General features: G+C 37.5%; 57 protein-coding genes, 1 other RNA gene and 4 pseudogenes (2 of these 62 running past the window's edge). 53 read left to right on the top strand and 9 right to left on the bottom strand.

From position 1 onward, the window contains the following. The 15 genes from E8M05_RS10560 to E8M05_RS10490 all read left to right on the top strand — a co-directional run. A protein-coding gene (locus E8M05_RS10560; protein ID WP_048790995.1) for an L-ribulose-5-phosphate 3-epimerase crosses the window boundary here: on the top strand, positions 1–500 show its 3' portion. The gene continues 364 nt to the left of window position 1, outside the view; the window shows 500 of its 864 coding nt (coding positions 365–864); its start codon lies beyond the left edge, outside the window; it ends in the stop codon at positions 498–500. Next, complete coding sequence (locus tag E8M05_RS10555; protein WP_003066767.1) at positions 500–1210, top strand: L-ribulose-5-phosphate 4-epimerase; 711 nt, start codon at positions 500–502, stop codon at positions 1208–1210. The genes E8M05_RS10560 and E8M05_RS10555 overlap by 1 nt, the downstream gene beginning before the upstream one ends. 239 nt (positions 1211–1449) lie before the next feature. Beyond that, a complete protein-coding gene (locus E8M05_RS10550; protein WP_013852308.1) occupies positions 1450–3108 on the top strand; it encodes a BglG family transcription antiterminator in 1659 nt (552 codons plus the stop codon). Positions 3109–3441: 333 nt separating this feature from the next. After that, complete coding sequence (locus tag E8M05_RS10545) at positions 3442–5517, top strand: BglG family transcription antiterminator (RefSeq protein ID WP_061100170.1); 2076 nt, start codon at positions 3442–3444, stop codon at positions 5515–5517. A gap of 1 nt (position 5518) precedes the next feature. Next, positions 5519–5827 (top strand): PTS sugar transporter subunit IIB, encoded by a 309-nt coding sequence (locus E8M05_RS10540; protein WP_061100171.1) that lies wholly within the window; start codon positions 5519–5521, stop codon positions 5825–5827. Positions 5828–5853: 26 nt separating this feature from the next. After that, entirely contained in the window at positions 5854–7137 is a 1284-nt protein-coding gene (locus E8M05_RS10535; RefSeq protein WP_061100172.1) for a PTS sugar transporter subunit IIC, read from the top strand. A gap of 38 nt (positions 7138–7175) precedes the next feature. After that, the gene (locus E8M05_RS10530; RefSeq protein ID WP_061100173.1) at positions 7176–7562 is read left to right on the top strand and encodes a tetratricopeptide repeat protein; all 387 of its coding nucleotides are present in this window, start codon (positions 7176–7178) and stop codon (positions 7560–7562) included. A gap of 11 nt (positions 7563–7573) precedes the next feature. Then, on the top strand, positions 7574–8431 hold the full coding sequence (locus E8M05_RS10525) for a class II fructose-bisphosphate aldolase (protein ID WP_061100174.1): 858 nt from the start codon (positions 7574–7576) through the stop codon (positions 8429–8431). A 10-nt stretch (positions 8432–8441) separates the two neighbouring features. Then, the gene (locus E8M05_RS10520; RefSeq protein ID WP_061100175.1) at positions 8442–9044 is read left to right on the top strand and encodes an AAA family ATPase; all 603 of its coding nucleotides are present in this window, start codon (positions 8442–8444) and stop codon (positions 9042–9044) included. 209 nt (positions 9045–9253) lie between these two features. Further along, entirely contained in the window at positions 9254–10345 is a 1092-nt protein-coding gene (gene ulaG, locus E8M05_RS10515; RefSeq protein WP_013852305.1) for an L-ascorbate 6-phosphate lactonase, read from the top strand. Between the two features lie 61 nt (positions 10346–10406). Continuing rightward, on the top strand, positions 10407–11054 hold the full coding sequence (gene fsa, locus E8M05_RS10510; RefSeq protein ID WP_013852304.1) for a fructose-6-phosphate aldolase: 648 nt from the start codon (positions 10407–10409) through the stop codon (positions 11052–11054). Positions 11055–11094: 40 nt separating this feature from the next. Next, positions 11095–13065, top strand: coding sequence for a transketolase (tkt, locus tag E8M05_RS10505; RefSeq protein WP_013852303.1), 1971 nt, complete (start codon positions 11095–11097; stop codon positions 13063–13065). 218 nt (positions 13066–13283) lie between these two features. Continuing rightward, on the top strand, positions 13284–14228 hold the full coding sequence (locus E8M05_RS10500) for an AEC family transporter (protein WP_013852302.1): 945 nt from the start codon (positions 13284–13286) through the stop codon (positions 14226–14228). A 401-nt stretch (positions 14229–14629) separates the two neighbouring features. Further along, on the top strand, positions 14630–17266 hold the full coding sequence (gene polA / locus E8M05_RS10495) for a DNA polymerase I (protein WP_013852301.1): 2637 nt from the start codon (positions 14630–14632) through the stop codon (positions 17264–17266). 93 nt (positions 17267–17359) lie between these two features. Next, complete coding sequence (locus E8M05_RS10490) at positions 17360–17782, top strand: CoA-binding protein (RefSeq protein WP_013852300.1); 423 nt, start codon at positions 17360–17362, stop codon at positions 17780–17782. 37 nt (positions 17783–17819) lie between these two features. On the opposite strand, the gene E8M05_RS10485 is transcribed toward E8M05_RS10490, so the two are convergent. Further along, positions 17820–18374 carry a PadR family transcriptional regulator gene (locus E8M05_RS10485; RefSeq protein WP_003066747.1) on the bottom strand — a complete coding sequence of 185 codons (555 nt, stop codon included), beginning with the start codon at positions 18372–18374 and terminating at the stop codon, positions 17820–17822. A gap of 64 nt (positions 18375–18438) precedes the next feature. After that, positions 18439–18975: a phenolic acid decarboxylase gene (locus tag E8M05_RS10480; RefSeq protein WP_003066744.1), complete on the bottom strand. Its 537-nt coding sequence runs from the start codon at positions 18973–18975 to the stop codon at positions 18439–18441. A 269-nt stretch (positions 18976–19244) separates the two neighbouring features. Here E8M05_RS10480 and perR point away from each other — a divergent pair, with 269 nt between their 5' ends. Next, on the top strand, positions 19245–19742 hold the full coding sequence (perR, locus tag E8M05_RS10475; protein ID WP_003066743.1) for a peroxide-responsive transcriptional repressor PerR: 498 nt from the start codon (positions 19245–19247) through the stop codon (positions 19740–19742). 77 nt (positions 19743–19819) lie between these two features. Here the strand turns inward: perR and E8M05_RS10470 are convergent, their stop codons facing one another. Continuing rightward, positions 19820–20578 carry a DUF975 family protein gene (locus tag E8M05_RS10470; protein WP_003066741.1) on the bottom strand — a complete coding sequence of 253 codons (759 nt, stop codon included), beginning with the start codon at positions 20576–20578 and terminating at the stop codon, positions 19820–19822. A 272-nt stretch (positions 20579–20850) separates the two neighbouring features. Here E8M05_RS10470 and tgt point away from each other — a divergent pair, with 272 nt between their 5' ends. The 11 genes from tgt to E8M05_RS10410 all read left to right on the top strand — a co-directional run bounded on the left by tgt (position 20851) and on the right by E8M05_RS10410 (position 29948). Then, positions 20851–21993: a tRNA guanosine(34) transglycosylase Tgt gene (gene tgt, locus E8M05_RS10465; RefSeq protein ID WP_003066739.1), complete on the top strand. Its 1143-nt coding sequence runs from the start codon at positions 20851–20853 to the stop codon at positions 21991–21993. A gap of 137 nt (positions 21994–22130) precedes the next feature. After that, on the top strand, positions 22131–22439 hold the full coding sequence (locus tag E8M05_RS10460; RefSeq protein ID WP_082144671.1) for a CHY zinc finger protein: 309 nt from the start codon (positions 22131–22133) through the stop codon (positions 22437–22439). A gap of 3 nt (positions 22440–22442) precedes the next feature. After that, positions 22443–22973 carry a biotin transporter BioY gene (locus E8M05_RS10455; RefSeq protein WP_061100148.1) on the top strand — a complete coding sequence of 177 codons (531 nt, stop codon included), beginning with the start codon at positions 22443–22445 and terminating at the stop codon, positions 22971–22973. Between the two features lie 59 nt (positions 22974–23032). Beyond that, positions 23033–23809 carry an MBL fold metallo-hydrolase gene (locus E8M05_RS10450; RefSeq protein WP_048791299.1) on the top strand — a complete coding sequence of 259 codons (777 nt, stop codon included), beginning with the start codon at positions 23033–23035 and terminating at the stop codon, positions 23807–23809. Next, on the top strand, positions 23809–24315 hold the full coding sequence (tadA, locus tag E8M05_RS10445) for a tRNA adenosine(34) deaminase TadA (protein WP_061100147.1): 507 nt from the start codon (positions 23809–23811) through the stop codon (positions 24313–24315). The genes E8M05_RS10450 and tadA overlap by 1 nt, the downstream gene beginning before the upstream one ends. A gap of 31 nt (positions 24316–24346) precedes the next feature. Continuing rightward, an RNA gene (gene ffs, locus E8M05_RS10440) (signal recognition particle sRNA small type) lies at positions 24347–24432 on the top strand. Between the two features lie 310 nt (positions 24433–24742). After that, positions 24743–26092, top strand: a complete 1350-nt coding sequence (locus tag E8M05_RS10430; protein ID WP_003066726.1) for a glucose-6-phosphate isomerase — start codon at positions 24743–24745, stop codon at positions 26090–26092. A gap of 487 nt (positions 26093–26579) precedes the next feature. Next, positions 26580–27278, top strand: coding sequence for a 2,3,4,5-tetrahydropyridine-2,6-dicarboxylate N-acetyltransferase (dapD, locus tag E8M05_RS10425; RefSeq protein ID WP_003066724.1), 699 nt, complete (start codon positions 26580–26582; stop codon positions 27276–27278). 57 nt (positions 27279–27335) lie between these two features. Next, positions 27336–28466 (top strand): N-acetyldiaminopimelate deacetylase, encoded by a 1131-nt coding sequence (locus tag E8M05_RS10420; protein WP_041974266.1) that lies wholly within the window; start codon positions 27336–27338, stop codon positions 28464–28466. Between the two features lie 286 nt (positions 28467–28752). Beyond that, positions 28753–29280 carry a 5-formyltetrahydrofolate cyclo-ligase gene (locus E8M05_RS10415; RefSeq protein ID WP_003066720.1) on the top strand — a complete coding sequence of 176 codons (528 nt, stop codon included), beginning with the start codon at positions 28753–28755 and terminating at the stop codon, positions 29278–29280. After that, a complete protein-coding gene (locus E8M05_RS10410; RefSeq protein ID WP_058692554.1) occupies positions 29277–29948 on the top strand; it encodes a rhomboid family intramembrane serine protease in 672 nt (223 codons plus the stop codon). The genes E8M05_RS10415 and E8M05_RS10410 overlap by 4 nt, the downstream gene beginning before the upstream one ends. Positions 29949–29997: 49 nt before the next feature. Here E8M05_RS10410 and E8M05_RS10405 read toward each other — a convergent pair. The 5 genes and pseudogenes from E8M05_RS10405 to E8M05_RS10380 all read right to left on the bottom strand — a co-directional run. After that, positions 29998–30176, bottom strand: a pseudogene (locus E8M05_RS10405) (IS3 family transposase); the annotation flags it as partial. A gap of 3 nt (positions 30177–30179) precedes the next feature. Further along, positions 30180–30559: pseudogene (locus tag E8M05_RS11680) on the bottom strand (IS3 family transposase); the annotation flags it as partial. 73 nt (positions 30560–30632) lie between these two features. Further along, on the bottom strand, positions 30633–31547 hold the full coding sequence (gene galU, locus E8M05_RS10395; protein WP_058692553.1) for a UTP--glucose-1-phosphate uridylyltransferase GalU: 915 nt from the start codon (positions 31545–31547) through the stop codon (positions 30633–30635). A 59-nt stretch (positions 31548–31606) separates the two neighbouring features. After that, entirely contained in the window at positions 31607–32623 is a 1017-nt protein-coding gene (locus tag E8M05_RS10390; RefSeq protein WP_003066713.1) for an NAD(P)H-dependent glycerol-3-phosphate dehydrogenase, read from the bottom strand. Positions 32624–33179: 556 nt separating this feature from the next. After that, a pseudogene (locus tag E8M05_RS10380) lies at positions 33180–33296 on the bottom strand (integrase); the annotation flags it as partial. Positions 33297–33704: 408 nt separating this feature from the next. Here E8M05_RS10380 and E8M05_RS11250 point away from each other — a divergent pair. The 25 genes and pseudogenes from E8M05_RS11250 (at position 33705) to E8M05_RS11245 (ending at position 54953) form a co-directional block, all read left to right on the top strand. Beyond that, positions 33705–33845 (top strand): hypothetical protein, encoded by a 141-nt coding sequence (locus tag E8M05_RS11250; RefSeq protein ID WP_003066708.1) that lies wholly within the window; start codon positions 33705–33707, stop codon positions 33843–33845. A gap of 177 nt (positions 33846–34022) precedes the next feature. Beyond that, the gene (locus tag E8M05_RS10375; RefSeq protein ID WP_003066706.1) at positions 34023–34226 is read left to right on the top strand and encodes a cold-shock protein; all 204 of its coding nucleotides are present in this window, start codon (positions 34023–34025) and stop codon (positions 34224–34226) included. A 1220-nt stretch (positions 34227–35446) separates the two neighbouring features. Continuing rightward, positions 35447–36214 (top strand): epoxyqueuosine reductase QueH, encoded by a 768-nt coding sequence (locus E8M05_RS10370; protein WP_003066703.1) that lies wholly within the window; start codon positions 35447–35449, stop codon positions 36212–36214. 26 nt (positions 36215–36240) lie between these two features. Beyond that, positions 36241–36687, top strand: coding sequence for a dUTP diphosphatase (locus tag E8M05_RS10365; protein ID WP_003066701.1), 447 nt, complete (start codon positions 36241–36243; stop codon positions 36685–36687). Positions 36688–36759: 72 nt separating this feature from the next. Continuing rightward, entirely contained in the window at positions 36760–37251 is a 492-nt protein-coding gene (locus E8M05_RS10360; RefSeq protein WP_003066699.1) for a histidine phosphatase family protein, read from the top strand. Positions 37252–37268: 17 nt separating this feature from the next. After that, positions 37269–38630, top strand: a complete 1362-nt coding sequence (radA, locus tag E8M05_RS10355) for a DNA repair protein RadA (protein ID WP_041974187.1) — start codon at positions 37269–37271, stop codon at positions 38628–38630. Between the two features lie 124 nt (positions 38631–38754). Next, a complete protein-coding gene (locus E8M05_RS10350) occupies positions 38755–39249 on the top strand; it encodes a beta-class carbonic anhydrase (RefSeq protein WP_003066696.1) in 495 nt (164 codons plus the stop codon). Positions 39250–39351: 102 nt separating this feature from the next. After that, positions 39352–39846, top strand: coding sequence for an LURP-one-related/scramblase family protein (locus E8M05_RS10345; RefSeq protein ID WP_003066694.1), 495 nt, complete (start codon positions 39352–39354; stop codon positions 39844–39846). A gap of 184 nt (positions 39847–40030) precedes the next feature. Then, entirely contained in the window at positions 40031–41488 is a 1458-nt protein-coding gene (gene gltX, locus E8M05_RS10340; protein ID WP_041974164.1) for a glutamate--tRNA ligase, read from the top strand. 172 nt (positions 41489–41660) lie between these two features. Then, positions 41661–42827: a CynX/NimT family MFS transporter gene (locus E8M05_RS10335; RefSeq protein ID WP_003066692.1), complete on the top strand. Its 1167-nt coding sequence runs from the start codon at positions 41661–41663 to the stop codon at positions 42825–42827. Between the two features lie 219 nt (positions 42828–43046). After that, a complete protein-coding gene (locus tag E8M05_RS10330; RefSeq protein ID WP_012962562.1) occupies positions 43047–44237 on the top strand; it encodes an argininosuccinate synthase in 1191 nt (396 codons plus the stop codon). A 453-nt stretch (positions 44238–44690) separates the two neighbouring features. After that, positions 44691–46085, top strand: coding sequence for an argininosuccinate lyase (gene argH, locus E8M05_RS10325; RefSeq protein ID WP_013852289.1), 1395 nt, complete (start codon positions 44691–44693; stop codon positions 46083–46085). Positions 46086–46213: 128 nt separating this feature from the next. Beyond that, on the top strand, positions 46214–46573 hold the full coding sequence (gene rnpA / locus E8M05_RS10320) for a ribonuclease P protein component (RefSeq protein WP_003066688.1): 360 nt from the start codon (positions 46214–46216) through the stop codon (positions 46571–46573). Beyond that, a complete protein-coding gene (locus E8M05_RS10315) occupies positions 46557–47372 on the top strand; it encodes a YidC/Oxa1 family membrane protein insertase (RefSeq protein ID WP_003066687.1) in 816 nt (271 codons plus the stop codon). Before rnpA ends, E8M05_RS10315 begins: the two co-directional genes overlap by 17 nt. Positions 47373–47384: 12 nt before the next feature. Then, positions 47385–48383 carry an RNA-binding cell elongation regulator Jag/EloR gene (gene jag / locus E8M05_RS10310; RefSeq protein ID WP_003066686.1) on the top strand — a complete coding sequence of 333 codons (999 nt, stop codon included), beginning with the start codon at positions 47385–47387 and terminating at the stop codon, positions 48381–48383. Between the two features lie 238 nt (positions 48384–48621). Then, entirely contained in the window at positions 48622–48756 is a 135-nt protein-coding gene (rpmH, locus tag E8M05_RS10305) for a 50S ribosomal protein L34 (protein ID WP_002885866.1), read from the top strand. Between the two features lie 108 nt (positions 48757–48864). Then, positions 48865–49291, top strand: a pseudogene (locus E8M05_RS10300) (V-type ATP synthase subunit D); the annotation flags it as partial. A 115-nt stretch (positions 49292–49406) separates the two neighbouring features. Then, positions 49407–49616: a CsbD family protein gene (locus E8M05_RS10295; protein WP_003066683.1), complete on the top strand. Its 210-nt coding sequence runs from the start codon at positions 49407–49409 to the stop codon at positions 49614–49616. Between the two features lie 146 nt (positions 49617–49762). Continuing rightward, positions 49763–49939, top strand: a complete 177-nt coding sequence (locus E8M05_RS10290; protein WP_231557414.1) for a hypothetical protein — start codon at positions 49763–49765, stop codon at positions 49937–49939. 249 nt (positions 49940–50188) lie between these two features. Beyond that, a complete protein-coding gene (locus tag E8M05_RS10285; protein WP_013852287.1) occupies positions 50189–50311 on the top strand; it encodes a teichoic acid D-Ala incorporation-associated protein DltX in 123 nt (40 codons plus the stop codon). Between the two features lie 14 nt (positions 50312–50325). After that, the gene (dltA, locus tag E8M05_RS10280; protein ID WP_003066679.1) at positions 50326–51864 is read left to right on the top strand and encodes a D-alanine--poly(phosphoribitol) ligase subunit DltA; all 1539 of its coding nucleotides are present in this window, start codon (positions 50326–50328) and stop codon (positions 51862–51864) included. Next, positions 51861–53123 carry a D-alanyl-lipoteichoic acid biosynthesis protein DltB gene (gene dltB, locus E8M05_RS10275; protein WP_003066677.1) on the top strand — a complete coding sequence of 421 codons (1263 nt, stop codon included), beginning with the start codon at positions 51861–51863 and terminating at the stop codon, positions 53121–53123. The genes dltA and dltB overlap by 4 nt, the downstream gene beginning before the upstream one ends. A gap of 30 nt (positions 53124–53153) precedes the next feature. Further along, positions 53154–53393 carry a D-alanine--poly(phosphoribitol) ligase subunit DltC gene (gene dltC, locus E8M05_RS10270; RefSeq protein ID WP_003066675.1) on the top strand — a complete coding sequence of 80 codons (240 nt, stop codon included), beginning with the start codon at positions 53154–53156 and terminating at the stop codon, positions 53391–53393. Next, a complete protein-coding gene (dltD, locus tag E8M05_RS10265) occupies positions 53386–54660 on the top strand; it encodes a D-alanyl-lipoteichoic acid biosynthesis protein DltD (RefSeq protein WP_003066674.1) in 1275 nt (424 codons plus the stop codon). Before dltC ends, dltD begins: the two co-directional genes overlap by 8 nt. A 116-nt stretch (positions 54661–54776) precedes the next feature. Beyond that, positions 54777–54953, top strand: a complete 177-nt coding sequence (locus tag E8M05_RS11245; RefSeq protein WP_003066672.1) for a hypothetical protein — start codon at positions 54777–54779, stop codon at positions 54951–54953. Positions 54954–55030: 77 nt separating this feature from the next. On the opposite strand, the gene E8M05_RS10260 is transcribed toward E8M05_RS11245, so the two are convergent. After that, complete coding sequence (locus E8M05_RS10260) at positions 55031–55912, bottom strand: LysR family transcriptional regulator (protein ID WP_003066670.1); 882 nt, start codon at positions 55910–55912, stop codon at positions 55031–55033. A 157-nt stretch (positions 55913–56069) separates the two neighbouring features. Here E8M05_RS10260 and E8M05_RS10255 point away from each other — a divergent pair, with 157 nt between their 5' ends. After that, positions 56070–57671, top strand: the 5' portion of a protein-coding gene (locus E8M05_RS10255) for a malolactic enzyme (protein WP_003066668.1). The gene runs 21 nt beyond the window's last position; the window shows 1602 of its 1623 coding nt (coding positions 1–1602); the start codon lies at positions 56070–56072; the stop codon falls past the right edge of the window.

The following is a 57671-nucleotide window of genomic DNA, read 5'->3' as shown; positions in this document are numbered from 1 at the left end:
AAAAGTCCCCAGAAACACGCGCTCGTTTTATCAAAAATCTCAGGAAAGCTTGTGATTGGGCTGAAGAAGCTCAAGTTATTCTAGCGATTGAAATTATGGATGACCCTTTTCTCAATTCTATTGAAAAATACTTGGCTGTGGAAAAGGAAATTGATTCGCCTTATCTCTTTGTTTATCCAGATACTGGCAATGTATCAGCTTGGCATAATGACCTTTGGAGTGAATTCTACAACGGTCATAAGTCCATTGCTGCCTTGCATTTAAAAGATACTTATGCTGTCACTGAAAACTCCAAAGGGCAGTTTCGTGATGTCCCATTTGGGGACGGCTGTGTTGATTGGGAGGCTATGTTTGCTATTCTCAAGAAAACAAACTATAACGGTCCATTTTTGATTGAAATGTGGTCGGAAAATTGTGCGACAGTTGAGGAAACAAAACAAGCTATTCAAGTCGCAAAAGACTTTTTATTACCAAAAATTGAGAAAGCGGGGTTACGTTAATGTTAGTTCCTGAATTACGTCAACGTGTTTATAAAGCTAATATGGATTTACCAGTGCATGGTTTGGTCAAATTTACATGGGGAAATGTGTCAGCTATTGACCGTGAAAAAGGATTGATTGTTATCAAACCTTCAGGGGTACCTTATGAAGAATTATCTCCAGAAAATATGGTGGTGTCAGATTTAGAGGGAAATGTGGTTGAGGGTGACTTGAATCCGTCATCTGATTTACCAACGCATGTAGAGCTGTACAAAGCATTTGCAGAAGTTGGTGGGATTGTTCATACCCATTCAACAGAAGGAGTCGCTTGGGCGCAAGCAGGGCGAGATATTCCTTGTTATGGGACCACACATGCAGATACATTTTATGGTGCTATTCCGTGTGCGCGTGCACTTACTCCAGAAGAAATCAATGGTGCTTATGAAAAAGAAACTGGGAAAGTGATTATTGAAGAGTTTCAAAAACGCTCCCTTGACCCAATGGCTGTTGCGGGGGTTACTGTTCGTAATCATGGACCATTTTCTTGGGGAAAAGACGAACAAGCAGCTGTTTATAACGCTGTCGTTCTTGAAGAGACAGCTCGTATGGCACGTTACACAGAAGGCATCAATCCAGATGTCAAAGAAGTGCCACAAGCGCTCAAAGATAAACATTATCTCCGTAAACATGGAAAAAATGCCTATTACGGACAAAAAAGTCTGACACATTAAACCAATGTTTTTATCCAATATTTACAATAGAAGTGACGGCGTGAAATAATTAGTCTGAACGACTGATTTTTGCGTCTCTTCTTTTTTTACAGGTTTTACAGGAAGTACATTATTTGGTATAAAAATATATTCATCAACAAGCTTGATTGGAATATTTGAAAGTAATGTAATGGAAAATTCTACTAGAAAAAGTCTTTGTGATACAATAGGTCTACATAGATATGGAGGAGCTGGTTATCATGCTAGATAAAAAAAGTTATGATCTTCTTTCTTGCTTACTGACTTTGACCGAGCCAGAGACAGTGACGACTATTTCTAAAGTATTAAATCAGTCACGTCGAAGAATTTACTATCATTTAGATAAAATCAATGATGCTTTGCCAGAGGAAATTGAGAAAATTATTCCTTACCCACGAATCGGAATCCTTCTCAATGATGAACAGCGCCAAGCGTGTCGTACCATGATGGGGGAACTAGACGGCTATTCCTATGTGATGAGTGTGGAAGAACGGTTAGAATTAAGTTTACTATACATTGCAGTTTCTAAGGAAAGAGTAACAATTGATAAACTGATGAAACTGACAGATGTCTCTCGTAATACTATTCTTAACGATTTGAACGATATTCGTCAGAAATTATCAGACGAAGAATATGACATTAGGCTTCGTGTATCAAAAGCACGTGGTTACTATTTAGCATGTCACCCCTTGTCTAAAATACAGTTTTTATATCGCCTGCTTTACAGAGTTTACACAAAGGATAATGAAAAGTTTATTGCGATTATTCGAAAACGTATTATCAATTTATCAGAGGTAATGCCCTATTTTTCTGATGACATCAATGATTATCTTTATACAGAATTGTCAACGATTGAAGAACGCTTGGGTAAAAGACTGAATTCCAAAGACTTGAATTTTATGGTGAAAATTTTGCCCTATCTCTTGTTGAGTTACCATAGTATTGATTTTACTGCTGAAGAAAAAGAACGAGCAAGACGTGATTTTAGCCTAGCTTGGGAACGTTTAGAGTACCAAATGGCTATTAATATCGCTAAAAATTTACGAGAAAAATTTAATCTATCTTTAGATAGCATCGAGATTGGTTTGATTGCCATGTTGTTACTTTCTTTCCGAAAGACATTGGATCTTCATTTAGAAAGTACGGACTATGATGATATGCGAGAGACATTGCAACTTTTTTTGGACACATTACAAACAAAGCATCACCTTTCTTTTCGACATCCTAATGACTTGTTAAACCAACTGTTGACGCATTGTAAGGCATTGCTTTATCGTAAAACCTATGGTATTTTATCAGAAAATCCCTTAACAGAAGATATTAAAATAAAATATAGTCACCTTTTTAATCTGACTAAATCTTGTATTTATATTTTGGAAGAAGCTTGGTTAATTCAAATGACAGACGATGACATTGCTTACTTTGTCATTCATTTAGGCGGCGAGATAGAAAATCATGATGTCAGCGATAGTCAAAAAAATCATGTTGTATTAGTTTGTGATGAAGGAGTGGGTATTCAGAAATTATTAGTCAGCCAATGTAAAAAATGTCTGGAAAATTGTGAAATAGATGCTATTTTCACATTGGAACAATTTTATAGTGTTAGTGATATCATTACATCAAACATGGTTATTTCAACAAGTGATAACGTTGAGACAACATTGCCATTGTTGGTTGTTCACCCCATTTTAACGGATGAAGATATTATCAAAATGCTACATTTCATAAGAACAAAAGGAAGGCAAAAAGAAAGTCACTATGACCGTCAATTGGATAAATTGTTAAAAATTTATGTTCCAGATGATAATGAGCGCTATGGTTTAAAAAATCAAATCGAAAAAATCATTCGACAAGAATTTATTGACATTAGCTTAAATTGAGGAAGGTGGGGAGCTTATTACATTTTTATGTAATGAGCTTTTTTATTTTTTTAAGATGTTTACCTAGTTGGGTGTAATTTTTGTATTATTTTTATCCAAAAGTTAAACCAAAACAGGGGTTCATAAAGCGTTTTCGTTCTGGTAATATAACATTAAAGAAAGGGGGATGAAGCATGTTATCACAAACAATTGAATCGGTTACATTATGATAGAAATGATACATTATTTTCAATTTGATTGAGGATCTTTTTGCAGACTTTTGTTGGCAAAAAGATCTACTTTTGTTTTTTTTGTAAACGCTTTATAATTGAGTCAGATAAGGAAGTGAGAGCTATGAAGGAAAGAACCTATGCTATATTAAACAGACTGATAAATTCTGAAATACCATTATCTGTAAAGTATCTTTCTAGTGAATTTGAGGTAAGTGAAAGGACTATACGTAATGAAATAGGGACTATCAATGAATTGTTAATAGAGTATCAGTTACCTCTAGTAGAATCCATTCGCTCCAGAGGAATGCACTTAACTTTAACAAATTCTCAAATTCGCAAAATTAGGGAATTAGAAAAGAGTAAGTCTGAATTTAAGTATTTAACTCGTGAAGAGCGAGTATTAGATTTAATTTTAGGTATCGCCTTTGGAAAAGAGCCTATCTTTCTAAATAGGAAGGAGGAGATGTATCAAGTTTCGAAGTCTTCGATTGCTGAAGATATTCGTCAAGTAAGAAGAAATTTAGAATATTATCATGTGAAAGTTGTAAGTATTCCCAAGCAAGGATTGCAGTTCCAGGCAAAGGAACAATTTATAAGAGCCATGCTCTTTTCAATAATAAGTACTATTTTATTGAGCGACGATCAGGGAAAAAAGGGAATTGTCTTTAAATATCTTAATAAAGGACAGTTTAGTTACTTAGATGAAATATATAGTAAATTTATTTCAAATTTAGAAGTTAGTCACTATAGAACTAATTTTAACTTACTGGTCTATATTTGGATAGCACGCATACAACAAGGTAAATATATTTCAGAATCAGAAGAAGATGAAGGACTTGTACAACAAAATAATAAAGTTTATCGTTACATCAATGCAGTACTTAATAAAGTAGGAGTTAAAATTAATTTAGAAGAAGAAAGCTATATTTATTTCTTACTAAATACTTTAAACAGAGAAGATGACTATCGACCAATAAATTGGTTAGATTTACAATTACTAATTATGCAATTTATACAGTATGTCGAGACAGAAACAGGAATACCATTTAGTAAAAAAGAAGCTCAGCTTCAAGAAGCCTTGTATAATCATATGATTAGTATGGTAGAACGTATTAAGAATGGACTTCAATTGGTTAATCCTCTGAGGGATAAGATAAAGCAAACATATGGCGTTGTTTATAAAGTTGTTGAATCGTATTTAAAAACTAATGAAAGTGAATTTGGTGGTTCAATTACTGAAGATGAGATAGCATTTTTGACAATTCATTTTTCTACTGCCTTAAGTGAGATAAATCAAAATAATAAATACTGGTATAGAGCAATAGTTATTTGTAACCATGGTATTGCTACTGGTCGTCTTCTAGCTGAGAATTTAAAAGAATACTTTAATATTGAGGTTTTAGCGGTACTTAGTAGCAGAGAAATTAACTTGGTTAAGAAATTTGATGTTGATTTAGTCTTCTCGACAGTAAAAATGAGCTATAATTCTAAGCCAATAATGATTTTGGATACTATCTTTAATGATGAAACTAAAATATTAGTTAAGCACTTTTTAGAAAGTAATAGTCAATATAGAAGGTTGATTACTACCAGAAATGATTATACTGAGATGTTTCAAAAGTTACTTAAAATGGTTGAACAGACTTTTGGTGAGATAAGCAATAACTTCTATGGAGATTTGGAGAAACTATTTCATAAAAATCAATTAGAAATAAATAAGAGGGAGGTACAACCTATGATTCAAGATATATTATCTGATGATAATATTTTATTGGAAACAGAAGAATTTACTTGGCAAGAAGCAATAAAAAAAGTTGCTGAGCCATTACTTAGTAAAGAAATTATTACAGGTGATTATATTCAAGCTATGATTGAAAGTGTTGAAGAGTATGGTCCTTATATTGTTATTGGTCCCCACTTAGCTTTAGCTCATGCAAGACCAGAGGATGGCTCATTGAAGTTAGGTTTGAGTTTATCTATTTTTGAAAAACCTGTTGTATTTGGTCATGAGTTTAATGACCCTGTAAAAGTTATGTTTTGTTTATCAGCCATTGATTCTTACTCACATTTGAATGTAATGAAGAGGCTAGTAAATCTTATTAGAGAAGAAGACAATCTTATTAAATTAACCGAAGCAAAAAGTATTAAAACTGTAAAAGAAATTTTATTTAACGAAGCTATAGAGGAGGAAAAATAGTATGGCTAAAACATTGAATATTTTATTTGTTTGTGGAGCTGGCTTAGGTTCAAGTTTTGCTGCTCAAATGGCAGCAGAGGATGTCTTAAATAGACACCATATTAATGCTAAGTTGGATCATGTGGATATCTCAACAGCCGCTTCTGTGAGCCCAGATATTATTATTACAGCTCAAAATTTTGAAAAACAATTTGCACAATTTGAAATTGATGAAGAAAAGACATCAGTTATTTTCTTAAAAAATATTGTTTCTAGTAAAGAGATTGAAGAAAAATTATTACCTGTTTTAAAAGAGCGTAATTTTATTTAATTCTATAATATAGGAGGAATTCTATTATGGGAGTTATAAATTTTATAATTGATAACATCTTAACGCAGGCTTCAATAACAATTGCGTTGATTGCTTGTCTGGGTCTTATCTTGCAAAAAAAATCAGTAGGTCAAGTAATTTCAGGAACGATGAAAACTTTACTAGGTTTTCAAGTGTTGAGTGCCGGTTCAAGTGTTATACAAACTAGCTTGACATACTTTGGTGAAATTTTCCAAAAAGCTTTCCATACACAGGGGATTGTTCCCTCTATTGAAGCTATTAATGGTCAAGCGATGAATAATCTGGGGCTTGGCAGTGATATAGCGCTAACGTTCTTGACTATTTTCATTTGTAATATTTTGATTGCTCGTTTTACCAAGTGGAAGTATATATTTTTAACGGGTCAGGCTTTGCTTTGGATGGCAACTATGACTACGGTATTTGGTTACTTTGCAGGGTTGCGAGGCTTAGTTTTAATTATTATTGGCGGTATTGTAGGTGGTATCTTTAGTGTGGCAATGCCAGCAATTGCACAACCTATTATTCGTCAAGTAACAGGAAATAATGATATAGCACTTGGTCACTTTTGTACTATTGGATATTTATTTGAAGCGGGCATTGCTAAGATTTTTGGAGAGCGTAGCGAAAATAGGAAGTCTATTGAAGATATCGAGATGCCCAAAGCATTTGAGTTTCTTCAAGATACTTATTTATCAGTTATGGTAGTTATGATCCCTCTTTATCTTATTACTGCTGCATTTGCTGGTTCAGGAGCAGTTGATACAGGAGATACCAATTTCATGATGTATGCCTTTTTGCAAGCAATTCAATTTGTAGTAGGTATTTATATCCTTCTTGCAGGTGTTCGTCTTCTTCTTGGTGAAATTGTACCAGCATTTCGTGGTATTGCAATGAAATTAGTGCCTGATGCTATTCCAGCATTGGATTGTCCAGTGTTCTTCCCTTATTCACCAAATGCAGTTATTCTTGGTTTTATTACCACAACAATTGGTACTGTAGTTGCAATGTTTGTATTACCAATGTTTGGTTTAGCAATGATTCTCCCTGGTATGCTTACTAACTTCTTTGCTGGTGGTACTGCAGGTATATTTGGGAATGCAGTAGGTGGACGTCGGGGCGCAATCATTGGTGGTATTGCACATGGCTTCTTCATTACACTTTTGCCAGCTTTATTAGTAACAGCTTTTAATACCCTTGGTTTTACGAATGCCACTGCAACTGATGTTGACACAGTAACAGCAGCTCTATTGTACTATTGGATTTTGAGTCCTATCTTTAAACTATTCTAGTTGATGGATTAACAAAGAAATTGTGAGGTGCTAAATAAATGTTTGATTTTTTTAAGAAGAAAAGTCCGAAAAAAATTGAGGAAAAAACTTTCAGTTTTACAGAAGAAGAAATTAGGAACTTCAACTCAGAAATAGAACAGCAACTAGCTATAAAAGAATATCATTTAGAAGATGCAGTTTACTTTGAAAATTTAGGATTGTTGTATGATAAAGTTTCTGAAACGGACGAAGCAATTGAGAGTTTAGAAAGAAGCCTTGAAATAGAACCTTCTATGGGAGATGGATATAAAAGGTTGATGTCTCTATATAATCTTAAAAGAAAGGAAGCTGCAGTAGCTCATGACGACGAACTCATTGAATATTATATGGGGAAAATGGATGAGATGCGTAATATTGCGAAAAAACTTACACTAACAGCAAAATAGGAGAAATTGATATGTACAAAAATTTAAAAGAAATTACAGACTATGCTGACCGTTTAAACATGACAGTAGGTGCGTTTAATATGCATAATTTAGAAATGCTCCCTGACATGATTCGCGCTGCAAAAGAAGTTGGTGTTCCGATTGTTATCCAAACTAGTATTGATACTGCTAAATATATTGGATATGATGTCATTGTTGCTGTATGTAAACAAATGGCAGATAATAATTTGGTAGATGTCGCATTACATTTGGATCATGCACGAGATTTTGATGCAATTAAAGATGCAATTGAAGCAGGTTATTCAAGTGTTATGTTTGATGGATCTAACCTACCATTTAAAGAAAATATTGCTAAAACTAAAGCTGTTGTTAATTATGCACATAAAAGAGGTGTTTCTGTTGAAGGAGAGCTAGGTACTATTGGGGGGACTGAAGAAGGTATTTCAGTGGCAGAAGATGATAAAGAATACACTAGACCTAAAGATGCGGTTACATTTGTTTCTGAGACAGGAGTAGATGCATTGGCAGTAGGTATTGGTACAAACCATGGTCAGTTTAAATCAAAAACAAATGTTAAAGTATCTCTTCTTAAAGAAATTCATAGTGTGGTAGATGTGCCGTTGGTCATTCATGGTGGTACAGGTGTTAAAGAAGAAGATTATTCTGAACTAATTAATAATGGGATTCGTAAGTTTAACGTTGGTACTGAACTATTAGTCAATTGGACTGATACTGCTAAAGAAAAATTTGGTGCAACTGAGGTAAACAAATCACTCCGTCATAATATTATTCCTTGTAATGAAAAAGTTAAAGAAATTGTTAAACATAAACTTACCTTATTTATGAATATAGACAGTTCTTTAAAATAAGGAGAGTCTCATGAAAAAAACATTGATTTTGATTGCAGGACCTCCAGCAACTGGGAAAACATATTTAGTTAACTTAATTACAGAAATTCAGCCCAAATTATATAAAATTACTCCTGATGAACTTAAAGAGGATATTGCTGATAGTAAGGGATTTAATAATCTTGTTGAGAAAGCAAGTTTGGAAAACATTGTTTGGAAAGCATATTATCAAGCAATTGATGCCTATATGATGGTAGGTAAGAAAGTAATTTTGAGTGAGTACCCATTCTCAAATAAACAAAAATCACAATTAAATGAGTTAGCAAAAAAGTATTCTTATGATATCTTAACGGTAAGGTTAGTTGCTGATTTTGAAGTTCTTTGGGAAAGACGCCTTAAGCGTGATAGGGAGGAAGATAGGCACTTAAGTCATATTATGACACACTATCATTTCGGAGATACACTTGATAATAGAGAACTAGCTGATAACCAAATCACAAAAGTTGAATTTCAAAATATAGTTGATGTTAGAGATTATAACCATTTTAAATTAGGAAAGCTATTCGAATTCAATGTCAGTGACTTTAGTAAAGTTGATTATTCACCTCTTTTAAGTTACTTAGCTGAGCTGTAAATTAAGTGTTAAATATATTTTGAAAAGAAAAATTAGTTTTTGTTGGATATATATTTTAGAAAATCAATAGTAAAACCCTATAGCTAAAAACTTTCAGCCCAAAAATGAACACATCATCGTGTAATACTTGGTCTTTTTTGGAATCGCTTTCTAGACTATACTGTTATTGTAAATGAATAACGTAACAACACAAATAGGAGGAAAGCAAAATGGCTAATGTTAAAGACATCACACGTGAATCATGGATTTTAAATACTTTTCCTGAATGGGGAACTTGGCTCAACGAAGAAATTGAAGAAGAAGTCGTTCCTGAAAATAATTTTGCTATGTGGTGGTTAGGTAATTGTGGTGTTTGGATTAAGACACCAGGAGGTGCAAATATTGTTATGGACCTCTGGTCAAATCGAGGAAAATCAACCAAGAAAGTCAAAGATATGGTTTGGGGACATCAAATGGCAAATATGGCGGGGGTTCGTAAATTACAACCAAACTTGCGCGTGCAACCAATGGTTATTGACCCATTTGCCATTAATGAATTGGATTACTACCTCGTCTCTCACTTCCATAGCGACCATATTGATATCAATACCGCTGCTGCCATTGTAAACAATCCAAAACTTGACCACGTTAAATTTGTGGGACCTTATGAATGTGGGGAAATTTGGAAAAAATGGGGTGTTCCAGAAGAACGTATCATTATTATCAAACCAGGAGAAAGCTTTGAATTTAAAGATGTTAAAGTGACTGCTGTTGAATCTTTTGACCGTACGTGTCTTGTGACGCTTCCTGTTGATGGTGCCAAGGAAAATAATGATAGTCTGAAAGGACTTGCTGTGACAGATGAAGAGATGGCACGTAAGGCAGTTAATTACATCTTTGAAACACCAGGTGGAACGATTTATCATGGTGCCGATTCACATTTTTCAAATTATTTTGCAAAACATGGTAAGGACTTCGACATTGACGTTGCGATTAACAATTATGGGGACAACCCAATTGGCATTCAAGACAAGATGACATCAATTGACCTTCTTCGCATGGCTGAAAATCTTCGTGCCAAGGTTATCATTCCAGTGCATTATGATATCTGGTCAAACTTTATGGCTTCAACGGATGAAATCCTTGCTCTCTGGAAGATGCGCAAAGAACGCCTACAATATCAGTTCCACCCATTTATCTGGGAAGTTGGTGGTAAATATGTCTATCCACAAGATAAAGACCGTATTGAATATCACCACCCACGTGGTTTTGATGATGTGTTTGAGCACGATTCAAATATCCAGTTTAAAGCTTTACTTTAGTAGGATAAAGGGTTGTTATCAGCCCTTTATTTTATCAGAAAAAATGAAAAGGAGACAAACAATGAAATTTTTCTTAGATACAGCTGATGTTTCGGCGATTAAAACGATTAATGAACTAGGTGTCGTGGACGGTGTCACGACTAATCCAACGATTATTTCCCGTGAAGGGCGTGATTTTGAGACGGTTATCAAGGAAATTTGCCAGATTGTTGACGGTCCCGTATCGGCAGAAGTCACAGGCGTAACAGCTGAAGAAATGATTACTGAAGCGCGTGATATTGCTAAATGGGCAGATAATATTGTGGTCAAAATTCCGATGACAATGGAAGGGTTGAAAGCAGTCAATGTGCTTTCAAAAGAAAACATTAAAACCAACGTCACTCTTATTTTTACGGTATCTCAAGGGCTTATGGCTATCAAAGCTGGTGCAACCTTTATCAGTCCATTTGTTGGACGTCTGGAAGACATCGGTACAGATGCTTACCAATTGATTTCAGATTTGCGAGAAATCATTGATTTTTATGGCTTTGAGACGGAAATCATTGCAGCAAGTATTCGTAATACAGTTCATGTTGAGAACGTTGCGAAACGAGGTGCTCATATTGCTACCATTCCAGATGCTGTTTTTGATAAAATGACCAAACACCCTTTGACGGATTCAGGGTTAACACAGTTTATGCAGGATTGGAAAATTTTTAAGGGTGAATAATCCTAAAAGTTAGCAGAATGATTTCACAAGGAGAATTATTATGTCACAATTATCTGTTAATGCCATTCGTTTTTTAGGAATTGATGCCATTGAAAAAGCCAAATCAGGTCATCCAGGAGTCGTTATGGGAGCTGCTCCAATGGCATACAGTCTTTACACTAAACATTTGCGTGTCAATCCTGCTGTTTCAAACTGGATTAATCGCGACCGCTTCATTTTATCAGCAGGGCATGGTTCAATGTTGCTTTATGCTCTTCTTCATTTGTCAGGATTCGACGTTACGATTGATGATTTGAAACATTTTCGTCAATGGGGGTCAAAAACGCCAGGTCATCCCGAATACGGTCATACTGATGGTGTGGATGCAACCTCTGGACCACTAGGTCAAGGGATTTCTATGGCTGTCGGACTAGCACAGGCGGAACGTTTCTTAGCTGCAAAATACAATAAACCAGATTTTCCAATTTTCAATCACTATACCTATGTTATCGCTGGTGACGGTGACTTTATGGAAGGAGTGTCTGGCGAAGCATCGTCTTACGCAGCTAAACAGCAATTGAATAAGTTGATTGTTCTTTATGATTCAAATGATATTTGCCTAGATGGTGAGACAAATGCTGCTTTTACTGAAAATGTTCGTGCACGCTACAATGCTTATGGTTGGCATACTGCTATTGTTGAAGATGGCACAGATATCAATGCCATTAGTCTTGCTATCGAAGAAGCAAAAGCTTCTAACAAGCCAAGCTTGATTGAAATTAAAACAACGATTGGCTACGGTGCACCAACAAAAGGTGGAACCAATGCGGTTCACGGAGCTCCACTCGGTGCTGAAGAAATAGCTGCCACACGACGTCATCTTGGCTGGGAGTATCCACCGTTTGACGTTCCCGAAGAGGTTTATGATGATTTTAAAGAAAATGTAGAGAAGCGTGGGGTTGCAGCATATCAAAAATGGTTAGAAATGCTCGCAGCCTACAAAACAGCCTATCCAAATGAAGCTAAAGAAGTTGAAGCTATTATTAGAGGAGAGGACCCAGCAACGCTCACAGAAGCAGATTTTCCTGTTTTTGACGATGGCTTTTCACAAGCAACACGTCACTCGTCACAAGCTGCGATTAATGCGGCAGCAGCGGTTCTTCCTAATTTTCTTGGTGGCTCAGCTGACCTTGCTCATTCAAACATGACTTATATTAACGATGATGGCTTACAAGATGCTGAACATCCACTTAATCGCAATATTCAGTTTGGTGTTCGTGAGTTTGGTATGGCAACTATTTTGAATGGTATGGCACTGCATGGTGGGCTTCGCGTTTTTGGTGGGACATTCTTTGTCTTTTCTGATTATCTTAAAGCTGCCATGCGTCTGTCTGCTCTCCAAGGCTTGCCAGTTGTCTATGTTTTTACTCATGATTCCATTGCTGTTGGTGAGGACGGACCAACTCATGAGCCAATTGAACAATTATCAGGTTTGCGAGCAATTCCAAATTTGACAGTGCTTCGCCCAGCAGATGCCCGTGAAACGCAGGCTGCTTGGCACTATGCTTTGACACAAAAATCAACGCCGACAGCGCTTGTTTTAACACGTCAAAATCTAGTTGTTGAAAAAGGAACAAGTTTCACTGCCGTTGAAAAAGGTGCTTATGTTGTTTACGAGTCAAGCGCAGATTTTGATACCATTCTTTTAGCATCAGGCTCAGAAATTAATTTAGCGGTAGAAGCGGCTAAAAAATTAGTTGCCCAAGGTGGTAAGGTTCGAGTTGTTTCAGTACCGTCAACAGAATTATTTGATGACCAACCAGCAGAATATAAAGAAATGATTCTCCCAAATGCTGTTCGGAAACGTGTTGCTATTGAAATGGCGGCAACCCAACCATGGTATAAATACGTTGGCTTAGACGGCAAAGTCATCGGTATTGATACGTTTGGAGCTTCAGCACCAGCATCAGAGGTGATTGAACACTACGGTTTCACAGTTGATAATATTGTCAACACTGTCAATCACCTTTAATAATGTTTTATGATACAAAGAAAGTTCCCTATAATTTCCTCAGGAGCTTTCATACCTACTGTATTTGATTACTCCCTTAATACAGCAGTTATTTTTGCTAATATCTAACATTAAAAACGACTGGAAAACAGTCGTTTTTAAGTGATTTTTTAACCGTACTTAAGAAACCTAAGAAAATATGCTATACTGAAAATAATTAGTTTAAAAGGAAGTAAGTAATGACAACGTTTGTGAACAGTATTTCAGGTGTCTTAGTTATTTTGGTCATGGTTATGGTGGGCTATGTTTTAGCTAAAAAAGGTTGGTTTGATGACCAGACCTCCTCTTTGATTGCACAATTAGTTACCAAAGTGGCTTTACCATGTTACATGATTTATACGATTGTTGGTCGTTTCACGGCTGACGAATTGTTAAAAATGCTACCACAATTGCGTTTCCCTGCTCTTTCGATGATTATTCTGCTTGCGATTGCCATGGCGGTAGCACAGCTATTTGCTGTAGATAAAAAACATCAGGGCTTGTTTGTCTCTATGTTTTTTAATTCCAATACCATTTTTGTGGGATTGCCTATCAATCAAGCCCTTTTTGGCGATAAGAGCATTCCTTACGTTTTGGTTTATTACATGTGCAACACGACTTTCTTTTGGACGATTGGAACTTATTTTATCCAAAAAGATGGACGTCATTCTGCCACGATTGACTTTCGTGACAGTTTACGAAAAATTTTCTCACCACCGCTTTTAGGTTTTATTATTGGGGTGATTTTGGTGCTATTGAACATCCAACTGCCTGCCTTTTTACTTAGCGACTTTCAATATTTGGGCAACCTTACGATTCCGCTATCAATGATTTTTATTGGGATTTCGGTGGCAAATGCAGGGCTGTCACGTCTACGTTTTAGTAAAGACAATGTTTTGGTTCTTTTAGGACGTTTTGTTGTAGCTCCGCTGTTAATGATGGTGATTGTTAGCCACACGCAAATGCCATTACTAATGAAACAAGTCTTTATCATCCAATCAGCCATGCCTGTCATGACAAACGCTCCCGTTGTCGCAAAACTTTACGGAGCAGACGCAGATTACGCAGCTATTATGGTGACCGAATCAACCCTTCTCACCATGCTCATCGTCCCAATTTTGATGTATTTAGTGAATTATTTATAATGATAAAATGGCACTTCCAGTATAGTGGAAGTGTTTTTTTCAACACAAAAAGCCTAGCCAGAGGCTAGACTTTAAGGAGATTATGAAAAAGATACATTCACTTAGCTTGGGAGGTGCTAAAGTGAACGTTAGCTAGCAAATCTAGCTGTGAAAGTTTTAGGAATAGTTAAAGTATAAAAAGCTAGCCTTAAAGAAAACTTAAGCGAAAGATTATTTTCTACTAAAGACAGAAAAACCAGAAAATTCACCATAATCCTTGAAATCAATGCCTTTATTAATTCCAAGACAAGAAAAATGTTATAAAAGTGGAGATTGTGTGTCATTTTAGAGAAATTTGGAAAAAAGGATTTCTTCAACCTTCCAAAGCCAAATGAAAGCTCAAGATATGTTATAATAAAACCATGGAAAACAAGAAAAAATTACTTTTAATTGACGGGTCATCCGTTGCTTATCGTGCCTTTTTTGCACTGTATAATCAGATTGATCGTTTTAAAAACCGTGCTGGTTTGCATACCAATGCCATTTACGGTTTTCACCTCATGCTCAATCATTTATTAGAAAGAGTTCAGCCAACACACGTTTTGGTGGCTTTTGATGCTGGTAAGACGACTTTCCGTACAGAAATGTACAAAGATTACAAGGCAGGTCGTGCCAAAACACCAGATGAATTCCGTGAGCAATTGCCTTACATCCGTGAAATGCTTAGTGCGCTTGGCATTACTTTCTATGATTTGGAAAATTATGAAGCTGATGACATCATCGGAACATTGGATAAATTAGCTGAAAATGAGGACGAGTACGACGTTACCATTGTCAGCGGAGATAAAGACCTTATTCAATTAGCTGATAACAACACAACCGTTGAAATTTCCAAAAAAGGTGTGGCAGAATTTGAAGAATTCACCCCAGCCTACCTCATGGAAAAAATTGGAATCACCCCTAAACAATTCATTGACCTTAAAGCGCTCATGGGGGATAAATCAGATAATATCCCTGGCGTTACAAAAATTGGCGAAAAAACTGGTCTTAAATTACTCTTAGAATACGGCAGCCTTGAAGGTGTTTACGAAAACATTGACGGTATGAAAAAATCTAAGATGAAAGAAAACTTGATTAATGATAAAGAGCAAGCTTTCTTATCTAAGACTTTGGCGACTATCAATATCAGTGCACCGATTACCATTGGTTTGGACGACATCGACTATCAAGGACCAGATTTAGACAAATTAGTACCATTTTACGATGAAATGGGCTTCAAGCAATTTAAAGACAATCTAGGTGCTCCGAAGAAACAAGAAAAATTCGACGTTAGCTACACCGAGGTGGATAGCTTGAGTGCGGATATGTTCGCAGATGACCAATTTTTCTATTTTGAAATTTTAGGTGATAATTATCACGTTGAAAATATCATTGGTTTTGCTTGGGGAAATGACAAGGCGATTTATGCGTCAACCAATCTTGACCTTCTCAAGGACGATTTGTTCAAAGCAGCGCTAGCTAAACCAATCAAAACTTACGATTTCAAACGTAGCAAAGTCTTGCTTAGTCATTTTGGTGTTGATTTACCAGCGCCAGCATTTGACAGCCGTTTGGCAAAATACCTCCTATCAACGGTTGATGACAATGAACTGTCAACTATTGCACGACTTTACACGGATTATGTTTTAGATAGTGATGAAGCTGTTTATGGCAAGGGGGTTAAGCGTGCCGTTCCTGAAAAATCGGTGCTGCTCAGCCATTTAGCACGTAAGATTGTGGTTTTGAACCATTCTGAGAAAGTCATGCTAGACAAGTTGACAGAACACCAACAAGCCAGCCTTCTCTTTGACATGGAGCAACCGTTGGCAAATGTCCTTGCTAAAATGGAAATTGCAGGTATTTCGGTTAAAAAAGCAACGCTTCAAGAAATGGAAGCTTCTAATCAGGCTGTTATCGATGAGTTGACACAAGAAATTTACGATTTGGCAGGCATGGAATTTAATATCAATTCGCCAAAACAATTGGGTGAATTGCTCTTTGACAAGATGCAATTGCCAACAAGCTACACGAAGAAAACCAAGACAGGGTATTCAACAGCGGTGGATGTCTTGGAACGATTGGCGCCAATCTCGCCAATCGTGTCTAAAATTTTGGAATATCGCCAAATTGCCAAATTGCAATCAACTTATATCGTTGGTTTGCAGGATTTCATTTTGCAGGATGGTAAAATTCACACCCGTTACTTACAAGATTTGACGCAAACAGGTCGTTTGTCTAGTGTTGACCCTAACTTGCAAAACATCCCAGTACGTTTGGAACAAGGGCGCTTGATTCGTAAAGCGTTTGTCCCAGAGACAGAAGATGAAGTGCTTTTAAGTTCTGACTACTCACAAATCGAATTGCGTGTTCTGGCTCACATTTCAAATGATGAGCATTTGATTGCGGCTTTCCGTGAAGGAGCAGACATTCACACGTCAACAGCCATGCGTGTCTTTGGTATTGAAAAAACAGAAGATGTCACACCAAATGACCGTCGTAATGCTAAGGCTGTTAACTTTGGTATTGTTTACGGCATTTCGGATTATGGGCTTGCTAATAACCTCGGCATTCCACGTAAAGTGGCTAAACAATACATTGAAACGTATTTTGAACGCTATCCAGGCATTAAAAATTACATGGAGCGCGTGGTGCGTGATGCCAAAGACAAAGGTTATGTCGAAACGCTTTTCCACCGTCGCCGAGAGTTGCCAGATATTAATTCACGTAATTTCAATATTCGTCAATTTGCAGAACGCACAGCTATCAACTCACCAATCCAAGGTAGTGCAGCTGATATTCTCAAAATTGCCATGATCAACCTTGACAAAGCCTTAGTTGACGGTCAATTCAAGACAAAAATGCTTTTACAAGTACACGATGAAATCATTCTTCAAGTACCAAAAGACGAACTTGAAGCCGTTAAAACATTGGTCAAAGAAACCATGGAATCAGCGATTGACTTATCAGTACCCCTCATTGCAGACGAAAATGCAGGACAAACATGGTACGAAGCAAAATAGAAATAAAAAAACGAGCTACCAAACTTTGGTAGCTTGGTTTTTGCATTAACTATGTTATACTTAAGAAAAACGTCATACAAAGGAGGCAGCCAGATGACAACATTTCAAAATCCTAGTCAAGATGTGATTGCTGATTATTTAAAAAATGCCAAAACCATTGCTGTTGTTGGTTTATCACATCGTGAAAATAGTCCAGCTTATGGTGTTTCAAAAATCATGCAAGAAGCTGGTTATACGATTATTCCTGTCAATCCAAGATTAGCAGGACAGAAAATTTTAAACGAGACAGCTTATGCTAAACTTCAAGACGTTCCTGTCCACATTGACATTGTTGATGTTTTCAGACGAAGTGAATTTCTACCAGAAGTTGCCAAAGATTTCATTGAAACAGATGCCGACATTTTTTGGGTGCAACTTGGTCTAGAAAGTCAAGAAGCTGCTGATATTTTACAAGCCGCAGGACGTGATAAAATTGTCATGAACAAATGCATCAAGATTGAATATCAAGGCTTGTAAGCTAACAAAAAAACTGAGAGTCCGCAAAAAGCGACTCTCAGTTTTTATTCTGTTTCTGCCATTGTTGGATAGTGTCCTCAATCCAGCTCAATTGACTGCTAACACGGGAAATGGCGCGGCTTAGGATAAGGTAGTGACCGTAGGCACGCTCAATATCTTTCGAGCTTGAAAAAAGTAATTTTTCTCGCATTTTAAAATGCGCCAGCTGTTCTAGCAAAATCTGACGTTCTTCCTCTAATAAGGACAAAATTCGCGGGTTAGCTTGGTCGTGGATAAAGAACATTTTTAAAGAGAAAAGGTCCTTTTGAATAGGCGCTTCCTCGACCGTCTCCTCTAACCAGTTAGAAAGAATTGCTTCCCCCTCACTCGTTAATTGGTAATATTTTTCCTTAGCATTATCTTCAGAGGTCGTTTGTTTGAGCCAATTGTCATTGGACATACGTTTTAATTCAGGGTAAATCTGACTATGAGAAGCACGCCAAAATTCGCCAATCTCATTGTCAAATTGTTTCGTAATAGCCTGCCCAGTAATCGGTGAAGAATGTTTGACAATCCCCAAAATGATATAGGGTAAGAGACGTTCTTTAGGCATAAGACCTCCTTGTAATGAATAGTTGTTTATAACTAGTATAGCAAGAATTCGTCAGATTAGATAATTATTTTTTCCAACGTTTGTAATTATCATCAAAGTATTTCCCGTTACGAATGTCGTCTGGTAAGCCTTCGTATGGTGCTTCAGAGATGACATCTTCGTTATTTTGCCCCGCATCACCCATATAGGTAATGTGAGCAAATTCAGGAACGACTAATTTTGGATAAGTAGCGTATTTTTCGCGAGATTCTTCCATTAAATCAATGTGTTCATTTTGGAAGCAAACCGTAATTTCAGGATGTTCATGAACCCAAGCAGGAAAGAAAATCGTACCGTTCAATTTTTTCTCATTGGGCACGAAATCAAGGGCAACATCAGTACCAGTTGGTTCTGTCCAAGCAACTTTATAAACGCCTTCTGTGAGCATAACGATATTAGCTTCTTGGTCTTTGACCCAACGCCCCGCAACCATACCGCCATGAATACGATAATCAACAGTGTGTTCATTTTTAGCATACCATTCGTATTCCCAACCATTATCGTAAGTGTAAATAAAGTGAGTTCCTAAAAAATCGTCCAAAGTTTTAAATATTTTTGTCACCTGTTTTTTCTCCTTTTATTTATTTTTATGTCGTTAACGATAAATATATTATAAAACCAAAGGCAAGAAACAGTCAAGAATTTTATGTCGATATTTACAAAAAATCAAAAATAATATCTCAAAAGACAATTTCATCAATTTTTTCTAAAAAATATCTCAGTAACTTGAAATTGTCTGATTTTTATCATAAAATAGGTGAGCGTGTCTTGACATGTACTTTTTTAAACTATGTTATAATTAACTTAGTAAATTAGATAAGGAGAGCTATAATGGATGTTCACACTCACCACCGTCCTTTGGATGCCTATGAGAATGTCATTGAGCATCTCAAAAAGAAACATATCCGTATAACGGAGACTCGCAAAGCCATTATTGCTTATATTATAAATAGTCATGAGCACCCTAGTGTCGATAAAATTTATAGAGACCTATTGCCAGAACACCCTAATATGAGTTTAGCAACGGTTTATAACAATATGAAAGTATTGGTTGATGAAGGATTTGTTGCCGAGTTAAAAGTAACAAACGACACCACAACTTACTATGATTTTATGGGACATCAGCACATTAACATTGTTTGTAAAAACTGTGGTGAAATTGCTGATTTTATGGATGTTGATGCCATTGATATTGGCAAAGAAGCTTATGAACAAACAGGTTATCAAATCACAAAAATTCAACTGACAGCTTACGGCATTTGCCCAAAATGTCAAGAAAAACTAAAAGCAGCAGGCGAATTTTTTATGACTTATCGAGAGGATAAGTAAAGGTTCAAATTGGATTTTGGTCATAAACCTGAATAATATAACAAATCACCCTAGCCTTGCTAAGGTGATTTGTTATATTATTCAGCATTTTCTAGTAAGTCTTCGTAGAAGAAGAGGTTGGCTGTTGTAATGTATGGTAGTGTGTAGAAGTAAAGCAAACCACAAGTGATTCCTGTTAAGATGTACCAACCAATGAAGCTAAATTGTAAGCAGAAGAAACGCCATCTATTTCCTTTCATCAGTTTTGTACTCTTATCAATAACGCTACGAGGACCTTCATAAGTGCCGTTTTGGACATCATCATAAAGAATATAAGTTGTCATGCAGTATGAATAGTTTTTCATAATAGCAAGTACAAATCCCGCCATCATCGCAATCAAACCGATAATCACAATAATCCATCCTGCAGCAGAATCATCTACAGCTGCATAAGTAACTCCGATAGTAAAAATAAATATTCCGACACCAGCAATCAAAGACCATAAGAAGAGAAATAGCCATTTTAAAATAGCTGTCAAAACGTATTTCCCAAATAGTTCGTTTGAAAAGACAATCATGTTGTCTCCTACTTCGACGTGGTTGCGTTTGAAGCGAATTACGTCAAGTACAGCATAACTTGCCGACGCAAGAAATAGTGCAGATAGAATGCCAATGATACTTGGAACAGATTCTGTGATGCTAAATTCAGTACCGTGGCTTGTTGTGAAAATTGTTTGACGATAAGAAATTGAAACGGTAAGAATCGCTAAAACAATAGAAACAATAAACAGTTGGTATTTACCAGAGAGAGTTTTAAGAAATTCTCTAGCTTTTCGACGTGTTTCTGAAGCTTTCATAATGGTCCTCCTTTATTATCCCTTAAAAAAAATAATTACTTCCACGTTTTTAATTATATCATATTGTATTAGATATAACACACTAAACCATAAAGACATGACAAAAGATGTGATTTTTGGTAAAATCGTAGAGGTTGTACTTTGTATTTTTTATAATACAAGGCAAGAGATTAATGAGCTTTTCAGTCTCAAATTCTCAGTCTGATTACTGTTTAATCATGACAATATAAAAAATGCCCACAACTGTTTTTTGTGGTAGCTAGGAGAAAAAAATGACAGATTATCCGATTAAGTATCGCTTAATTAAGAAAGAAAAACACACAGGTGCTCGTTTGGGTGAAATTATCACACCCCACGGCACATTTCCAACGCCAATGTTTATGCCTGTTGGAACGCAAGCAACAGTTAAAACACAATCGCCAGAAGAACTCAAGGAAATGGGTTCAGGAATTATCTTATCAAATACTTATCACCTCTGGTTACGTCCAGGTGACGAATTAATCGCTCGCGCTGGTGGACTTCATAAATTTATGAATTGGGACCAAGCGATTCTGACTGATAGTGGTGGTTTCCAAGTGTATTCATTGGCTGATACACGTAACATCACTGAGGAAGGGGTGACCTTTAAAAACCACCTTAACGGTGCTAAAATGTTCCTCTCACCAGAAAAAGCCATCTCTATTCAAAATAATCTTGGCTCGGACATCATGATGAGCTTTGATGAATGCCCTCAATTCTACCAACCGTATGATTACGTTAAAAAATCAATCGAACGTACAAGTCGTTGGGCTGAACGTGGCTTGAAAGCACATCGTCGTCCACATGACCAAGGGCTTTTTGGTATCGTGCAAGGTGCTGGTTTCAAAGACCTTCGTCGCCAATCAGCTAGTGACTTGGTCAGCATGGATTTCCCAGGATATTCAATTGGTGGACTTGCCGTTGGAGAATCACACAAAGAAATGAATGAGGTGCTTGATTTCACAGTGCCAATGTTGCCAGAAAATAAACCACGTTACCTTATGGGCGTTGGTGCACCAGATAGTTTGATTGACGGTGTTATTCGCGGTGTGGATATGTTTGACTGCGTGCTTCCAACACGTATCGCTCGAAATGGAACATGTATGACAAGTGAAGGGCGTTTGGTGGTTAAAAATGCAGCTTACGCAGAAGATTTCACACCACTTGACCATGATTGTGATTGCTACACATGTCGCAATTACACACGTGCTTACATTCGTCACTTGCTTAAAGCTGATGAAACCTTTGGGCTTCGTTTGACAAGCTATCATAACCTTTACTTCCTTGTCAACTTGATGAAAAAAGTTCGTCAAGCTATCATGGATGACAATCTTTTGGAATTCCGCGAGGATTTCTTTGAACGCTACGGCTATAACAAGAGTGACCGTAATTTCTAATAGCATACCAAGTCTGGGGCAAAGCTGCTCCAGACTTTTTGCGCTTTATCAGTGAGAAGATTTTAAAAAGAGTTAACTAATAAAAATAAATAGGTTGACTAAAAACGAATAAAGTAGTAAACTTTGTTAGGAGGTTGATGATTATGATAATTTATGGAATTAATCTTGATAGTAAAGGAAGATGTAAACATTATCATACAAAGCAGGACATTGTTGCTCTCAAATGTGGTAAGTGCCAAGATTATTTTGCTTGCTATCAATGTCATAATCAGCTACGAAATCACCCTTTTGAATCAGTTTCGGTAAAAGCTGCCTCACCTGTTTTTTGTGGTAATTGCCGCCATTTTTTAACTTACACGGAGTATAAAAAAGGGGCTTGTCCATATTGTTATCATGACTTTAATCCAAACTGTCGCTTACACGAAACCATTTATTTTAAGGAGTAATTTATGAAAAACGTGAGAGATTTACTTTATATAGCAATGATGACAACTATTCTTGTCATTTTAGGTTTTATTCCAGCCATTCCACTGGGTTTTATCCCTGTTCCAATTGTTTTGCAAAATTTGGGAATCATGTTAGCAGGTGTGCTCTTAGGTTGGAAAAAAGGGTGCCTGTCGATTCTTCTGTTTTTCCTTTTGGGGATGTTTATTCCGGCTTTTTCTGGTAGTACCTTGTTTGCTGTTTTTGCTGGACCAACGGCTGGTTATGTGGTTGCTTGGTTTTTTGTGCCAATTCTAATCAATGTGATTTTGAAAATTTTTAAGACATCATCTTTTATTAATAATTTAATTGCAATTTTACTAGGTGGTGTTTTATTTGTTGATGTGGTGGGAGCAATTTATCTATCTGTTTATATACACACACCTTTGTTGACTTCTCTTTTATCAAATCTTGTATTTATCCCAGGAGATACGATTAAGGCAATTATTGCTAGTGTTGTAGCCTATAAATTTAAAGATAGACTGATAGTGCCGTAAGAGATAGTTTTCAAAAAATGTTATAATGTGAGTAAGCATTACTAGAGGAGGATTCTACGATGAAACTCACAACACTTGGTTGCTGGGGAGCTTACCCATACAAAGACGGCGGAACGACCTCTTATCTCGTTACGAGTGAGGACGGTTTTCAATTGCTTATGGATTGTGGAAGTCGCGCTGTCACAGAATTAGAAAAAGAAATCAGCCCACTTGACTTGGATGCGGTGATTATTTCACATTATCATCCTGACCATGTTGCTGATTTAGGCGTGCTACGCCATTATTTCCAACTATATCCCAAACATCTCTGGGAGCCTAAAATTTTGCCAATCTACGGACACACCGAAGATGAACAAGAATTTGCTAAACTGACTTTAGACGGTGTTTCTCAAGGGAAAGCCTATGATGTCAACGGCGTTGAGAAGATTGGTCCATTCGACATTACCTTTATCAAAACCGTTCACCCTGTTCCTTGCTACGCTTTTCGTATTGTCGAACATGCAACAGGGCAAACACTTGTTTTCACTGGTGATACGGGCTATTTTGAAGGCTTGGATAAATTTGCTGCAGGCGCTGACCTCTTTTTGGCAGATGTTTACCTTTATGCAGGAAATGAAAATCATCCAGCGCATTTGACAACCAAAGAAGCAGGGCAAATTGCCAAGGCTGCAGGTGTGACATCTCTTGTCTTGACGCACACGCCACCAGTTCCACCGCAAGGCATTGATGCCGAAAATCACCTTCAAATGCTTAAAGAAGAAGCAGAAAATTATGCTGACGGTGTTTCTGTTGATTTGGCTGAGCCACACAAATCATGGCAACTTGGTGAGCTATAATGGCTGAATTTACACAAGAAGAAAAGGAATATTTCATGCGAGAAGCGCTCAAGGAAGCGCAAAAATCGCTAGCAAAAGAGGAAATCCCAATTGGCTGTATTATCGTGAAAAACGGTGATATCATTGGACGTGGCCACAATGCGCGTGAAGAACGTCAGAAAGCTATTTTGCATGCTGAAATCATGGCGATTGATGATGCCAATGAAAACGAAGGCAATTGGCGTTTGCTAGATAGCACCCTATTTGTGACCATTGAGCCTTGCGTGATGTGTAGTGGAGCTATTGGGCTTGCCCGCATTCCGCAAGTGATTTATGGGGCTGCCAATCAAAAATTTGGCGGTGCAGGCAGCCTTTATGATATTCTGACGGACGTTCGTCTCAATCATCGAGTGGAAGTGGAGACTGGGATTTTAGAGACCGAATGTGCAGCTATCATGCAAGATTTTTTCCGTAAAAACCGTGAAAAGAAAAAAGCAGCCAAGCAAGCTGCCCAAGAACAGTCTTAGTTTGCATAATCTAGAAATTATGATATAATATTCTTCGGAGCAACATCTGCGCGTGAAGTGGGTCAGGGGAGGAATCCAGCAGCCCTAAGCGATTGTAGGTGTGTGCTCTTTTTGTATATAAAACTAAAACCCTTTGAAATTAATCGTTTCAGAGGGTTATTTTTTATTTAAGAGACTAAAAGGGGCAGGAATTAAAATATTTTAATTGTGTTTAATCGTTTAGATAAATCAAGTGTCATCTGTGTTGTGACGTGGCTATAACTGTAAAAATCTATGAAATTTTCATCGCAAAATGGTTGTTCCATGAAAGTTTTCAGCAACTTGGTAAACGCTTTGTTTAAATGAGATAATTTAGTAAAAATCATTGAAAAATCATGCATAAAAGAGTAATATAGAAGAGAAATTTAATTTTTTGAGGAGTATTGTAATGACACATATTAAATTTGATTATTCAAAACTTTTGGGTCAATTCGTCGAACAAGAAGAAATCGACTTCATGCAACCACAAGTCAACGCTGCTGACGAATACTTGCGCAAAGGTACAGGTCCAGGTTCTGACTTCCTTGGTTGGTTAGACCTTCCTGAAAACTACGACAAAGAAGAATTTGCGCGTATCCAAAAAGCTGCTGCAAAAATTCAATCAGACAGCGAAGTTCTTGTTGTTATCGGTATCGGTGGTTCTTACCTTGGAGCTCGTGCGGCTATCGACTTCTTGAGCAACCACTTCTATAACCTTCAAGCATCTGCAGACCGTAAAGGTCCACAAATTCTTTACGCTGGTAACTCAATTTCGTCAACTTACCTTGCAGAATTAGTGGAATACGTTAAAGATAAAGAGTTCTCAGTAAACGTTATCTCTAAATCTGGCACAACAACTGAACCAGCTATTGCTTTCCGTGTCTTTAAAGAACTTTTGATTGAAAAATACGGTCAAGAAGAAGCTAACAAACGTATCTACGCTACAACTGATAAAGCTAAAGGTGCTGTTAAAGTTGAAGCTGTTGCTAACGATTGGGAAACATTTGTTGTTCCAGATAACGTTGGTGGACGTTTCTCAGTATTGACTGCTGTAGGTCTTCTTCCAATCGCTGCCGCTGGTATCGACATCGAAGCTCTTATGACTGGTGCTAACGCTGCACGTCAAGAATTGACTTCTGCTGAAATTTCAGAAAACATCGCTTATCAATATGCTGCTATTCGTAACATTCTTTACCGTAAAGGTTACATCACTGAAATCTTGGCTAACTACGAACCATCACTTCAATACTTCGGTGAATGGTGGAAACAATTAGCTGGTGAATCAGAAGGTAAACACCAAAAAGGTATCTATCCAACATCTGCTAACTTCTCAACTGACCTTCACTCACTTGGTCAATTTATCCAAGAAGGTTACCGTAACATCTTCGAAACAGTTGTTCGTATTGACAAACCACGTAAAAACGTTGTTATCCCTGAATTGTCAGAAGACCTTGACGGTCTTGGATACCTTCAAGGTAAAGACGTTGACTTCGTAAACAAAAAAGCAACTGACGGTGTTCTTCTTGCTCACACTGACGGTGGTGTTCCTAACATGTTCTTGACACTTCCTCAACAAGATGAATTCACTCTTGGTTACACAATCTACTTCTTCGAGTTGGCTATCGGTCTTTCAGGTTACCTTAACGCTGTTAACCCATTCAACCAACCAGGTGTAGAAGCATACAAGAAAAACATGTTTGCTCTTCTTGGTAAACCAGGATTTGAAGACTTGTCAGAAGAATTGAACGCACGTCTTTAATTCATCATTAACATAGATAAAAAAGCTCCCGCAAGGGAGCTTCAGAGCGTAGACAAACCCTCTCAGCAGTATAAATATTGTAAATTTAGAGTGTATCTATCGATTTGAATAAACTCTTAGAAATGCTGATATAACGGTGTTCCTAAGGGTTTTTATTTTTTAACAAAAAGAAAAAAAGATTGAAGAAAAATATCCAAAATGGACTTTTTCTTCAATCTGAAGCTCCCGCAAGGGAGCTTTTTTGCGTGAAAAAATTATTCGGGGTGAATAAATAACCAAATTTCTTTCCAAATTTTCTGAATATTTGTTATAATAGTAAATTATATAATAAAATTTGAATTAGAAGGATTTGAGTGTTTAGCAAGGGGAGTTTTGAATAACTGTATCTGAGCTAAAAGGGAAAACTGGTTAGTAGTAGATGTTCTGCTTTACTTTTTCTCGATTGAAAGGCTCTGTGAGCCGCTTCAACGCTCTGGGTATCTTAAATATGACTGCACAAAAAATGACTGCTCAAGAAATTATCGCATTTATCGGAAATGCTGAGAAAAAAACAAATGTTAAAGTGACATTTGAAGGTGAATTAGCAGCAGCTGTTCCAGAAAGTGTCATTAAGCTTGGTAATGTGCTTTTTGGTGATTGGAAAGACATTGAGCCACTTTTAGCAAACTTGACTGAAAATAAAGACTATATTGTTGAACAAGATGGTCGTAATTCAGCTGTGCCATTGCTTGATAAACGCCGTATTAACGCTCGTATCGAACCGGGGGCTATCATTCGTGACCAAGTGACAATCGAAGACAATGCGGTTGTTATGATGGGAGCTGTGATTAATATTGGTGCTGAAATCGGTGCAGGAACAATGATTGACATGGGTGCTGTTCTTGGTGGTCGTGCCATTGTTGGTAAAAATAGCCATATCGGTGCAGGTGCCGTTCTTGCAGGTGTAATTGAACCAGCTTCAGCTGACCCTGTGCGTATCGGAGACAACGTCCTTGTCGGTGCTAATGCGGTCGTTATCGAAGGGGTTCAAGTCGGTAATGGTTCTGTTGTTGCTGCGGGAGCTATTGTTACCAAAGATGTCCCTGAAAATGTTGTTGTAGCAGGTGTTCCAGCGCGTGTCATCAAAGAAATTGATGCCAAAACACAACAAAAAACAGCACTCGAAGACGCTTTGCGTAATTTGTAATAAAGGAAGTAAAGGCTTGAGAACTTCTCTCAAGCTTTTAAAAATAAAGGAAAAAATATGACTTTAGATTTAGTTAATATCCGCCGTGATTTGCACCAGATTCCTGAAATTGGTTTGGAAGAATTTAAAACACAAGCTTATCTGTTGGAGCGTATTGCAGAAATTACGGCTGGAAAAGGTTTTGTAGAGCAACGTACTTGGCGAACTGGCATTCTTGTCTTTTTAAATGGCTCAGCTCCTGAAAAGACGATTGGTTGGCGAACAGATATTGATGCTTTGCCTATTGTAGAAGAAACTGGGTTGGCGTTTGCTAGCCAGCATGAGGGGCGTATGCACGCTTGCGGGCATGACATGCACATGACCGTTGCGCTTGGTTTACTTAATGAATTGGTGCAAGTACAGCCCAAAAATAATTTACTCTTTCTTTTCCAACCAGCAGAGGAAAATGAAGCAGGCGGCATGCTCATGTATCAAGATAATGCCTTTGGTGATTGGAAACCAGATGAATTTTATGGACTTCATGTTCGCCCTGATTTCAAGGTTGGTGATATTGCGACCAATACCTCAACATTGTTTGCAGGAACTTGCGAAGTGTTGGTGACTTTTAAAGGAAAAGGAGGACATGCTGCTTTTCCACATGAAGCAAATGATGCTTTGGTTGCTGCTTCGTATTTTGTCACGCAAGTACAGACAATTGTTAGCCGTAATGTTGACCCAATTCAAGGTGGTGTGGTGACTTTTGGTTCTTTCCATGCTGGAACAACTAACAATGTCATTGCCGAGACAGCGCGTTTGCATGGTACCATTCGAACATTGACGCAGGATATGAGCTTGCATATTCAAAAACGTTTAACGGAAATTGCCAAAGGCGTTGCTGCCAGCTTTGACATGGAAGTTGATGTCCATTTGAAGCAAGGAGGCTATTTGCCTGTGGAAAATAACCCAGAGTTGGCACAAGACTTAATGGTGTTTTTCCGAAATCGAGAGGCTGTTAATTTGATTGATTGCCCGCCTGCGATGACTGGAGAAGATTTTGGTTATCTTTTAAATAAAATTCCCGGTGTGATGTTTTGGCTTGGTGTTGATACGCCTTATGCGCTTCATCACCCACAAATGAGTCCAAATGAAGCTGCCTTACCATTTGCGGTTAGTGAAATTTCAGCCTTTCTTAAAGAAAAAGCAAAGTAGTGATAGCTAAAAGAATTTGAGTGTTTCATTCTCGAGTTCTTTTTTAGGGAACAAAAAAAGTCGCCATTGGGAGTTAGCGACTTTAAAAGGGAAGGACATGATTTTATCAATCATGTCCAGGAGATTTATGAAAAGGGAATAAATCCCAAAAGAGTTTATTCCCAGCGGTTTGGGAGAACCGCTATTTAGGATATTTATATTTTATCGGAAAAATCTTAAAGAAACCTTAAAATAAATTTTAAGATTTTTGCTAAGTAAAAATCCAGTTTTGTGTTATCATAATAGCATGGAAAAATCACAGTTAAGAGCAGCTATTCTGACTCAGTTAAAAGAGCATGACAAGGCGGAGAAAGCTACTAAAGATAAGGCTTTGTTAGAAGATTTAGTCGCGTCAGCAGCTTATCAAAATGCGCAAACAATCGCAACGTATTTAGCTTTTGATTTTGAATACGATACGCAATTGTTAATCAATCAAGCCCAAAAAGATGGGAAAAAAATTCTTGTTCCCAAGACTTATTCCAAAGGAAAAATGATTTTTTGCCCTTACGATAAGGATAATTTGGTGAAAACAAGGTTTGGTCTGTGGGAGCCAGCGGTAGCTAATGCTGTGGATAAGTCGCAAATTGATGTCATTCATGTCCCAGGCGTAGGATTCAATCCGGCTGGTTTTCGTATCGGATATGGCGGCGGTTACTATGACCGTTATTTGGCTGATTATGACGGACATACCGTTAGCACGATTTATGAGTTTCAGAAAGTAGAGTTTCAGGCAGATTGTCATGATATGGCTGTGAAGGAGGTTTTTAGTAGATGAAAAATGAAATTAAAAGAAATCCAATAACGATATTTTTACTGGTTTTAACAATACTTGTCTTTTTGGCAATGCAGATTGTTTATTTTGGCAATGCGACCTCTGGGCAAGCGATCCTTAATTTTGGTGGCATGTATGGTGCTTATGTTAGCCTAGTCCCGACACAATTGTGGCGCTTAGTGACACCAATTTTTGTTCATATTGGTTGGGAACATTTTTTCTTTAATGCCTTAACGCTTTATTTTGTTGGGCAAATTGCAGAGCAGATTTGGGGGCATCATAAATTTTTAGCGCTTTATGTGCTATCAGGAGTGGTTGGAAATGCCTTTACCCTTTTCTTTACGCCAAATGTGATTGCAGCAGGTGCTTCAACATCGCTATTTGGTGTCTTTGCAGCTATTATGGTAGTTGGCTATTTTGGTAGAAATTCTTTTTTGAAAGAATTGGGGCGCAATTACCAATTGTTGATTTTGATTAATTTACTTTTTAATTTATTCACCCCAGGTGTTGGGATTATCGGACATATTGGCGGTCTTGTTGGTGGTATTTTATGTGCTATCTTTTTACCAACAATTGTAGAAAAAGATATGTTTAAACCTTGGCAACGTTGGCTTGCGGCAGGTTCGTATGTCGTTTTAAATCTTATTTTGATTTTGGCTGCGTTGTTATAAAAATCCCCCCTTAGACAACTGTACTGGTCCCTAAAAGTTGGACAATTAATTATTGAAAGGATTTAGTTCTATATTGCATAGGGCTGAATCCTTTTCGTTTTGTCTTGATTCGTTTATTGTTATAGTAAAAAATATAGTCTGTAATGGCTTTCTCAAACGCATCAAGAGACTGATAAGACTTCCCGTATAAAACATTTCGGACTTTAGAATGCCAAAGAAAGATTCCATCTATTCCCAAGTTTTCTTTGGTTTTCGCCCCATCTTTGGTGGGCTCCCTCTAGTTTTCTCAACAATAGTATCCCCATTTTTCTTATATTGTGCCAGCCACTTTGCCAGCTGACTATAATTGAGTAAGGCATAATCAAGAGCTACTTGTTTTTGGGATTGCCCTTCAAACAAAAGTTTAGTAATCATTTCCTGCTTTAAGTCTGGAGAGTAATAGATATTTTTCCTTTTCTTGACGATACCTATTCCCTACCGATCAATCAGTCGGAGAACATATTTAATATGAGACTTAACAAAATACTAAACTTTTGTTATAAGGATTTAATTGATTCTCCATTTTGTCTCAACTTATAGAGTTGAACCTTGTCTTCGTAACTTAATGTCATACAAAAAGCACTCCGATCGTTAGATGTCGTGTCTAACGATCGGGGTGCAGGTCAAAGTTTTAAGGGGGGGATTTTATTTAGTTTCTTCTTTTTTTGAATCAGCTTCTAATTCTTTACCTAAATCGATAAGATATTGTTTCATGCTATCTTTGATTTGAGGGTGTTGAAGGGCATAGTCAATAGAAGTTTTCATAAAGCCAAATTTGTCACCGACATCATAGCGGTCACCGTTAAATTGGCGGGCGAAAACACGTTGCGTTTTGTTAAGGGTATCAATAGCATCTGTCAATTGAATTTCATTACCAGCTCCAGGTTCTTGTGTTTCAAGGATATTGAAGATTTCTGGAGTAAGAAGATAACGGCCGATGATTGCAAGGTCACTTGGTGCATCTTCAGGGGCTGGTTTTTCAACAAATGTTTCAACGCTATAAAGTCCGTCAATGCCTTCTCCTTGAGGAGCAATAACACCGTAAGATGATACTTCTTCGTGTGGTACAGGCATAACAGCGATAGTTGATGCGTGTGTAGTTTCGTAGTCATTGATAAGTTGTTTTGTCAATGGCACAGCGTTGTCATTATTGATGTCCATAAGGTCGTCACCAAGCATAACGACAAAAGGTTCATTACCAACAAAAGCTTTGGCTTGCAGAACAGCATCTCCCAATCCGCGTGGATGACTTTGGCGGATAAAGTGAAGATTGATAGCTGTTGTATCATTCACAAGTTTGAGAAGGTCAGTTTTCCCTTTATGTTCCAAATTGTATTCTAATTCAAAATTTGAATCGAAGTGGTCTTCGATTGAACGTTTTGATTTCCCAGTAACAACCAAAATGTCTTCGATACCTGATTTCAAGGCTTCTTCGACGATAAATTGAATGGTTGGTTTATCAACAATTGGAAGCATCTCTTTAGCGAGTGCTTTAGTTGCTGGCAAGAAGCGTGTTCCAAGACCAGCAGCGGGAATGACGGCTTTTCTAACTTTTCTCATATGAGAACTCCTTTTCATAAATTAACTATACTGGACGAAATTATACTACAATTCTAATATTAGTGCCATTCATTTTCAGAACGGAAATCATTTGACATCATACCTAAGATACTTTCACGGACGTCGCCGCCTTCATAAATCACTTTATAGATAGCGCTAGTAATTGGCATGTAAACACCTAACTCTTTAGCAAGTTCATAAGCAACTTTAGTGGTTGAGATACCCTCGATAACCATACCCATATTTTTTTCGATGTTTTCGAGTTTTTCACCACGTCCAAGTGCATCACCAGCTCGCCAGTTACGAGAGTGAACAGATGTTCCTGTCACGATAAGGTCACCAACGCCAGAAAGTCCGCTATAAGTGAGTGGATTAGCTCCCATTTTTACCCCAAGACGAGTAATTTCGGCAAGTCCACGTGTGATAACAGCTGCTTTGGCATTATCACCGTATCCAAGTCCGTGAAGGGCACCAGCACCAACAGCAATGATATTTTTAAGAGCCCCAGCTGTTTCAACACCAACAACATCAGTATTAGTGTAAAGTCGGAAATAATTGTTGCTAAAGAGTTCTTGGACGTATTTAGCGGCGTCTTGGTCTTTTGAAGCGGCTGTAATCAATGTAATATCGCGAACAATTGTTTCTTCAGCATGGCTTGGTCCAGAGACAACAACGATTTCAGAACGCAATTCAGCAGGAATTTCTTCCTCTAAGATAGTAGAAAGGCGTTCGTGTGTTCCAGGTTCAAGTCCTTTAGAAGCGTGCATAATAACAGCTTTGTGGTCAAGTGTTTCAGCTACTTGTTTTGCGACCAAACGTGTTACTTTAGTCGGTACAACAAATAAAATAGCGTCAACGTCTGTGAGTGCCTCTTTTAAGTCGAGTGTCGCTTTGATATTTTCAGAAATTATAATATCTTTAAAGTAGCGAGTGTTTGTATGCTTGGTATTTAATTCTTCGATTTGATCTGGGACATTTCCCCAAAGACAAACGTCATGTCCGTTATCATTTAATACTTGCGCAAGAGCCGTTCCCCATGAACCAGGCCCTAAGACAGCAACTTTTTGTCTTGTCATTTTTTCTCCTCTCTCAAACGAGTAAGATTTCACTCCCCATTATATCACAAGAGCCCTTGTTTGTCTTTGTTTATTGGAAAGGTAATTGGGGAATTATTTGTGATAAGGGGAAATTTCCGGAAGTTTAGATTATATTTTTGAAAAATAACCTAAATGACGATAAGCCTTATAATATCAATGATTTATGGCTTGTCTAATGTAATTTATACTTCCTTTATTATTCCCCAAAAGCATTAATAGCATACTCAAAGAAACTAGCTGAATTTTTAGCACCTTCTTTTGTGACATGAACATACGTGTTAAGTGTCATGCTGATATTGCTATGTTCTAGCCTATATTGTAAATCTTTTGGCTGTATACCAGCATTTAGCATAATAGTAGCGTGAGTGTGGCATAGACCGTGAAAGCCTATGTACGGTACAGCAGGGTGCTTTAAATGCCATTTTAGTCTGTTCTTTAAAAGTGCCATAATAAGGGTGATCGTGAGGAAATACAGAAAACACAACGTCAAATAGATTATAATATTTTGATTTGTTTAGCGTATCCAAGTAGTTATAGTCCGTGCTGTTACGCTTGTTTGTGCTTTCTTTCCTGTAATGCTATCTACTCCCAAATAAACATTTGAGCAGTACACTTTAGCACCGTCTTTTTTAATAACTTCTTTGATATTCATGGTAAAACTTTCTACAGTAGGTAAGCCATTATTAAAAAGGTTTTAGGTTTATATGAATTGTTGGGAAAACAGGTTAGAAATACTTGGATTTTAAATCCAACCTTTCCAAAAATCCTATAAAATCCTACACACACTGTTGGCAGAACACTGGTGAAATAAACATCGCTGTCGGCCCCAATAAAATAACGTTAGCAGAAGCTAAAGGTTTAGAAATTTATTAAGGAAGGGCTACGACTTGAAAAGTGTAAAAAAAGAGAATTACAAAAGGTAAACGGTAGCACCCTGTATTTAAAAAACGTGGCAAATACTAAAAAATAAACACTATCTTCCGTTATACAATATAACCACGCTTATATTACTAATTCGTGATATAATAGAACTAGTGAATTGTAAGAAATGTGTTTTTTTATGGCTTATAAAGAATTAGATAAAAAGCTAAAAAATATTAAAAAATTAGATAGGGAAATTCAAGACTTCTTCGAAGTAGGTGACAGAACTTTGTTCCGATTGAAACAAAAAGCACTTCAAGAAATAGCTAAGCAGATTTAAAATATATCACTCAATGGTTCTCTATAATTTGGTAAATGAGAGTTTAGTCTTGACTTATAGTGACTTTACTGTTAGAGTAATGAGTGTAAATAAGATTTGGAGTTTAAGTAATAAGTGGTATCTTTTGTTTTTCCTCTTGAATATTTTTACAAATTTATATAAAAAAGAGGTAACTCAATGGTACAAGGTACAGTAAAATGGTTTAATACGGATAAAGGTTTTGGCTTTATCTCTCAAGAAAATGGAGCTGATGTGTTCGCACACTTTTCTGAAATCAAATCTAACGGTTTTAAATCTTTAGAGGATGGTCAGAAAGTTCAGTTTGACGTTGAACAAGGAAAACGCGGACTTCAAGCAGTCAATATTATTAAAATTTCTTAACGTTTAGGAGGAGCTATTTTGATAGCTTCTTTTTTATTTGGGAATACCTCACTTAATTTTGAACGGGGCATATACCGTTCAAAATAAACAACGCCACCTTCTTTCGTGAGTAATTTCCCTTTTTGATTTTTCTAGCATGTCACTATTAGCCCATAAAATGTACTGTATGACGTTTTAGGGTGATGTGTTTTTTAAATACTCCTTCTCCATGTATGTACCAAGGAGAGTTACAACAAGGTGTTTGCTTATATTGCAGACTAATTCTCAGATTTTTAAAGGGGACATAACTTGCATTAAGTTTTGTTGTTATGCTATTTGTTAATTAGCTAGCAATTAAATTTGTTAAGGTTTTAGATGTTGTCAATTTGTAATGGAAGTAGTAGAATGGAAGAGCAGGCAGGAGGATTTTCCTTTGCAATATAAAAAACATCCATATATTTTTGTATACTCCCTTGCTTGTATGCGGTCAGTTTGTTCTTTTATCGTTGAAAAGCCAAAACCTTTAAACTCTAAATAAACTTTTTCATATAGTTACAATTCCTTGACCGCAGGCGCTCCATTATTGGGGCGCTTTTTAAGTATCAAAAAAGACCATGGATAACCCACAATCTGAAAGAGAAAGCCATGCCACACAAAGTTCTTAAAATATGTTAACCTTATTATATCATAAGCATTTCTATATTTGTTTTGGCTTGTGCCAATAGATGCATGGTATCATGAAAGGGCAGAATATGGAAATTATATCAAACCAGCATTTAGGTTTGATTTAACGCTTGTAGAATGTGTCTAGGAGCAAAAGAAAGATACCCCCTTTTTGGACGGTATCGGTGACAAATGAAACTCAAAAAAATGGATAAGTGAAAAGATTGAGTCTTTTAACTATCTACTTTTATATTCTAACACCGAATAAAATTTTTTCAAGAGAAAGAGTTTTGCCAGTTGCAAAGACCTAGGTTCAGAAAGTTTAACACATGAACAGACCTAGTTTATCAGTATTTAAAAAATTATCAAATAGATTATCAAGAACAACTATGTTATACCACAGCCAAACTAACAAAAGCAGCTTTTGGGTGCTGGTTCCTTGCTTGCTGAACTTATTAAATTTATTCCCTCTTTTATATACCCCAATGATAAAAATGCATAAGGTTGTGTTCCTATATTTTTGAAAAATAACTTGTGGTATAATGAAATGATGTTACTATGAAAGGAAGAAATAAGTTGTGATTGATTTAGAAGAGATTTTATCCAAAATGAATCCCAATCAGAAAATCAACTATGACCGTGTCATGCAACAAATGGCAAAACGGTGGATGCAAGAAGAGACTCGACCACGTATTCTTGTTCATGTTTGCTGCGCACCTTGTTCAACTTATACTTTGGAATATTTGACGCAATATGCTGATTTGACGGTTTATTTTGCCAACTCAAACATTCATCCCAAGGAAGAATATTACCGTAGAGCTTATGTTGTTCAAAAATTTGTATCGGATTTTAATGAAAAAACAGGCAATAACGTTCAATTTATTGAAGCGCCTTACGACCCGTCGGAGTATTTTCAAAAAGTTCATGGTTTTGAGGAGGAACCTGAGGGTGGCGAGCGTTGCCGTGTTTGCTTTGATTACCGTTTAGATAAGGCAGCAAAAATGGCTGTTGAGCTTGGCTTTGATTATTTTGCTAGTGCCTTGACCATTAGTCCGCACAAAAGTTCACAGGTTATTAATAGCGTGGGAATCGAAGTCCAAAAAGTTTATGCAACCAAGTATCTACCAAGTGATTTCAAGAAAAATAATGGCTACCGCCGTTCAGTAGAAATGTGCGAGGAATATGACATCTATCGTCAATGTTACTGTGGTTGTGTTTTTGCTGCTAAAATGCAAGGTGTTGACTTCACCCAAATCAAAAAAGAAGCCAAAGCATTTATGGTCGGAAAAGACGGCGAAAAAGAATTTCCACACATCCGCTTTACCTTCGAAGGAAAAGAAATCTAATACGAATAAATAATTAAGGAGACAAAATGAGTAAAATCAGAGGATTTGAATTGGTTTCACAATTTACTGATGAAACATTGCTACCAAGGCGAGAAACAGCACACGCTGCAGGCTATGATTTGAAAGCTGCGGAAACAACAGAAATTGCAGCTGGTGAGATTAAATTAGTGCCAACTGGTGTCAAAGCTTACATGCAAGCTGGTGAGGTGCTTTATCTTTTTGACCGTTCTTCAAATCCGCGTAAAAAAGGCTTGGTTTTGATTAATTCGGTAGGTGTCATTGACGGTGATTATTATGGCAATCCTGCTAATGAAGGTCACATTTTTGCACAAATGAAAAATATCACTAATGAGACTGTTGTGGTCGAAGCTGGCGAACGCATTGTTCAAGGTGTTTTCATGCCTTTCTTGGTTGCTGACGGTGACGAAGCAGACGGCGTTCGTACAGGCGGCTTTGGTTCAACTGGGAAATAAGTGACATTTGCGAGTTGATTGGAGATTTCTATGAGAGTAATATTTGTTCGACATTCTGAACCAGACTAGTCCATGTTGGATAGGTGTGAGAACTCTGGAAACTATAGTGGTTTTGGACGTGATTTGGCACCGTTGATCGAACATGGTCGGCATTTAGCACGAGAGCTTGCTAAAAAAGAGGTATTTCAATCTGCTGATGTCATTATCTCATCCTCGATAACTCGTGCACTTGAAACAGCAACTTATATCGCACGTGAAACTGGCTTGGATCTTTTAGTTGATCCTTTCTTTCATGAGTGGCGACCTGATTTAGATAATTTGAATTACACAGGAGAAGCTGTTGCAAAAGCTTATCGGATTTTTTGGGAAAATAATGGAAAATTAGAAGAAAATTCTTGTTATCGATATGAGACAGCAGAACAAGTTAAGCAACGTTTTCTAGCCGCTCTGGAAAAGTATCGTGGGTATGACACGGTTATTATTGTGACCCACGGTGTGCTAATGCGCCAATTTGTTTCTCAGAAAGAAATTGCTTATGGTGAAATAATAACAGTAGATTTATAAGTAGGAGGTAATGGGCTATCGCTAAGAAAAAAACAACATTTATTTGTCAGGAGTGTGGCTATCATTCTCCGAAATATTTGGGACGTTGTCCGAATTGTTCGTCTTGGACGTCTTTTGTTGAAGAAGTTGAGGTGCAAGAAGTCAAAAATGCGCGTGTTAGTTTGACGGGTGAAAAAAGCAAACCGACTAAGTTAAAGGATGTTAGCTCGATTCATTATTCACGCACGAAGACTGGCATGGATGAATTTAACCGCGTGCTTGGTGGCGGTGTGGTGCCAGGTAGTTTGGTGCTTATCGGTGGTGACCCAGGTATCGGAAAATCAACGCTTCTTTTGCAGGTATCTATTCAACTTGCAGATAAGGGAACGGTTCTTTACGTTTCTGGGGAAGAATCAGCAGAGCAGATTAAACTACGTAGTGAGCGTCTCGGCGACATTGACAATGAATTTTACCTTTATGCTGAAACGAATATGCAAGCCATTCGCGCACAGATTGAGCAAATTCAGCCTGATTTCTTGATTATTGACTCGATTCAGACCATTATGAGCCCTGATATTTCTGGGGTTCAAGGGTCGGTATCACAAGTACGTGAAGTGACTGCAGAGTTGATGCAACTGGCTAAGACAAATAATATTGCAACCTTTATCGTTGGTCACGTGACTAAGGAAGGGCAGCTTGCAGGACCGCGCATGCTTGAGCATATGGTGGATACAGTGCTTTATTTTGAAGGGGAACGTCATCACACCTTCCGTATTTTACGTGCTGTGAAAAATCGTTTTGGTTCAACTAACGAAATCGGCATTTTTGAAATGCAATCTGGTGGTCTTGTTGAAGTGCTTAATCCGAGCCAAGTTTTCTTAGAAGAACGTTTGGACGGTGCAACGGGGTCAGCTATCGTGGTTACCATGGAAGGTAGCCGTCCAATTTTGGCGGAAGTCCAAGCTTTGGTAACGCCGACAGTCTTTGGAAATGCCAAACGCACCACGACAGGACTGGATTTTAACCGTGTTAGCCTTATTATGGCGGTGCTTGAAAAACGTTGTGGACTTTTATTGCAAAATCAAGATGCTTATTTGAAATCGGCTGGTGGTGTTAAACTTGATGAGCCAGCGATTGATTTGGCAGTAGCGGTAGCCATTGCGTCAAGCTATAAAGAAAAGCCAACAAATCCACAGGAAGCCTTCATCGGTGAAATTGGTTTGACAGGCGAAATTCGTCGTGTGACACGTATTGAGCAACGTATCAACGAAGCAGCAAAACTTGGTTTTACTAAAGTTTATGCTCCTAAAAACTCTCTGTCAGGTATTGATATTCCAGACAATATTCAAGTCATTGGTGTGACAACTGTGGGCGAAGTCCTCAAAAAAGTTTTTGTGTAAAAAGTGGGAGAGTATTTCCGCTTTTTTTATTTCCTCATTGTAAAGTCATTTTAGGCGACAAGAGGTATGAAAAATGATAATATAAGAAAAACTTTATTAGTCACGTAGTCAAGGAGGACTTTTGATGTCTTATTTTGAAAATTTTTTGAAAACTAACCAAGCTTATGCTGATTTGCATGGTACAGAGCATTTGCCACAGAAGCCCAAAACGCATGTTGCTATTGTGACTTGTATGGATTCTCGTCTACATGTGGCACAGGCTTTGGGGTTAGCGCTTGGTGATGCTCATATTTTGCGAAATGCTGGTGGTCGTGTGACTGATGATATTATCCGTTCTTTGGTGATTTCTCAGCAACAATTGGGGACACGTGAAATTGTAGTTCTTCATCACACAGATTGTGGGGCACAAAGTTTTACAAATGAAGCTTTTGCAGCGCAGTTAGAGCGTGATTTGGGTGTTGATGTCCATGATAAAGATTTTTTACCGTTTTCTGATGTGGAAGAAAGTGTGCGTGAGGACATTGCTATTTTGCGAAATTCTCCCTTAATCCCAGAGGATGTTGTGATTTCGGGAGCTGTTTATGATGTGGACACAGGACGCATGAGAGAAATCAAATAAAGATGAATTTTCGGATTTTTGTTGACAGCTTTTCGAGGAAGTAATATAATTTTTGTATTAGCATATTGGTACAAATAAAATGAAAATATTGAGGTGTACAAGATGAAAAGTTTTGAGATTAAACAAAAACTTTGGTCATTAGCTGGTAAATTTGATATTAAAGATGAAACTGGTCAACTTGCCTATCACGTTCAAGGATCATTTTTAAAGTTTTTAAAGGAATTCACGATTTCTGACAGTCAAGGGCAGTTTGTTAGTCATATCAAACATCATTTTAGCTTTCCTTTTCAACGGTTTACGGTGACTTTTGTGGACGGTAAACAGATTACAATTCAACAGCGTTTTTCATTGCTTAAAGCTAAATATGATATTTCTAATTTTGGTTTGGAAGTGGCTGGAGACATTTGGAATATGAATTTTAGTCTGCTTGACCAAGGGCGTGAAGTGGCAAGTATTCATCAAGAATGGTTCAAGATAGCCTCGACTTACCATGTTGATATTTACGATGACAGTCTTGCTGATTTAGTGATTTCGCTAGTGATTGCTATCGACTATGTCAAAGCAATCGAATCATCAAGTAGCTCTGCCTCAAGCTGATTATAGAGTTGGAAAGTAATGGTCTGGAAATAGACCGTTTTAGGTTAACAACAAGAAATCAAAACTTGCTGGAAATCAAATGTTGAAAGATACGTAGGAAATCAGCTGTTTTCAGCTGATTTTTTGTTCCAAGGATAAATATTGTGTTATAATAGAAATGATTGAAATTCAACAGGAGACGAAAATGCCTAAGAAAATTCGCGTGCGTTATGCACCAAGTCCAACAGGACTTTTACACATCGGAAATGCGCGTACTGCGCTCTTTAATTATCTTTATGCTCGTCACCATGGTGGTGATTTTGTTATTCGTATCGAAGATACTGACCGTAAACGTCATGTCGAAGACGGTGAACGTTCACAATTGGAAAACCTTAAATGGTTGGGAATGGATTGGGATGAAAGCCCACAAACTCATGAAAAATATCGCCAATCAGAACGTTTGGACATTTACCAAAAATACATTGACCAATTGTTGGCAGAAGGTAAAGCTTACAAATCATACGTTACTGAAGAAGAATTAGCTGCAGAACGTGAACGCCAAGAAGCTGCTGGTGAAACACCTCGTTATATCAACGAATTCCTTGGTATGTCAGAAGACGAAAAAGCTGCTTATATCGCAGAACGTGAAGCTAAAGGAATCGTTCCAACTGTTCGTTTGGCTGTTAACGAATCAGGCATTTACAAATGGCATGATATCGTTAAAGGCGACATCGAATTTGAAGGTGGTAACATCGGTGGTGACTGGGTTATCCAGAAAAAAGATGGTTACCCAACATACAACTTCGCCGTTGTTGTTGATGACCATTTGATGGAAATTTCTCATGTTATCCGTGGGGATGACCATATCGCAAACACACCAAAACAATTGATGGTTTACGAAGCACTTGGTTGGGAAGCACCAGAATTCGGTCACATGACATTGATTATCAACTCTGAAACTGGTAAAAAATTGTCAAAACGTGATACGAATACCCTTCAATTTATTGAAGACTACCGTAAAAAAGGTTACATGCCAGAAGCAGTCTTTAACTTTATCGCTCTTCTTGGTTGGAATCCTGGTGGTGAAGACGAAATCTTCTCACGTGAAGAATTAATCAAACTCTTTGATGAAAATCGTTTGAGCAAATCTCCAGCTGCCTTTGACCAAAAGAAAATGGACTGGATGAGCAACGAATACATCAAGAATGCTGATTTTGATACAATCTTTGCAATGGCGAAACCATTCTTGGAAGAAGCTGGTCGTTTGACTGACAAAGCTGAAAAATTGGTTGAACTTTATAAACCACAAATGAAATCTGTTGACGAAATCATTCCATTAACAGATTTGTTCTTTGAAGATTTCCCAGAATTAACAGATGCTGAAAAAGAATTCATGGCTGGTGAAACAGTTCCAATAGTTCTTGAAGCTTTCAAAGCTAAACTTGAAGCGATGAGTGACGAAGATTTCAAATCAGAAAATATCTTCCCACAAATCAAAGCCGTTCAAAAAGAAACAGGTATCAAAGGTAAAAACCTCTTTATGCCAATTCGTATCGCTGTTTCAGGTGAAATGCACGGTCCAGAACTTCCAGATACTATCTACCTTCTTGGTCGTGAAAAATCAATTGAACACATCGAAAATATGCTTAACAGCTTGAAATGATAGAATAAAAGCCTGAGATGTAAATCTCGGGCTTTTTGCTTAAAATAATGAATTTTGAGAAATATTTAAATTTGTTGTAAAAACCGTTTTTTGATAATGTCTATTCTAAACGTGTGTAGTTCTTGTTATAATAGGCATTGAATTTGTTTATTTCTAAGTTAAGAGGGGTTACATGAAAAAAGATTATTCGAGCTTTTTTGTTCTTGGTATCATCTTAGTGGGAGCTGTTTTGCGGATCCCATTTACAACGATACCAACGGTTTTGAGCTATGTTGCAGACGGTTTGGGCGTTTCGGTCAATTCACTAGGGATTCTAACGAGTATTCCGTTGATTATGTTTGCTTTTTGTTCGTCTTTGGCACCGCGCTTGGCAGATAAATTTGGGCTTGAAAAATTATTCACCATGGTTTTGATTGCCATGTTTATCGGCTCAAGTATGCGCGTGATTAATTTACCAAGTCTTTATATCGGTACTATGATTATTGGAGTTAGTATTGCCATGATGAACGTTTTACTACCAAGCGTTATCTTGGCTAATCAACCGTTGCGTATTGGGCTTTTGACGACTGTTTATACGACAGCTATGGGTTTAGCTTCTTCGGTCGCTTCATCTGTGGCTGTGCCAATTGTCAAGATGACATCATGGAAAGGGTTGATTTTACTTCTTAGTTTCTTGATTTTGCTTGCTTTGGTGGTCTGGTTTCCAAATACATTTCATAATCATGTGACTGAAAAGGATGAAGAAGCACACGTTGGCTCACTTTGGAAAAATAAGCGTGCGCTGGCATTGCTTGTTTTTGGTGGTTTGCAATCTCTTCTTTTTTACACAGGAATGACTTGGTTACCAACAATGGCAAGTCAAGCTGGTGTATCAAGCGAAGCAGCAGGTATCTTGGCTTCTATTTATTCATTGATTAGTTTGCCATTTTCATTGACAATTCCAACTTTAGCCACTAATTTATCGGCTAAGAATCGTAAAATCATGTTAGCGATTGTCTCTGCTTGTGGTATCATCGGAACTGGTATGCTGTTATTCCAATCAAGTAGTTTTGTCTATTGGTTGCTTGTTAATGTTTTAATCGGAATTGCTGTTAGCGCCCTTTTCCCATATCTGCTTGTCGCTTTCTCAATGAAATCTCATACACCAAGCCAAACCGCTCAATTATCTGGTATGGTACAAGCAGGAGGTTACTTCCTAGCAGCTTTTGGACCAACACTGTTTGGTTATAGCTTTGATCTCTTTGGTTCATGGACAGTAGCAGCCCTTTGCCTATTCATCTGTACAATTATCATGACAGTAGCTTTGTTCTACACCGAACGTTTTGAAAAAATATTATAAATAGATGAAAAATAATATCTTCCTAGATTAGATAGGAAGATATTATTGCATAAAATCGCTCATTTTTTGTATATATACTGTATATTTGTTATAAAATCGTAAAAATTTCGCTTTTTTTGAAAAAATATTCAAAAAAGTGTTGACAGGATTGTTTTTGATATGTATAATTATACACATAAAGTTGATAAAAACACAAAAATAAGAAAAGAGAGTATTCCTATGTCAAAAGAAAAAGTTATCCTTGCTTACTCAGGTGGTCTTGATACTTCAGTTGCCATTACTTGGCTCATGAAAGATTATGATGTTGTTGCTGTTTGTATGGACGTCGGCGAAGGTAAAGACCTTGATTTTATTCATGATAAAGCTCTTAAAGTCGGTGCGGTTGAATCTTACGTCCTTGACGTTAAAGATGAATTTGCTGAAGAATATGTGCTTCCAGCACTTCAAGCTCACGCTTACTACGAACAAAAATACCCATTGGTATCAGCGCTTAGCCGTCCAGTCATTTCTAAAAAATTGGTTGAAATTGCTCATAAAACTGGTGCGACTACTATTGCTCACGGATGTACTGGTAAAGGTAATGACCAAGTTCGTTTTGAAGTGGCAATCGCTGCGCTTGATCCAAACTTGAAAGTTATTGCTCCAGTTCGTGAATGGAAATGGTCTCGTGAAGAAGAAATTGAATACGCTAAAGCAAACGGTGTGCCAGTTCCTGCTGACCTTGACAATCCATACTCGGTTGACCAAAACCTTTGGGGTCGTGCTAATGAATGTGGTGTCCTTGAAAATCCATGGAATCAAGCACCAGAGGATGCTTTTGGTATCACAACTTCTCCAGAAGAAGCTCCAGATACACCAGAATTTGTTGATATTGAATTTAAAGAAGGAAAACCAGTTGCACTTAACGGCGAAGAGCTAAAATTGGCAGACCTTATCCAAAAATTAAACACAATCGCTGGTAAACACGGTGTTGGACGTATTGACCACGTTGAAAACCGTTTGGTTGGTATCAAATCACGTGAAATTTACGAATGCCCAGGCGCTATCACACTTTTGACAGCTCACAAAGAAATCGAAGACATCACATTGGTACGTGAAGTTTCTCATTTCAAACCAATTCTTGAAAATGAATTGTCAAACCTTATCTACAATGCTTTGTGGTTTAGCCCTGCGACAGAAGCTATCATTGCTTACATCAAAGAAACACAAAAAGTGGTTAACGGTACCGCTAAAGTGAAACTTTACAAAGGTCATGCTCAAGTTGTGGCTCGTAAATCACCAAACTCACTTTACGACGAAAACTTGGCAACTTACACATCAGCTGACAGCTTTGACCAAGACGCAGCTGTAGGATTCATCAAACTTTGGGGACTACCAACCCAAGTTAATTCACAAGTAAACAATAAATAATTAACAGAAAACAAAAAAATAGTTTCTAAGGCGATAATTTTGATATCAATCAAGGAATTGAGCCGTAGATAAAAATCTTAATAAGTAAGGAAAGAATTGGTGAGAAATTTTCAAGGCTAATCAAGGAAGAATGGCGCAGGCAGTACTTAGGGTACGGCAAGCCATGATGACGATGATTAGTACCGAAAATTTCCACCAAGCTTCAGATAAAAGGGGACAGGGAGCCCCATCTGAGACTCTTTTCTTATAACTTACCTATCTCGTTAATGTCAACAGAGAGTGGCATCGAGCTTAAATAATGATATCCTGTGAGAATCATTTAAGACCAACGCCCCGTGAGGCAACACCCTATAAGTCCTAGGTTGCTCCTTGGACTTATTTATTAATTAAACAACTAAGAAAAGAGAAAGGCTTTGAACGCCACGTGTTTTGGTGGTTCATTGTATCATTGTTATGGCAACAGAAAATCATAAATTATGGGGCGGGCGTTTTGAAGCTGGTCTTGAAAAATGGGTTGAAGAATTTGGAGCATCGATTTCTTTTGACCAAAAAATGGCAGAATTTGATTTGAAAGGCTCAATTGCTCACGTGACTATGCTTGGTGAAACAGGCATTATTGCAAAAGACGAAGCTGCGCAAATCAAAGAAGGTCTTGAAGAACTGCTTGTAGAATACAAGGCTGGAAAAATTGAATTTGACGTGTCAAACGAAGATATTCACATGAATATGGAAAGTCTCTTGACTGCTAAAATCGGTTCTGTGGCTGGAAAATTGCATACGGCGCGTTCACGTAATGACCAAGTGGCAACTGATATGCACTTGTACTTAAAAGCTAAGCTTGATGAAGTGATTGAAAAGCTTGGCAATTTACGTCAAACGTTGGTGGACTTGGCTGATGAGCATGTCTATACTATCATGCCAGGTTATACACACTTGCAACACGCACAGCCGATTTCATTTGGGCATCACTTAATGGCGTATTATAATATGTTTACGCGTGATAGTGAACGTTTTGAATTTAATGTGAAACATACGGATATATCACCGCTTGGTGCGGCTGCTCTTGCTGGAACAACTTTTCCAATTGACCGTGAGATGACAGCGGAGCTTATGGGCTTTGCCAAACCTTACAGCAATTCCCTTGATGCAGTGTCTGACCGTGATTTTATCTTGGAATTTTTGGCAAATAGTTCGATTTTGATGATGCATATGAGCCGTATTTGTGAAGAAATCATCAGCTGGTGCTCAAATGAATTTAAGTTTGTGACGCTTTCAGATACGTTCTCAACAGGTTCATCAATCATGCCGCAAAAGAAAAATCCTGATATGGCAGAATTGATTCGCGGAAAATCTGGTCGTGTTTATGGTAATCTTTTTGGGCTTTTGACGGTTATGAAATCTTTGCCTTTGGCTTATAATAAAGATTTGCAAGAAGATAAAGAAGGTATGTTTGATACGGTTGAAACCATTACGGTGGCTATTGATATTTTGGCTGGTATGCTTAAAACCATGATGGTCAATAAAGAGCATATGGCTGAATCAACTGAAAAAGATTTTTCAAATGCAACTGAATTGGCTGATTATCTCGCAAGCAAAGGGCTTCCATTCCGTCAAGCTCATGAAATCGTTGGTAAATTAGTATTAGAATGTACTAAAGCTGGCTATTATTTGCAAGACGTGCCGTTTGAACGTTACCAAGAAATTTCTGATTTGATTGATGAGGACATTTATGAAACTCTTAAATCACACACCGCTGTTGAGCGTCGCCATTCTCTTGGTGGGACTGGATTTGACCAAGTCAAATGGCAAATTAAAGAAGCCAAAAACAGTCTAAAAGCGACTCATTAACAATTTTTTCTACTTCCTAAAGCATTTTCCAATAAAATATTTAAAGATATTAAGCCCAAAATCCTTAGAGGTTAGGGCTTTTTAAATTTTTATGGTATAATAAAAATAATTTAGAATGGAGTCGTACGTTGAAGAAAACCTATCGTGTCAAAAGTGACAAAGATTTTCAGGCAATTTTTAGCAAGGGAACAAGTGTTGCCAATCGAAAATTTGTCGTCTATCAATTAGAAAAAAATCAAGGCCACTATCGTGTAGGGCTTTCTGTAAGCAAAAAACTTGGTAATGCTGTTACCCGAAATAGCATCAAGCGAAAAATTCGACATGTTGTCATGGAATTGTCACCAAATTTACGACATCATGATTTTGTTATCATTGCTCGTAAAGGTGTCGAGGAACTTGATTATCATGAAGTGAAGAAAAATTTACTCCATGTTTTAAAACTTGCCAATTTATATCAGGAAGGTCTAAATAGTGAAAAGAAAGATTAAATTATTAGGGTTAAGTAGTCTTACTTTAATACTTTTGGCTGCTTGTGGTCGCAGTGAAGTAACCGCTTCATCAACTAATGGCTGGGATCAAATTGTTTATTTCTTTGCCAAAGCTATTCAGTGGCTATCGATTAATGGTCGAATCGGAGTTGGGATTGTTCTCTTTACCATTATCATTCGAGCAATCATGATGCCGCTTTACAATATGCAAATCAAATCAGGGCAAAAAATGCAAGACTTGCAGCCAGAGCTTAAAAAGTTGCAAGAAAAGTATCCTGGTCGTGATACAGACAGCCGCATGAAGTTGACAGAGGAAAGCCAAGCGCTTTACAAGGAATACGGTGTTAATCCATATGCGACGATGCTCCCACTAGTCGTTCAATTGCCGATTTTGATGGCTTTGTATCAAGCTTTAACACGTGTTGCCTTTTTGAAAACAGGTACATTTTTATGGATTGAATTATCAAAACCAGACCCATATTTTATTTTGCCTGTTTTAGCCGCTTTGTTCACATTCCTTTCATCTTGGTTAACAAACAAAGCAGCGCGTGAGAAAAATATTGCCATGACGGTGATGACTTATGTGATGCCAATTATGATTTTCTTTATGAGTTTCAGATTGGCTTCAGGGGTTGTGCTTTATTGGTCAGTTTCTTATGCTTTTCAGGTATTCCAAATTCTTTTGTTGAATAATCCTTTCAAAATCATTGCCAAACGATTGGAAGAGGAACAAGCTGAAAAAGAACGTTCGGCTAAGATTCGTCGTGCTAAGAAGAAAGCGCAAAAGAGAAGAAAGTAAGAGGAAGAAAGTATGGTAATATTCACAGGTAGAACTGTTGAAGATGCTATTGAAAAAGGCTTGAAAGAGTTGCATTTGTCACGCCTTAAAGCCCACATTAAAGTGGTTTCTCGTGAAAAAAAAGGGTTCTTAGGTTTTGGTAAAAAGCCTGCTCAGGTTGATATCGAAGGGATTAATGAAGTGACGGCTCACCGAGCTAACCAAAAAGTGGTTAAGGGTGTGCCAGAGGAAGTTAATCAAAAAAATGAACCTGTGTCATCAAAATTTGAAGATACAATGGAACTTCGAAAAGTTGCCAGCATTATTAAGAAAATGGAAGAGCGTGGCGAAGTCATTGACGATTCGGTTAAAGAAGATATTGTCATGCACAAGAAAAAAACACAAACCATTCTTGAAGAAGCTGGCCATACAGAGGTTTTAGAAGCACTTGAAAAGGCTAAAGGACCAGTTGAAGAAGATGTTCAGGTTGACGAAAGCCCAGAAGTGGCTAAAATTGAGCAATCTTTTGAAGAATTTGTTGCTAGTGAATTTCCAGCTCAACGTGAATTGAGTAAAGACATCGAAAAAGCTACGGAAGAAGTTGCAGAATATGTCAAAAAAATCATCTATGAAATGGACATTGATGCAACGGTTGAAACTAGCCACAATCGCCGTCAAATCAATTTGCAAATTGAAACGCCAGAAGCTGGTCGTGTCATTGGTTATCACGGAAAAGTTTTGAAATCTCTTCAATTACTTTCACAAAATTTCTTACATGACCGTTATTCAAAGAATTTTTCTGTCATTTTGAATGTTCATGATTATGTGGAACACCGCACAGAGACATTGATTGAATTTACTCGCAAAGCAGCCAATCGTGTTCTCGAAACTGGTAAAGATTATGTCATGGACCCAATGAGCAATAGCGAGCGAAAAATTGTTCACAAAACAATCACAAGCATTGATGGTGTGGATAGTTATTCAGAAGGTAACGACCCAAATCGCTACGTTGTTGTGACAGCTGTTCAATAAATTTACAGAGCCGTTAAGGCTCTTTTTTACCGCTTACCGTAAGATGGCTTTATATACTAGAGTATTTTTAAACTATAAAAGCTCTTTGGGGTCATCTTTAAAAAGAGAGACATTGAAATAAAAACCAAGTAGTCCTTGACAGCTTTCTATTCTTATTATAAAATAGTATGGTATGTTTAGTAACTGATCAAATATAGCCGGCTAAACGAATACGAAAATCTATGAGGAGGTATTCATCGTGAAACGTACTTATCAACCAAGTAAAATCCGTCGTCAACGTAAACACGGATTCCGTCACCGTATGTCAACTAAAAACGGACGTCGCGTGCTTGCTGCTCGCCGTCGTAAAGGACGTAAAGTTTTATCTGCTTAATTGATAGAATATAAAAAGTCACCGTCAGTGCTCGAGTCTGACGGTTTTTTATTTTCTTGAAAATCAGTCTTATTTTTTGGGTGTTCATGAAAAAAGATGATCTAGTAAGATTTTGTTATAGCGAAATTTCTTGAAAACACACTTGTGGTAGAAGAAAGTTTTTCAGTTCCGATAAAAGAGGTTCAACTATTTATTGAAATAAAAAATATCATGAGCGTTACTGTTTCAAAATGCACAGTCATATTGAAAATCCGTATGGTGATGATAACGGTAACGTTGTGTACAGCTATCAAGCATCTAATAGTGAAATGGACGACACCTTGCCGTTGAGGGATTGACAGAGAATTTGTTTCATCTGGCTGAAATCGAAAAATCTTGTCAATTGATGGCCAATGAAATTGAAAAAACACGCCATCGTGTCAATGGTTTGGAATACACAACCATTCCACAATTGGAAGAGACCATTCGTTATATCGAACTAAAAATCGAAGAAACAGAACGCGCTAACCTAATCCGCATTATGAAAGTTAAATAAAACAAAAAGTGTCTTTTAGACGCTTTTTTGTTAGGTTAAATTTGTAATCGAATTCTTTTACTTATAGGCTGTAAGGTGATAAACTATAGGTAATTTAAGGGCAGGAGGAAATAATATGTCTGAAAAAAAATATGATGCAAAATTAGAACAAGTCAAAGGAAATCTTAAAAAAGGTTTTGGAAAAGTAACAGGTGATAAGGAACTAGAAACAGAAGGTCTTGCCGAAAAGACTATCGCCAAAGGAAAAGAATTAGTCAGTGATGTCAAAGAAAGCGCGGAAGGTGCTATTGAAGGTGTCAAAAAAGCTCTTCATAAAGATAACTAAATACGACTATCTCTCTAGGATGACTACCTAGAGGGATTTTTTATTTTCATATTTGAAAATGGCTAGTAATTATGATAGAAAGTGATATAATAATATTTGTAAGCGTTTTAAATCAAACGATTAATCATCATTTTTGGGAGGCTACGATGTTTAAAGAAATTGGGGCATATATTAGGATAGTTGATTTGTTACTTGCTATTTTGTTGGTACTGGATAGAGGTGTTAAAAGCATTCTAGTGCTTGCGATAGCTATTTTTATCATTTCTGCTGCTGTGCAGTTTATGATGTCTTATAAACGCTTAAAATTCACAGCGCATCCGTAACATTTATTGTAGAGGTAGAATAAAAAACATAGATTAAGTCTTGGACATTGTGTCCAAGGCTTTTTGCTTTTGCTAAAAATCACGTGTGATACTAAAATAATTTCTTACAATTCTGTAAGAGTTTGTGGTGAAAATTTGGTTAAACTGAACTTTAGAGGAATTGCCACAAATTTGCCCTAGTTTTGCAACAATTTGTCCAAGATTTCTCCAGTGAATTTGATTATACTGATTTAGTATGAGGAGCAAGTCATGAAAGAAATAAGTCAATTTATCCTAAAGACATTATTTTATGTGTTGATTTTTTTAGCATTAATTTACTTTTTCAGTTATCTTGGGCGTGGTCAGGGTAACTTCATCTACAACGAATTTTAGAAAGGTAAGTTTTCATGTTACACGATATGATTGAAAGAATTGAGCATTTTGCCCAAGTACAAGCTGATTTTCCTGTCTATAATATTCTGGGAGATGTTCACACTTATGGTGATTTAAAGGCTGATTCAGATGCCTTGGCAACCTATATTGATTTTTTGAAAATCGAGGAAAAATCGCCAGTTTTGGTTTTTGGCGGTCAAGAATATGAAATGTTAGCCAGTTTTGTTGGGCTGACAAAGTCAGGTCATGCTTATATTCCAGTTGACCAACACTCAGCTCTTGAGAGAATTGAAGCTATTTTGGCAATAGCAGAGCCAAGCTTGATTATTGCCGTTGGTGATCTTCCTTTGGAAATTACACACATTCCTATCATTAAATCTGCAGAGCTCAAGACTATTTTTGCTCAACAATCAGATTATCATATCACACATTCTGTCAAAGGTGATGATAATTATTATATTATTTTCACATCTGGCACAACGGGTCAGCCAAAGGGCGTGCAAATTTCGCATGATAATTTGCTTAGTTTTACCAATTGGATGATTGAAGCAGAGGCTTTTTCTGTTCCGCAGCGCCCACAAATGCTGGCGCAGCCACCGTATTCATTTGATTTGTCGGTCATGTACTGGGCACCGACTTTAGCATTGGGTGGCACGCTTTTTGCGCTTCCAAAAGAGTTGACAACAGACTTTCAACGTCTTTTTATGACGATTAATCAATTGCCGATTGGTGTTTGGACATCAACGCCTTCTTTTGTTGATATGGCAATGTTATCAAATGATTTTAATCATGAAACCTTACCCAACTTGACGCATTTTTATTTTGACGGCGAAGAATTAACGGTGAAAACCGCTCAAAAATTGCGCAGTCGTTTCCCAAAAGCTCGCATTGTTAATGCTTATGGTCCAACGGAGGCGACCGTGGCTCTTTCTGCGGTAGCTATCACAGATGAGATGTTAGCGACTTGCAAGCGTCTGCCAATTGGTTACACCAAAGCCGATTCTCCCACTTTTGTCATCGATGAAAATGGCAATCCTTTGCCAAATGGAGAACAAGGCGAAATCATCGTATCCGGTCCAGCTGTTTCTAAAGGTTACCTCAACAATCCAGAACGCACGCAAGCTGCTTTCTTCGAATTCAATGGTTTGCCAGCCTATCACACAGGTGACTTAGGTATCATGACTGACCGCGGTATGCTTCTTTACGGTGGGCGCATGGATTTTCAAATAAAATTCAACGGCTACCGTATCGAGCTTGAGGAAGTCTCACAAAATCTGAATAAATCAACCTATATCAAGTCGGCTGTGGCTGTCCCGCGTTACAACAAAGACCACAAAGTACAAAATCTGCTGGCTTACGTTGTGTTAAAAGACAGTGTTGCAGAGCAATTTGAGCGTCAACTGGACATTACTAAGGTAATCAAAGAAGAACTCAAAGACATCATGATGGATTACATGATGCCGTCTAAATTCCTCTATCGTGACAGCTTACCACTCACACCGAATGGAAAAATCGATATTAAAGGCTTGATGAACGAGGTAAATCGCCGATGAGTGAGTTTCTTCAGCAATTACCGCATTTAGAAGCTTATGGCAATCCGCAATATTTTCTGTATTTGATTGTGGCTGTGCTTCCCATTTTCATCGGATTATTTTTCAAGAAACGCTTTCCGCTGTACGAAGCTTTGGTTAGCCTAGCTTTCATTATTTTGATGTTAACAGGAAAAACGGCTAATCAGCTTGTGTCGTTGTTAGCTTATGTCGTTTGGCAAGTAATTCTCGTCTTTTCCTACAAGATTTACCGAAAACGTCATAATCATAAATGGATTTTCTATCTTTGGGTGTTTTTGTCTATTTTGCCATTAGCTTGGACCAAGCTGACACCCTTGATGACCATTGATAATCACCAATCACTTTTTGGTTTTTTAGGAATTTCTTACCTGACTTTTCGTGCGGTTGGTATGATTATGGAAATGCGAGACGGCGTGCTGAGTGAATTTACCATGTGGGAATTCTTGCGTTTCTTGCTTTTCATGCCGACATTTTCAAGTGGTCCGATTGACCGTTTCAAACGGTTTAATGAAGATTACGAGAATATTCCTGAAAAAGCTGAGCTTCTGAATATGTTAGAAGAAAGCGTGCATTACTTGATGCTTGGTTTTCTTTACAAATTCATTTTGGCTTATGTTTTTGGTAGCTTGCTATTGCCACAGCTAAAAGAGTGTGCCCTGCAAATGGGTGGTGTGTTTAACATTGCAACGCTTGGTGTCATGTATGCTTATGGGTTTGATTTGTTCTTTGACTTTGCAGGTTATAGCATGTTTGCCCTTGCTATTTCTAATCTTATGGGCGTTAAGAGCCCTGTTAACTTCAATCAACCTTTTAAATCACGTGATTTAAAGGAATTCTGGAATCGTTGGCACATGAGTTTGTCATTTTGGTTCCGTGATTTTGTTTTTATGCGTTTGGTCAAGGTTTTAGTTAAACACAAAGTTTTTAAAAATCGAAACGTCACCTCAAGTGTTGCCTACATTGCCAATATGCTAATCATGGGCTTTTGGCATGGATTGACTTGGTATTATATCACTTACGGTCTTTTTCATGGTATTGGACTTGTGATTAACGATGCTTGGGTGCGAAAGAAGAAAAAGATTAATCGAGAGCGTAAGGCGCAAGATTTGCCACCTTTGCCAGATAACAAATGGACTCAGGCACTTGGTGTTTTTATCACATTTAACGTTGTGATGTTGTCATTTTTACTATTTTCAGGTTTCTTAGACCAGTTGTGGTTTCCAAAAACAGTTGGGAAATAAACCGTTTCAGATTTAAAAGGAGTTTATCATATGGATATTAAAACAGATGTATTAGCGATTATTGATGACCTTTTCATGGAAGATGTTTCTGACATGATGGACGAAGATTTATTTGATGCGGGTGTGCTAGATAGCATGGGAACGGTGGAACTCATTGTGGCATTGGAAAGTCATTTTGACATTGATATTCCGATTTCAGAATTTGGGCGTAATGACTGGAACACAGCTAATAAAATCATTGCAGGAATAGAGGAACTTTGCCATGCTTAAGCGCCTCTGGCAGATTTTAGGACCAGTTGTCTGTGCTGTACTGATTGTTCTTTTGGTTTTTATCTGTGTTCCAACAGCTAATCAAAAGCATGATTTAAAAGCTGAGAAAAAAGATGCGGTCTCATTAAGCAAAACGAGTTTTAAGAGTAAATATAAAAAGGTACGTGCTTTAACAGATGCTAAGCACCGTTTTGTACCCTTTTTTGGCTCTAGCGAATGGCTGCGCTTTGATAAAATGCATCCGTCTGTCTTGGCAGAAAAATATCATCGCAACTATACGCCTTATTTACTCGGACAACGTGGCTCGGCTTCACTAACGCATTATTTTGGTATTCAGCAGATTAATAAAGAACTCAAAAATAAACAAGCTGTTTATGTAATTTCACCACAATGGTTTACATCTAAGGGAGCGAGCGCTAGCGCTTTTCAAGAATATTTTAGCAGCGGACAAGCGATTGATTTCCTAAAACATCAAAACGGCAGTGTTTATGACCGCTACGCTGCTAAACGCTTTTTGAAAATGTACCCTGACTCTTCTTTTAAGGATATGATGGAAAATGTTGCGGCAGGAAAATCGTTGACTGCCTCTGACAATGAAAATCTCAACACGCAACAGATGATTTTCCAGAAAGAAGATGCTCTTTTTAGCCAAATCCCTATGTTTGACAATTACGACAGCAAGATTAAACCGCAAGCTAAGAAATTGCCAGCTTGTTTTTCTTACAGCAAACTCGGTGGCATAGCTATTGCTGACGGAAAAAAACGAAGTAGTAATAATACCTTTGATATCGAAAACACTTTTTTTGACACACGTCTTAAAGCGCAACTCAAACGATTAAAACAGTCTCAAACAAAATTTAATTACTTAAACTCTCCAGAATACAATGATTTACAACTAGTGCTCAGTCAATTTGCACAGGACAATACCAATGTTCTCTTTGTTATCCCACCAGTCAACAGAAAATGGGCAAATTATACTGGTCTTAATCAAGCTATGTACCAAAAAACAGTCGCTAAGATAAAGTATCAATTACAAAGCCAAGGCTTTACCAATATTGCTGATTTTTCAAAAGATGGCGACAAACCTTTCTTTATGCAAGATACTATTCACATGGGGTGGACTGGCTGGTTAGCCATGGACAAAGTTGTTAATCCGTTTCTAAGTCAGAAACAAGCCACGCCAAGTTATCACTTAAGTGACCAATTTTTAACGAAAGTTTGGGCAAGCTACGACGGCTCTGTTCAGCAGTTTAATGCAAATTCTTAAAAAAATTCCTTGTCATAATCGGCAAGGAATTTTAATATTTCTGTTGTTGAATTTTCATATTTGAAAATTTCTGAAAATAGTATCTTTTGGGAGTACAATATCCTTGTGAGCGCTTTATGGATCGAAAATCATTACATTTTAGTAACTTTTCTTGGGTAATAAATGTCGTTACATGGTCAGGTTTAACGGGCATGGTTGCGACAAACCCAACCAATGGTGGTGACGCCCAAGTCAACGGCGTTTCTTATAACAATATTTTCAACTGGCTAAACGCCCAAAACGCAACCAATTAATCAAACCCCTCCTTATAGGATTTATAAGGAGGGGTTAGTGTTTATAAAGCTATTATCATTTTGCTAAGGAAAGTCTACTAAGAAATTTTTTCAATTAGGCGGATCAAATCTTTGGCTTCTTTTGAGAGGATAGCATGTCGTGAATGAGCGTAGCTGACGTAGAAAGAGATACGGTCTTGCTCAGCCAGAGGCACTTTGATCAATTGGTCAGAACCTGACGTTAGTGCAATATCAGACAGCAATGAAATGCCCATGTTTTCCGAAACCATTTGCTTAATCACCGAAACATCATCGATTTTAAACAAAATTGAAGCTTGGTCATGGTAACGATGATTGAGCTGATTAAAAGCGGTTAGGTGGATATTATGCTCATCTAACAAGATAAATTTTTCGTAAAGAATATCCTGAAAAGACAGTTCTTTCTGGTTTGCCAAAGGGTGTTTTGGAGAAAGAATGACATAAAAATCTTTTTTAAACAGCGGATGAATAATCAACTGGTCATTTTTGAGCGGCGCTAGCGAACCCAACAGACTGAAATCCAATTCTCCATCTAGCAATTTCATCATTAAACTATTAGAGCCACCACGCACAGCCTTAACTTGTGAAAATGGGGCGATACTTTCATTTTTGTGAAGGAGTTCCGTCAGCAAATAATTGCAGATAATCGGTGGCAATCCAACAGCCATCATAGGATCGAGTGACTGATGCACCTCGTTGACCGCTGTCTTTATTTGAAGTAGAACATCTTCAACATGGCTTTGAAAAATATCACCTTGCAAAGTAAGTGCTGCTGAGCGATGTGACGGGTCTTTGATGACCAAATCACAGCCTAATTCTTTTTCGAGCCGTTTAATAGCATAAGTAATTGTCGGTTGACTAACTTGAAAATACTGTGCAGCAGCGGTATAAGATTTTAGCTTTGCTAATTGGTAAAAATATTCTAAATCTCGTAAATTCATTCAGACCTCCTTGCTTTATTTTACCATAATCTTTTAAAACTTATTATAAATAATATTTATTAAAACTAAGGTGTTTGACTATAAGAACTGGAACAGTTTATAATGACCCGCGTAAGAAATTTCATCTTATTTAAATACATCTTTAGGAGGATACGTCATGCGTGGACATGATATTTTAAACAACCCATTCTTAAACAAGGGTACTGCTTTTACCATGGAAGAACGTAAAGAACTAGGATTGCTTGGTATTTTACCACCTTACGTTCAAACAATCGAAGAACAAGCTGAACAAGCTTATCAACATTTCTTGCGTAAACCATCAAATCTTGAAAAACGCCATTTCTTAATGGAAATTTTCAATACAAACCGTACGCTTTTCTACTACCTATTCAACCAACACATCGTTGAATTTAACCCAATCGTGTATGACCCAGTTATCGCTGAAACAATTGAAGAATATAGCGAATTGTATGTTGACCCACAATACGCTGCTTACCTTGATATTAATCACCCAGAAAACATCGAAGAAACACTAAAAAATGCTGCTGGTGACCGTGACATTCGTTTAATCGTTGTGACAGATGCCGAAGGAATTCTTGGTATTGGTGACTGGGGTGTCCAAGGTGTGGATATTTCTGTTGGTAAATTGATGATTTACACAGCTGCTGCTGGTATTGACCCTGCTTCAGTTATGCCACTTGTTATCGATGCTGGTACAAACCGTAAAGAACTTTTGGAAAATCCAATGTATCTTGGGAACCGTCACGAACGTGTTACTGGTGATAAATACTATGAATTTATCGACAAATTCGTTCAAACTGCTGAAAATATGTTCCCTAAATTGTACCTTCACTGGGAAGACTTCGGTCGTTCAAATGCTGCCAACATTCTTAACAAATACAAAAAAGAAATTCCAACATTTAACGATGACATTCAAGGAACTGGTATCGTTGTTCTTGGCGGTATCTTTGGTGCTATGGACATCACAGGTGAAAAATTAACTGACCAAGTTTACCTTTGCTACGGTGGTGGTTCTGCTGGTGCTGGTATTGCTGACCGTGTTCACGCTGAAATGGTTTCAGAAGGACTTTCATCAGAAGAAGCTTACAAACATTTCTTCATGATTGACAAACAAGGTCTCCTTTTTGACGATATGGAAGATTTGACACCTGCCCAAAAACCATTTGCTAAAAAACGTGAAGATTTTGCAAATTGCGGTGATATGACTAAACTTCTTGACGTTATCAAAGCTGTTAAACCAACAATATTGGTGGGAACATCAACAGATGCTGGTGCTTTCACTAAAGAAGTCGTTGAAGCAATGTGCGAAAACACTGAACGCCCAGTTATCTTCCCAATTTCTAACCCAACTAAGAAATTAGAAGCAACTGCCAAACAAGTTATCGAATGGTCAGACGGTAAAGCCTTCGTTGCGACTGGTGTGCCTTCAGGTACAGTAAGCTACAAAGGTGTTGATTACCAAATTGGTCAAGCAAACAACGCCCTAATCTACCCAGGTCTTGGTCTTGGTATGTTGGCTTCTGAAGCATCACTTCTTACAGATGAAATGATTGGTGCTGCAGCTCACTCACTTAGTGGTCTTGTAGATCCAGGTCAACCAGGAGCACCTGTTCTTCCTCCATTCCAATACGTTGCTGAAGTGTCAATCAAAGTTGCGGAAGCTGTTGCTAAAAAAGCTCAAGAACAAGGCTTAGCTCAAGCTGAAGAAAAAGACATGGCTAAAGCTGTTCGCGAGCTT

This window comes from Streptococcus pasteurianus (assembly GCF_004843545.1).
GTDB classification, from domain to species: domain Bacteria; phylum Bacillota; class Bacilli; order Lactobacillales; family Streptococcaceae; genus Streptococcus; species Streptococcus pasteurianus.
This window is presented reverse-complemented; position numbering and strand designations above follow the sequence as displayed.

Excerpts from the sequence above, each read along its gene's own strand:
- E8M05_RS10555 (WP_003066767.1), top strand. The coding sequence starts at position 500 with ATGTTAGTTCCTGAATTACGTCAACGTGTTTATAAAGCTAATATGGAT.
- E8M05_RS10550 (WP_013852308.1), top strand. The coding sequence starts at position 1,450 with ATGCTAGATAAAAAAAGTTATGATCTTCTTTCTTGCTTACTGACTTTG.
- E8M05_RS10545 (WP_061100170.1), top strand. The coding sequence starts at position 3,442 with ATGAAGGAAAGAACCTATGCTATATTAAACAGACTGATAAATTCTGAA.
- E8M05_RS10540 (WP_061100171.1), top strand. The coding sequence starts at position 5,519 with ATGGCTAAAACATTGAATATTTTATTTGTTTGTGGAGCTGGCTTAGGT.
- E8M05_RS10535 (WP_061100172.1), top strand. The coding sequence starts at position 5,854 with ATGGGAGTTATAAATTTTATAATTGATAACATCTTAACGCAGGCTTCA.
- E8M05_RS10530 (WP_061100173.1), top strand. The coding sequence starts at position 7,176 with ATGTTTGATTTTTTTAAGAAGAAAAGTCCGAAAAAAATTGAGGAAAAA.
- E8M05_RS10525 (WP_061100174.1), top strand. The coding sequence starts at position 7,574 with ATGTACAAAAATTTAAAAGAAATTACAGACTATGCTGACCGTTTAAAC.
- E8M05_RS10520 (WP_061100175.1), top strand. The coding sequence starts at position 8,442 with ATGAAAAAAACATTGATTTTGATTGCAGGACCTCCAGCAACTGGGAAA.
- ulaG (WP_013852305.1), top strand. The coding sequence starts at position 9,254 with ATGGCTAATGTTAAAGACATCACACGTGAATCATGGATTTTAAATACT.
- fsa (WP_013852304.1), top strand. The coding sequence starts at position 10,407 with ATGAAATTTTTCTTAGATACAGCTGATGTTTCGGCGATTAAAACGATT.
- tkt (WP_013852303.1), top strand. The coding sequence starts at position 11,095 with ATGTCACAATTATCTGTTAATGCCATTCGTTTTTTAGGAATTGATGCC.
- E8M05_RS10500 (WP_013852302.1), top strand. The coding sequence starts at position 13,284 with ATGACAACGTTTGTGAACAGTATTTCAGGTGTCTTAGTTATTTTGGTC.
- polA (WP_013852301.1), top strand. The coding sequence starts at position 14,630 with ATGGAAAACAAGAAAAAATTACTTTTAATTGACGGGTCATCCGTTGCT.
- E8M05_RS10490 (WP_013852300.1), top strand. The coding sequence starts at position 17,360 with ATGACAACATTTCAAAATCCTAGTCAAGATGTGATTGCTGATTATTTA.
- E8M05_RS10485 (WP_003066747.1), bottom strand. The coding sequence starts at position 18,374 with ATGCCTAAAGAACGTCTCTTACCCTATATCATTTTGGGGATTGTCAAA.
- perR (WP_003066743.1), top strand. The coding sequence starts at position 19,245 with ATGGATGTTCACACTCACCACCGTCCTTTGGATGCCTATGAGAATGTC.
- E8M05_RS10470 (WP_003066741.1), bottom strand. The coding sequence starts at position 20,578 with ATGAAAGCTTCAGAAACACGTCGAAAAGCTAGAGAATTTCTTAAAACT.
- tgt (WP_003066739.1), top strand. The coding sequence starts at position 20,851 with ATGACAGATTATCCGATTAAGTATCGCTTAATTAAGAAAGAAAAACAC.
- E8M05_RS10460 (WP_082144671.1), top strand. The coding sequence starts at position 22,131 with ATGATTATGATAATTTATGGAATTAATCTTGATAGTAAAGGAAGATGT.
- E8M05_RS10455 (WP_061100148.1), top strand. The coding sequence starts at position 22,443 with ATGAAAAACGTGAGAGATTTACTTTATATAGCAATGATGACAACTATT.
- E8M05_RS10450 (WP_048791299.1), top strand. The coding sequence starts at position 23,033 with ATGAAACTCACAACACTTGGTTGCTGGGGAGCTTACCCATACAAAGAC.
- tadA (WP_061100147.1), top strand. The coding sequence starts at position 23,809 with ATGGCTGAATTTACACAAGAAGAAAAGGAATATTTCATGCGAGAAGCG.
- E8M05_RS10430 (WP_003066726.1), top strand. The coding sequence starts at position 24,743 with ATGACACATATTAAATTTGATTATTCAAAACTTTTGGGTCAATTCGTC.
- dapD (WP_003066724.1), top strand. The coding sequence starts at position 26,580 with ATGACTGCACAAAAAATGACTGCTCAAGAAATTATCGCATTTATCGGA.
- E8M05_RS10420 (WP_041974266.1), top strand. The coding sequence starts at position 27,336 with ATGACTTTAGATTTAGTTAATATCCGCCGTGATTTGCACCAGATTCCT.
- E8M05_RS10415 (WP_003066720.1), top strand. The coding sequence starts at position 28,753 with ATGGAAAAATCACAGTTAAGAGCAGCTATTCTGACTCAGTTAAAAGAG.
- E8M05_RS10410 (WP_058692554.1), top strand. The coding sequence starts at position 29,277 with ATGAAAAATGAAATTAAAAGAAATCCAATAACGATATTTTTACTGGTT.
- galU (WP_058692553.1), bottom strand. The coding sequence starts at position 31,547 with ATGAGAAAAGTTAGAAAAGCCGTCATTCCCGCTGCTGGTCTTGGAACA.
- E8M05_RS10390 (WP_003066713.1), bottom strand. The coding sequence starts at position 32,623 with ATGACAAGACAAAAAGTTGCTGTCTTAGGGCCTGGTTCATGGGGAACG.
- E8M05_RS11250 (WP_003066708.1), top strand. The coding sequence starts at position 33,705 with ATGGCTTATAAAGAATTAGATAAAAAGCTAAAAAATATTAAAAAATTA.
- E8M05_RS10375 (WP_003066706.1), top strand. The coding sequence starts at position 34,023 with ATGGTACAAGGTACAGTAAAATGGTTTAATACGGATAAAGGTTTTGGC.
- E8M05_RS10365 (WP_003066701.1), top strand. The coding sequence starts at position 36,241 with ATGAGTAAAATCAGAGGATTTGAATTGGTTTCACAATTTACTGATGAA.
- E8M05_RS10360 (WP_003066699.1), top strand. The coding sequence starts at position 36,760 with ATGTTGGATAGGTGTGAGAACTCTGGAAACTATAGTGGTTTTGGACGT.
- E8M05_RS10350 (WP_003066696.1), top strand. The coding sequence starts at position 38,755 with ATGTCTTATTTTGAAAATTTTTTGAAAACTAACCAAGCTTATGCTGAT.
- E8M05_RS10345 (WP_003066694.1), top strand. The coding sequence starts at position 39,352 with ATGAAAAGTTTTGAGATTAAACAAAAACTTTGGTCATTAGCTGGTAAA.
- gltX (WP_041974164.1), top strand. The coding sequence starts at position 40,031 with ATGCCTAAGAAAATTCGCGTGCGTTATGCACCAAGTCCAACAGGACTT.
- E8M05_RS10335 (WP_003066692.1), top strand. The coding sequence starts at position 41,661 with ATGAAAAAAGATTATTCGAGCTTTTTTGTTCTTGGTATCATCTTAGTG.
- E8M05_RS10330 (WP_012962562.1), top strand. The coding sequence starts at position 43,047 with ATGTCAAAAGAAAAAGTTATCCTTGCTTACTCAGGTGGTCTTGATACT.
- argH (WP_013852289.1), top strand. The coding sequence starts at position 44,691 with ATGGCAACAGAAAATCATAAATTATGGGGCGGGCGTTTTGAAGCTGGT.
- jag (WP_003066686.1), top strand. The coding sequence starts at position 47,385 with ATGGTAATATTCACAGGTAGAACTGTTGAAGATGCTATTGAAAAAGGC.
- E8M05_RS10295 (WP_003066683.1), top strand. The coding sequence starts at position 49,407 with ATGTCTGAAAAAAAATATGATGCAAAATTAGAACAAGTCAAAGGAAAT.
- E8M05_RS10290 (WP_231557414.1), top strand. The coding sequence starts at position 49,763 with ATGTTTAAAGAAATTGGGGCATATATTAGGATAGTTGATTTGTTACTT.
- E8M05_RS10285 (WP_013852287.1), top strand. The coding sequence starts at position 50,189 with ATGAAAGAAATAAGTCAATTTATCCTAAAGACATTATTTTATGTGTTG.
- dltA (WP_003066679.1), top strand. The coding sequence starts at position 50,326 with ATGTTACACGATATGATTGAAAGAATTGAGCATTTTGCCCAAGTACAA.
- dltB (WP_003066677.1), top strand. The coding sequence starts at position 51,861 with ATGAGTGAGTTTCTTCAGCAATTACCGCATTTAGAAGCTTATGGCAAT.
- dltC (WP_003066675.1), top strand. The coding sequence starts at position 53,154 with ATGGATATTAAAACAGATGTATTAGCGATTATTGATGACCTTTTCATG.
- dltD (WP_003066674.1), top strand. The coding sequence starts at position 53,386 with ATGCTTAAGCGCCTCTGGCAGATTTTAGGACCAGTTGTCTGTGCTGTA.
- E8M05_RS11245 (WP_003066672.1), top strand. The coding sequence starts at position 54,777 with ATGGATCGAAAATCATTACATTTTAGTAACTTTTCTTGGGTAATAAAT.
- E8M05_RS10260 (WP_003066670.1), bottom strand. The coding sequence starts at position 55,912 with ATGAATTTACGAGATTTAGAATATTTTTACCAATTAGCAAAGCTAAAA.